This window comes from Flammeovirga sp. EKP202, assembly GCF_014534745.1.
GTDB lineage: Bacteria > Bacteroidota > Bacteroidia > Cytophagales > Flammeovirgaceae > Flammeovirga.
The window spans coordinates 1-41,132 of the sequence record NZ_JACVVP010000062.1 but is presented as its reverse complement, the minus strand read 5'-3'; the positions used below and the strand labels follow the sequence as shown (position 1 = coordinate 41,132).

General features: G+C 34.9%; 27 protein-coding genes and 1 riboswitch. Of the genes, 5 read left to right on the top strand and 22 right to left on the bottom strand.

The genetic code is table 11. The features are described from left to right. Positions 1–87 precede the first annotated feature (87 nt). The 6 genes from IC221_RS25340 to IC221_RS25315 all read right to left on the bottom strand — a co-directional run bounded on the left by IC221_RS25340 (position 88) and on the right by IC221_RS25315 (position 11,909). The gene (locus IC221_RS25340; protein ID WP_188171632.1) at positions 88–1,626 is read right to left on the bottom strand and encodes a P-loop NTPase fold protein; all 1,539 of its coding nucleotides are present in this window, start codon (positions 1,624–1,626) and stop codon (positions 88–90) included. A 28-nt stretch (positions 1,627–1,654) separates the two neighbouring features. After that, entirely contained in the window at positions 1,655–2,524 is an 870-nt protein-coding gene (locus IC221_RS25335) for a GIY-YIG nuclease family protein (RefSeq protein WP_188171631.1), read from the bottom strand. A 22-nt stretch (positions 2,525–2,546) separates the two neighbouring features. Continuing rightward, positions 2,547–3,143 carry a hypothetical protein gene (locus tag IC221_RS25330; protein ID WP_188171630.1) on the bottom strand — a complete coding sequence of 199 codons (597 nt, stop codon included), beginning with the start codon at positions 3,141–3,143 and terminating at the stop codon, positions 2,547–2,549. A gap of 271 nt (positions 3,144–3,414) precedes the next feature. Further along, positions 3,415–4,128, bottom strand: a complete 714-nt coding sequence (locus tag IC221_RS29640; RefSeq protein ID WP_223241491.1) for a YecA family protein — start codon at positions 4,126–4,128, stop codon at positions 3,415–3,417. A gap of 337 nt (positions 4,129–4,465) precedes the next feature. Next, entirely contained in the window at positions 4,466–9,265 is a 4,800-nt protein-coding gene (locus IC221_RS25320; RefSeq protein WP_188171629.1) for a RecQ family ATP-dependent DNA helicase, read from the bottom strand. Positions 9,266–9,737: 472 nt separating this feature from the next. Further along, complete coding sequence (locus IC221_RS25315; RefSeq protein WP_188171628.1) at positions 9,738–11,909, bottom strand: PKD domain-containing protein; 2,172 nt, start codon at positions 11,907–11,909, stop codon at positions 9,738–9,740. A 731-nt stretch (positions 11,910–12,640) separates the two neighbouring features. Here IC221_RS25315 and IC221_RS25310 point away from each other — a divergent pair. Next, positions 12,641–12,940: a hypothetical protein gene (locus IC221_RS25310; protein ID WP_188171627.1), complete on the top strand. Its 300-nt coding sequence runs from the start codon at positions 12,641–12,643 to the stop codon at positions 12,938–12,940. A gap of 146 nt (positions 12,941–13,086) precedes the next feature. Here IC221_RS25310 and IC221_RS25305 read toward each other — a convergent pair whose 3' ends face one another. From IC221_RS25305 to IC221_RS25290, 4 genes are all read right to left on the bottom strand, one after another. After that, complete coding sequence (locus IC221_RS25305) at positions 13,087–13,638, bottom strand: hypothetical protein (RefSeq protein WP_188171626.1); 552 nt, start codon at positions 13,636–13,638, stop codon at positions 13,087–13,089. A gap of 13 nt (positions 13,639–13,651) precedes the next feature. Beyond that, entirely contained in the window at positions 13,652–14,002 is a 351-nt protein-coding gene (locus tag IC221_RS25300; protein ID WP_188171625.1) for a hypothetical protein, read from the bottom strand. Positions 14,003–14,053: 51 nt separating this feature from the next. Further along, positions 14,054–14,155: riboswitch (SAM-I-IV-variant riboswitch) on the bottom strand. Between the two features lie 154 nt (positions 14,156–14,309). Further along, positions 14,310–14,846 carry a hypothetical protein gene (locus tag IC221_RS25295; RefSeq protein ID WP_188171624.1) on the bottom strand — a complete coding sequence of 179 codons (537 nt, stop codon included), beginning with the start codon at positions 14,844–14,846 and terminating at the stop codon, positions 14,310–14,312. Between the two features lie 30 nt (positions 14,847–14,876). After that, positions 14,877–15,356: a nuclear transport factor 2 family protein gene (locus IC221_RS25290; RefSeq protein ID WP_188171623.1), complete on the bottom strand. Its 480-nt coding sequence runs from the start codon at positions 15,354–15,356 to the stop codon at positions 14,877–14,879. Positions 15,357–15,456: 100 nt separating this feature from the next. On the opposite strand from IC221_RS25290, the gene IC221_RS25285 reads away from it, so the two are divergent. From IC221_RS25285 to IC221_RS25270, 4 genes are all read left to right on the top strand, one after another. Continuing rightward, positions 15,457–15,891, top strand: coding sequence for a helix-turn-helix domain-containing protein (locus IC221_RS25285; RefSeq protein ID WP_188171622.1), 435 nt, complete (start codon positions 15,457–15,459; stop codon positions 15,889–15,891). Between the two features lie 200 nt (positions 15,892–16,091). Further along, positions 16,092–16,598 (top strand): hypothetical protein, encoded by a 507-nt coding sequence (locus tag IC221_RS25280; RefSeq protein ID WP_188171621.1) that lies wholly within the window; start codon positions 16,092–16,094, stop codon positions 16,596–16,598. After that, a complete protein-coding gene (locus IC221_RS25275) occupies positions 16,595–17,629 on the top strand; it encodes a bestrophin family protein (RefSeq protein ID WP_188171620.1) in 1,035 nt (344 codons plus the stop codon). The genes IC221_RS25280 and IC221_RS25275 overlap by 4 nt, the downstream gene beginning before the upstream one ends. A 555-nt stretch (positions 17,630–18,184) precedes the next feature. Next, a complete protein-coding gene (locus IC221_RS25270; protein WP_188171619.1) occupies positions 18,185–19,600 on the top strand; it encodes a PP2C family protein-serine/threonine phosphatase in 1,416 nt (471 codons plus the stop codon). A 131-nt stretch (positions 19,601–19,731) separates the two neighbouring features. On the opposite strand, the gene IC221_RS25265 is transcribed toward IC221_RS25270, so the two are convergent. The 12 genes from IC221_RS25265 to IC221_RS29635 all read right to left on the bottom strand — a co-directional run. After that, on the bottom strand, positions 19,732–22,251 hold the full coding sequence (locus IC221_RS25265) for a glycoside hydrolase family 2 TIM barrel-domain containing protein (protein ID WP_188171618.1): 2,520 nt from the start codon (positions 22,249–22,251) through the stop codon (positions 19,732–19,734). A gap of 118 nt (positions 22,252–22,369) precedes the next feature. Continuing rightward, complete coding sequence (locus IC221_RS25260; RefSeq protein ID WP_223241490.1) at positions 22,370–23,980, bottom strand: sulfatase; 1,611 nt, start codon at positions 23,978–23,980, stop codon at positions 22,370–22,372. A 57-nt stretch (positions 23,981–24,037) separates the two neighbouring features. Next, positions 24,038–25,168: a glycoside hydrolase family protein gene (locus IC221_RS25255; protein ID WP_188171617.1), complete on the bottom strand. Its 1,131-nt coding sequence runs from the start codon at positions 25,166–25,168 to the stop codon at positions 24,038–24,040. Between the two features lie 95 nt (positions 25,169–25,263). Then, complete coding sequence (locus tag IC221_RS25250) at positions 25,264–26,784, bottom strand: alpha-L-fucosidase (RefSeq protein ID WP_188171616.1); 1,521 nt, start codon at positions 26,782–26,784, stop codon at positions 25,264–25,266. A gap of 329 nt (positions 26,785–27,113) precedes the next feature. After that, on the bottom strand, positions 27,114–29,903 hold the full coding sequence (locus IC221_RS25245; protein ID WP_188171615.1) for a triple tyrosine motif-containing protein: 2,790 nt from the start codon (positions 29,901–29,903) through the stop codon (positions 27,114–27,116). Between the two features lie 526 nt (positions 29,904–30,429). Beyond that, a complete protein-coding gene (locus IC221_RS25240) occupies positions 30,430–31,758 on the bottom strand; it encodes a glucoamylase family protein (protein WP_188171614.1) in 1,329 nt (442 codons plus the stop codon). Beyond that, positions 31,758–32,855 (bottom strand): LamG domain-containing protein, encoded by a 1,098-nt coding sequence (locus IC221_RS25235; RefSeq protein ID WP_188171613.1) that lies wholly within the window; start codon positions 32,853–32,855, stop codon positions 31,758–31,760. The genes IC221_RS25240 and IC221_RS25235 overlap by 1 nt, the downstream gene beginning before the upstream one ends. 89 nt (positions 32,856–32,944) lie before the next feature. Further along, complete coding sequence (locus IC221_RS25230; RefSeq protein ID WP_188171612.1) at positions 32,945–34,465, bottom strand: RagB/SusD family nutrient uptake outer membrane protein; 1,521 nt, start codon at positions 34,463–34,465, stop codon at positions 32,945–32,947. A gap of 10 nt (positions 34,466–34,475) precedes the next feature. Continuing rightward, positions 34,476–37,439: a TonB-dependent receptor gene (locus IC221_RS25225; protein WP_188171611.1), complete on the bottom strand. Its 2,964-nt coding sequence runs from the start codon at positions 37,437–37,439 to the stop codon at positions 34,476–34,478. A gap of 206 nt (positions 37,440–37,645) precedes the next feature. Continuing rightward, the gene (gene bglX, locus IC221_RS25220; RefSeq protein WP_188171610.1) at positions 37,646–39,922 is read right to left on the bottom strand and encodes a beta-glucosidase BglX; all 2,277 of its coding nucleotides are present in this window, start codon (positions 39,920–39,922) and stop codon (positions 37,646–37,648) included. Positions 39,923–40,487: 565 nt separating this feature from the next. Beyond that, positions 40,488–40,610 carry a hypothetical protein gene (locus tag IC221_RS29800; protein ID WP_255516169.1) on the bottom strand — a complete coding sequence of 41 codons (123 nt, stop codon included), beginning with the start codon at positions 40,608–40,610 and terminating at the stop codon, positions 40,488–40,490. Between the two features lie 262 nt (positions 40,611–40,872). After that, a partial coding sequence (locus IC221_RS29635; protein WP_223241489.1) for a hypothetical protein occupies positions 40,873–41,132 on the bottom strand: 260 nt, incomplete at its 5' end.

The window sequence follows — 41,132 nt, the reverse complement described above, 5'->3', positions numbered from 1 at the left end:
AGGCTAATAAATCATCATTCATAACATGACAAAGATAACAACATTATGTTTTTTGCCCACTTTTTGTTGTTGACCCAAAATACATTTTCATAGTTCGCTATCAAGGTATCTTTGAAATGCACTACTAATTATCTTTTCAAAATAAATTCCATCATATTCATATTTAACACGTATTCTTTCGTATGATTTACCATCAAAAATAAAAGTATTTGAATTATGAATTTCAGTTGTGCTCATTTTTACTTCTACCATACTAATCGACCATTCATTATTTTTCTCAATCCATAATTTTTGTTTGCTATATTTCTGTGGTATTCTTATTGGTTTCATATTTTTATCATAGTAGGTTTCTAGTTCATCAAACAGATCTTTTTCTGCTAAAATTAAAAAAGCTAACAGTCTTTCTTTAATAGTGCTACTTTCAATATCAATACTTTCAATTTTTGTTGAAAATAGTTGTTTTAAACGTGTTATGTTATTTTTAAATAATTCAACTAAAGAAAAGAAGAAAAAGTTAATGAGCTCACTCAAATTTGTAAAGTGTTTATCTCTAAGGTAATAGTTATTCTTACTTATGGGCCACTCATCATATAATTTCTGAGGATCAAATATTTCATTTAACTTAATTAACTCCCTTAATGTTAAAGAATCTTTTTCAACATAAAGTTCAAAAAGAGGAATCACAAATTGTTTTATGTAAACTGATTCTAATGGATTATTATTTCTAAGAACCTCGGAACTACCAAACCAACTATTTATTATAAGCTTTATTGTATCACCATTAGAAAAATTGAAGGGTTTCGTAGAGTAAAACTTATTGATAAATCCTTCAAAAGCTAAACCACTTTGCATACCATACCAATGCTCGTACAAACTTTTGAAATTTTCAATATCGCCAACTATTATAGTTTTGTTAAAGCCAAATTTATTTACATTTTCTCCGTCTACTTGATAATCTTCGTGTGCCGCAAAAATATTTAATATCCTAAATAAATGACCTGGATCTAGCCTATCTAGGTCATCTACAATTAGTACTTTTTCTCCTTCTACTTGTTCAAGTAAATCACATATTAAAATAGTAATGGTATCTCTTTCATAAACACTACCTTTAACTTCCTGAAATGAAGAAAAGAAGATTTCAATTTTTTCAAGATTTGAAGAATCAATTTTTTGCCTATATGTATCAAACTCTTCTTTCTTACTTTCAATATTTTTCACTAATGCTGATAACTTCACTCCTGAACTAAAAACATCAAATACTTTACTCAATGATGAAGCAGCTCCTCCCTTCCAAAAATTGTTTATTTGATCTTGAATAAAACTGTAAATAATAAACTGACTTGGTAATTTTATGTCTTCAATTTTCACATGTTTACTTTTCATCAACTCAATTAAGATATCAATTTTTATCTGCTCAAAAATATCTTTATTATCAGCTACACTGTAATGAACAGGTGAAAGATGAATTACAATTCCGTCATTTTCATTTTCCCATTCTCCAAAATATTTTCTTAAAAAATATGTTTTACCCGTACCAAAAGGTGCAGAAAAAAGAATATTACGATTTTGATTAAAATGATTTTCAAAAACTTCTTTTGGATTTTTTATATCAATTGGTTCGATCATATTGAATACTTGTCTTTATGGTTTGCTTTTATATCCCCTCCTCCTCAATTTCCTTCAAAGATTTTCCTTTTTCGTTCTTCCAACTCTCGGGGCCACTTCTTGCAGTTCCTGCAGTCAGTGCGGCTGCGTATGATGATGAGCTTATAAGAATATCTTTTTGCAATGAAAGGTACTGATCATCTACCTCTACAAGAGTTTCATCTTTAATTAGATCTTCTCTTTTTTCTAGTAATTTTTTATGGCTTCTATTGAATTTTTCAGTAGTTGTGTTCACTAATTGGGATCCACTTAAGAGAACAAATCCTTCATTACTTATCTTTCCTTTTGCAGTCAAACCTTTTATCTTAAAATAAAAGATGTCATCATTTTTATCTTCTTTTGATTCTGCTGAATTGTCTAGTTTTTCCAATAATGGATGACCGAGTGTTCCTAGTACCATTTTAATGTTATGTAGATACTCTTCCATTGCAGATTTTTCAGATCTTGGCAATGAAGATTCTGGAGGTGTATTGCCATTCTCTAGATCATATCGATCTGCTTCCAATGTAATAGCTGTCAATCTTGACTCAAGGTATTTGATGTGTGCTTTAGTCAAGTTCTCATCTTTACTAGAGAAAAAGATTACCTCACTCCAAAAGTCCTTATTTCTTAAATGATCAACTAATCGACTATATACATTTTCAGACTCTCCTATATAAACATTATTTCTACCATCAGTAGCATGTTGTTCTAATAGAAAATAAACCCCAGGCCTTTGAGCTTCTTCCCATTTTTTCAACTCTGAAAACTTACTTCTAGGACATGCTACCGCTTGTCCTGACCAATTGACAATTTCTACATGCCTCAATCCACTTGCTGAAGCATCTGATAAATATATTTTAATTGTTTTTCCAAACATCTTTTTTGTTCGTATTGTTGAATTATGACTTCAAATTATACCCAAAAAACTCCCTGCTCATTTCTGGATCATCAAAAGACCTAGCTATTGCTTCTCTTTGCTCCAATTGTTTACTCTCTCTTGGCTTTATGATAAATCGATAACGTGCATTTTTGAAACCTTCAGGATTATTACACTTCAATTGTGGATCAGGAGTTTTTAGTCCTTTTCTGAAAGTTCTATATACAGTTGATTTGGCTTGTTCCTTTTCTATCAAACCTAATTTATTGTCAGTAGAGTTTACATCGTTCAAGTAACTCATTATATGAAATAAGGACCTTAACGGTCCATTAATAAACTCACCTTTGTTTTCTACTCCACGGATCAAAATCCCACCAAAGCCTGTTTTTCCTCTGAGAGTGAAATCAAATCCCATTTTATGAAATCTCCATTTGCCTTCTTTTTCATTATGATGATGGGTATAAGCATCTTGGTGGTGTTTTTCAGAATAGTAATAAAATTCTATTTCGGTAAATGAAAAATGTTCACCATTCACATTCAACTTTTTGGTGAACAAAAGCTCGTTTGCTAATCTTTCAAATTCTTGTTCAATTTGGCCTTCGTCAATAAAAAAATCCATGATTAAATCTTTGTTTGTTATAATTGGTCATATCATTACTAAATGTGATATAAATATAGTAAGAAGCACAATTATTTTATAACATAATACAATTTGAATTTCACCTTTAATCATTTTAGTATTGATTGGGTTTCGCAAGTCAGGAGACTTGCCCAATAGTCAGTTCCAAGTGAAGCTCGCGATGAACACTTGAAACAGGGAGTTGTACACCATAGCTTAACTATGGTGTACGAAACATCAGTTCTCTTTTACTAAAGAAAGTAGTAGCGCACTACATACAACACTTCTTATATTTCTTGCCACTTCCACACGGACAAGGATCATTTCTACCTACTTTGGGTTCTTTTGATAATGATTTTTCATAAAGGTAAGCGTTCATTATCTCTTCCGCTTCTTCATCTTCGAAATCCAATTCCTCTTCTAGACCTGAAAGATCAAACATTCTTTCATCAGGATTATAAGTTTCTTCTAATTCAAGGTAAGTTACTTTGACTACGTTTATAGTATAGTTATTTTCATTCAATGCAAATCCTTCTGAAAAGATCTGATATTCTTCATAATTGCCACAAAACGACTTATCTATTCTGTCAGCATCGTATAGTTTCTTTATATAAGGCTCTAATTCATGTAAATTTGCATCTTCAATTTCACCTAAGATCATTGCATTTAGAGAGGGATCTATCACATTTGAATCCGTTGACGTTAGATACTCATGCAATACTTCATCCATAAAGTGGAGCAGTTCCTGTCTACGCTCTGGTTGATAAACAGAGATCGCACACATTCCTCTTACCATAGTGGATTTAGCAAATGATGAATGTAAGGGAGACAGCAAATAATCTTTTACTAATGCTAAATCATTATTCAGCATTTTGTAACAAACACCATAAAAATCTATTACTTCATCTAACAAGTAGAAATCAAGGAATTCTTCAGATTGAGTAAATACTTTTAGTAATAAGTCTTTTCCTCTTTCAGGAGCCATTTCACCTAAAATTTGTAGTCCATGGTATATAATGCCGACTTCAATAGGTTCCTCATATTCTTCTCCTATTTTTTCAAAGTAAGGATAACGTGCTATTCCATCTTCAACACCTTTTACAAGGTCTTCTATTAATGTATCATAGGGTAATTCTTATATATCTTTTATGGTAAAATAATCCATATCCAAGAACCTTACATACAACTCTTCCATTTGCATGGAATGGTGAAAGTCAGGTAATCCCTTTAGTATTTGTTTTTCTATATCCTTCATAATTAATAGTTAAAAGCGTTTATTTTTTAGTTCACTGAGTTATAACATCTAATAAATATGATAATATTTATAATCTTCTCAACAACAATTCTGGTAATACTATTTTTACTTCTTTGTTATGTTCTTCAGACCACCAAAAGATAATGTAACTTACTTTTGCTTTTGCTATGGTATATCCCTTTTGAGATAGCTTCTGAAGCTCCTCTTTAAAGGCTTTGGAGAATTTTAAAATGGGATAGTTATCCTGAGTAAAACAACCATCTTGATCAAAAAGAAGAGCATCACCAGTATTTAAGTTTGAGATGTACTTTTGTTTGTGTACAAAGAAACTTAACCATAAATCTTTATGAGTAGCTTGAAGGAGTAAAAGCTTTGAAGGTTCATAGTGTTGATCGTCTTCCAAAACTTCAAGATGTGGAATAGAAATATTATTTAGGTAGTTTTTATTGGTGTGGATAGATAGGTGATGTTTCGCTCTAGTAAAAGCTACATACAGCTCTCTTTTCTTGGCATTGGTATTCTCTATTTTATCTTTCAACATGATAAATACATTATCAAACTCTTTACCTTTTGACTTATGGATTGTAGATACTAGAATTGTTTCTTCATCTGAATTAATAAAGTTTTCTAGTTTGGACTCTTTGATAAAAATCTCAAAATCTGATTTGTATTTAATCTTGGGATAAAGTGCTTCAAATTCAGCTATGACATTTAGACATAACGATAAGTGTTGGCTGTTTATGAATTTCGATTTAATCTTTTCTATAGAATCCTTCCACTTATTATTGTCAATAATAGCCTCACTATTCTCAAAATCTAAAGCAATAATAAACTGACGTATTTCTAATAAATTAAATAAGTTAAAACCATCATTGGATTGAATAAGTTTGGCCTTTTTTCCCATCATATTCAATAAGCCTGTAATCTGTAAAGCATCTTCATTTTTATGAGTAAGTATACACGTTGAACCTTTTAAGGTACTGTGATAAACTGTTCTTACCACCGCTTCTGTTAAATGTTGGGAAACATACTTAGTTAACTTTACGGAACCTGTCTCTTTCGATCTGGAGGTGATTTGATTTACCTTTAACCGGTTACTGATCTTTTTGACAAATTGATTGGAATAATCCACTAATGCGATGTCACTTCTGTAGTTTTCAGTCAGTTCATACTTTTCTGCTCCGTTATGTTGAATAAAGTCTTCTAAATATTTTGATGAAGCCCCTCTGAATTCATATATATTTTGATCATCGTCCCCCACCATGATTACCCTCATATCATCATTAATCTCCATCAAGGTAGACACTAATTCAAACTCCGCTTGATCCATATCCTGGGCTTCATCGATCACTAATACCGTTTTAGTAATTTTGGATTGTTCAATGTCCTTATTCTTGATTTTCTCTACTGTGGAAGCTATTATATTCTGCGACTTTTCTAAGTCTCCTACCTTACCCAATATCTCGAAACAGTAAGAATGGAAAGTCATAATTTCAATTCCATACACTGCATTTCCAATTAATGCTTTAAGTCGCATTTTAAACTCTGTAGCCGCTGCCCTCGAAAAGGTCAACATCAAAAGTTGTTCATGTTTGACATCTTCCATGAGAATCAATGAGGCTAATTTATGTACTAACACCCTAGTTTTCCCACTTCCAGGACCAGCAAGAACAGAGATATAATCTGACTTATTATCTTTAATTATGCTATTTTGAGTGATGGACAATCCACCAAAAAGCTGTTCATATTTGGCAGGAGTAATATTCTTTTTTAATGATTTCCCTTTTTCACCTCTAAAATACTTTCTTAAAAAATCTGAGTACTCCAAGTGGAAATAATCTTCCGTAAACTGCAATGCATCTTGATAATCTTGGATCATTTTTTTGGCATACTCTCCTACTATATGCACCTGTTCAGTCTTGTTCTGATAGTACTGATCCAATTTCTCATAATCTGACTTCTTATATTTTATCTGATTGTTTTGCTCTAATCGATCAACCTTTATCTTGTTATAAGTAATCAAAAAGCCTCCATCAATCTTAATAGCATCAACCCTCGACAAATAAAAAAGAGCATCTTCAATATCCTCTAACTTGGCGTTTACCTTAAAAAGCGATGAAGCGTTTTTAAAATCAAAGGCTTTCTTTAATTCTAAAATTGAAAAATGAACTAGTATTTCATTCCCTTCTAGATTTTGACTTATACTTTTCTCGAACAAAAATTCAACGATAAATTCTGATAAAGTAGACCTTAATTGAATTTTCTTTTTTAATGCATCAGGTGATAGTTTACATTTTACAATAAAGTGATGATTTGAATACTCATCTTTCTTCCTTTTGATGCAATTTGTAATCACCCAAAAGTTTAAAATTGTATTTATTTTCTGAGGATTAACTCTAGAGACATTCTCACTTTCTGCTTTTTCATTGAGTTCTTTAATATGATATTGACATTCCTCCTCTGAAAATTGATCTACTAAAAAATTCTCTATACCATGATAGGACTTCAATATATTTAAAGACCTATTTTTCTTGTCTTCTCTTTTGATAAAAGCAGTCAAATCCTTTGCATCAGACAGAATACCTTCTGCCCTCAGTAAAGTAATGACTTCTATAACCTGTTCCTTTTTCAAGCCAAGGTGATCTGATATATAATCGACTCTCGTTTCTGCTTTTTCATCATCTTCTCTTATGCGGGTTTTGGAAGAAAATAGTTTTTTGATGACCCGAACAGCATTCTGCTTTTGATCTTCATTAAATCGAGGAGAACAGTATATTCTATCAATTGCATCTTGTGCATTTTTAGCTTGAATGCTATCCGCAAAAACTTGAGGCATATTTTGTCCACGTTTTACATAGCCGGCGTCTTCTAATGCCGCTATAGCAGTAGTCACTCTTGTCTCCAATTCTTTGATACTGTCATCCCAACCTGCTTTTCTTGCAATCTCTAAGGCTGAATTTGAAACACTTCCCTTATAAACAGATAACTGTTTGATGGCACTCCATATTTGCTTGATTTCATTGAAATTTAGCTTTGTCTGATTGAGAAGAAGAAAATGCTTGTCTAAATCCTCTTCATTGAACAACACAAAACATTCCGCTGACAAACTTTGATCTCTTCCTGCCCTGCCTGCTTCTTGTACATAATTCTCTAAAGAATCCGAGACTTCAAAATGAACTACCATCCCCACATCACTTTTATCCACGCCCATTCCAAAAGCAGAAGTAGCAACCATAATATCTACTTCTCCATTAATAAAAAGTTCTTGATTTTCAGACTTCTCATTCTTGTCCATTTTTCCATGATAAGCCCTAGCATAAAATCCATCTTGATTTAATTGCTCTGCAATTTTGTAGGCTTTTTTAGTTCTTGAAACATAAACAATTGTGGGGCATCGTTTCGCCTCTATCAGCTCACGAAGTTGAGCATACTTTTCCTTATCTCCTTTCTTAGGAATCACTTGATAGCTCAAATTAGTCCTTGAAGCTTTAGAGCTAAATTCTTTTAACTGAAGAGATAATTTGCTTGAAAAATAATGCTTTATATCGTTGACTACCTGCTTTTTTGCTGTTGCTGTAAAACAAGAAACAGGGATAGTATAATCTAGTTTTTTCTTTATTTGTAAATTTTGAATAAAGTCCGCAATGTATAGATAATCCACTCTAAAATCTTGTCCCCAAGCAGAAAAACAATGGGCTTCATCGATCACAAATCTAACGATATTTCTTCCCAACAAAAGTCTTTCTATCGACCTTGACCTCAATGACTCAGGAGAGATATATAATAAAGAAGCCATTCCATTTTCAACTCTTTCAAAAGATTTTGCTCTTTCGATAGGGTCCAACAATCCATTGATTGTTACAGCATCTGTAATATTCGATTTTTCTAAATTATCGACTTGATCTTTCATCAATGACTGTAATGGTGAAATCACAACCGTTAGTCCCTTCACATTTTCACCACTCATTAATGCTGGAACTTGAAAAGTGATTGACTTTCCTCCACCTGTTGGAAAAATAGCTAAAATAGACTCATTATTTATGGCTGCATTGACTGAATCTTCTTGTAACGATTTCCCTTCAAATTTTCGGTACTCAGGATAGCCAAAGAACTTTCTTAACCCTTCCTTGGCACTTAATTTTCTCTGACAATAGCGACAACTATTAGAAGAACATTTTGTATTACGAAGAAGTCGAAATACAGTTTCAATATCAGGGTATGTTTTAATCACCCAAGGTGGCGTAATCGAATACTTATTATCGATAGAAATTAATGCTAATACATAAGCTAATTCAATGGGATAATCAATTATTAATTCTTCAATTATGGATATTGTTTCACAAACCTTCTCTTTAAACCTTTTTCTGATTAATGCTGATAGATTCCGTTCCTCTTCATTGTAATCGATATACTTAAAAAAAGCGTTAAACTCTTTTCTATCTTTCAACAAAGAATAATATATTGATTTTAACTCATGGTCGAGTTTATGAAAAGCAGATATTTCATCTTGTAATAGGTCTTTCGCTTTAAGGCAATCGGTTAATGGATTATTCAGTTCTTCCGTCTGAAGTTTATCGTCTTTTATAAGTTTATGATAGGGTTTGCTTGGAAATAATAAAGGTGACCAATGTAAAGTATCAATCACGTATTTATCTTCAAAAGATACAACATATTGTTTTTCGATAATGGGTAAATCATGCACAAAAATATTATGTCCACAGATAAAATCTTTGGTTTGAATGCACCGAAGTAAATCTTTGTTAGATGTGGAATGAGATTTTATTCCATCATCAGTCAAAACTCCAATATCTTCAATTCTGTTCGACTTTACATTAACCTCAATATCGATAAATACAACAGCTTCCATATAAAAACTGAATATAATAAATCACAATAATTAATTAAATATTACAATAAATTATGTTAACAAATTTACATTTAACATTGTGCTTCAGTTCATAGTTAGATAGTGGATTTGTAACATTTGTTTTAATAACTCCCTTTCTCTACATTCTTTTACATCTAAAAGTATTTCAACATCTTATGATTTAATTAATTCGTTATGGGTAATAAAACCAAAGACGACACCTTCTTGTTTAGTATTCGACGGTTTTCTTCATTAACACCTACAATCTTAAGATTCTCTTTAACGTAAAGAATAATTTCCATTCCTTCCTCATAAATAGTATATAGAATAACCATACGTTATTAATGAGGAAGAATTATTGAGCATGAATTTTATCAATTAATTTAGGAATAACGGTCTCTATTTACCTTTAGAAAACTTTGTTATTTCATTGCAATCATCAACTGGTATTAATATCATAAAACACCCTTCCCTATTCCCCTAACACAATTCTTTTCTTATAGCTATTACCACCTTCTTCCATTTTTAGAATATAGAGTCCAGGTTGTAGTCCTGACAATACATTACTTACAGAAAGACTTAAAGATGATAACTCTTCATAAGCTTCGTATAAAACTACACCATTGATATTGACAAGTTGTGCATTGACTTTACCTGTTATTTTGGGGCTACTAAATTGAATACTCCCTTTTGTTGGGTTGGGGTAAACGACAAAAGATGTTTGATCCAATGCTGAGAATAATGGTTCTTCGTCTTCGGGTTTACAGTTTTGATCTTCTACAGTTATTATAAATGATACGCTATCACAATAGCTCATGTCATCACAAGAGACTAATGAAACGGTGTATTCTCCCATCTCTTCATAAGTGTGAGTGGGTGATGCTTCAGTTGAGATAGTTCCATCACCGAAGTGCCAGGTGTAAGAGGTGATATTGTGATGAGCATTTTCTATCGAAACTGTAAGATCATCGTCACAAGACGCTGAACTAATGTCTGTGTTTAAATAATATTGATCGGCGCCTACATCTACGCCTTTTGATACGATTCTTGGATCGTTATCATAATCATTTCCGATACCTTCATAGTACATCCCTTGTCTAAAAGTGTTGCCATCTTTCAGATGAAAATCAGCGGAATCTATAAAAGCTCTACTTTCAGTTGAAGGCGATGGTAGATATTCAAAATTATGGGTAGTTGTAACGTAGGAATTTTGATCAAATTGAGGGAGGTAATTTTGAAATTCATCTAATGTTACGAAGGAAGTATCTAAATCATTATCATCGTTGACAATCATATTTGTCATGTAATAATACCTTTTAAAATGAGCAGTGGGATTACTCTTTACCACTACATTGTGATCTATCACAAAAGATGAAGTCTCTAAATTGTGTTCAAAATCATCCAAACGAATTATTCTATCGAGAGTATCAGCCATCACAAATAGGTTGTTCACTATAGCTAACGAATCTCCTTGAAAAGCATCAATATTGAGGAATGAGGCACTAGAATTTGTGGGTCTTTCATGTCTGTAAAAAGTATTGTTCGCGATCACCAATTCTTCGAAAGTCAATTGGTCATCGATATTATAACTTCCATTGTGAGATATAAAAGTGTTGTTGGTGAGGTAGTACTTATTGTTACCTCCACATTCGATGTTCTTGTACACATCTGTGACAATTTTATTTTGATTGATCACTACTGAATCACCATGCACCATAAAAATAGCATAGTAACCTCCCAGCATTTCATTTCTTTCTATGATCGCATCATCAAAATATTGTAAATAAACACATTTAGTATTGACATCAGAATTGTTGCCATTAAAGTAATTATCACGAATGATTACATCTCCATAAAAACCACTTCTTGTATTCAAGTCTGTAGGATTACCATATAGGTAAATATGATTTGAATGTCTGAGATATCTTTCGGATAAGAATTCACAATCATGAATGTAAAGGTTACTCCCTTGTTGTTTTAATGAAAACACATCAAAACCAGAATGTTCAAAAGAGGTATTACTAATTTCAATATTGGTTGATGAGTCTTCAAATACAAAAGCGATATTTGACATTGCCCCTTCTAAATAGGAGGAATCAATCAAGACATTATGCACACCAATTAATCGTATATTTGATGAAGCAAATTTATCATATGTGGTGCCAATAATTGTATCTGATTCGGCAATGATATTACGGATAGCAACATTCGTACATGAGTCCACACCGATCAAACTATTCTCATTCAAAATAGTCTCTACTCTTACTGTATTAAGGGAATCACTTTTAAAAGTAAGTCCTTCAATTTCTAACCCATCAATGTTTTTGAAGTAAAAACCTGCCTCCGTATCACGTAATGATTTCAGAGGATAGATAATTGTATTTTCCTTTGCTCCCATTGCTGTAATGCTCAAGCCATACCCATTAGTTTCTAAGTGATCCAGAATCAAACTATCAATATAAACTCCTTCTTCTATTACCAATTGAACATCACCTGAAAAAGGGGTATGATTTAGCACTTCACCTGCTTTTGTAAATGAAGAAAAATCTCCTGATTCGCCAATTTGATAGGTTCCTTCAATAGTGCTCTGACCAAAAAGCTGAAGAGGATACAAAATCAATAAAGTAAGTAAAAGTTTTTTCATAGTATTTAGTTGTGGATAAGTACTAAGACAAAATCATAGAACTAATTCTTATTATTTTTTCATTACTGCCTTTAAAAACTTTATATAGCTCCACTATTAATACGTTTAGCGTTATTCTCAAAAAAACAAGTAAGAATTAATTATCGTTTATTTTAGCCTTGTACTTACCCTTCGTTAGTCCAAAAAACACATTTATATTGTTATACAAATGTTATTAATTAAGAAGGAAAGCAATCCGGCAACAATGATTAAAAAATCCGATGAGAGGCAGTACAACAAAATAAAATTATATAAAATTGATTTGAGAACCTATTGATTAACACCCTTGTCACTTTTTGTAAGCAATACGAAAGGAAATCAATAATTTATCTTCCTCATTTACGGTTTTATTCAAAAAGTAAAATTGCATAAGTTATTTTAAAACATTGATTTAGAGGAATTAATAGAAATAATTATAAGCTTAAGGAGTATTCTTGACGAAAGTAAGATGTTTGTCCTAAAACATTGACTCAAATATTACGTATCTAAGTACCAAGACAAAATTATTTAATACTAATTCTATTTATTGTTTTGCGATTACTTCCTTCAAAAAACTTTCAATAGAACCACTATTAATACGTTTCTTAGCGTTGTACTCACAAAAAATAAATTAGAATTAACTATGATTTATTTTTGGCTTAGTACTTAAAAGCAAATATTCATATATTTAAATAATACCAAATAGAAATATCATGCTCACACCTGAAGAAAAGAAAGCGGAAAATGCACTTGACAATTGCTTTAAAGGATCGATTGAAACAATAAAAGATGCTCTTGAAAAAGAAGATTTATACTCTATTCGTGAAATTGTTGGTAATATTACGGTATGGTCTGGCCATTTAGGTGACAGACCAAAATGGTTAACTCCATTTTCTACGACTTTACAGGAATTACTTGACAAATATGGCTCTAGCGACACTGAAGAGGCTAAAAAGCAATTTTTTATAGAATTAAGAGTAGCTTATGAGGATCTCATCATCAAGATGAAATAATACATTCCTTTACGAAAAATAATTACGAACATTTACCCTCTTGAGCTATTGACATAGCATTGAATCAAGAGGGTAAATATTGTGGTTTAAATAAAACCGAGTACGTTGAGTACTTCCCCGGCCTTGAGGCTTAGTACTTCGTCTCATTAAATGAGATGCCGTTTGTAAAGCATTTCTACCTTTGCAAAATGTGCCCCCGAATCTATTCTTCGTTTTAATGTATAAATGGACTTTATCTCCTTGGGGTCATAATAAGTGACAACCAATTTAAAACGGCATTGATCCGTTCCGAAAGATTTTGATGACAATAAATCCGTTTTAAAATCTTCAGATCTTACTTCTGCTATAAACTTGGGGTGTTCTGTAGAAAACACTTTGTGAGGAACTTCACGAAAACCTTCAGAAAACATAAAATTTAATTTTCTCTTCAACTTTGCTTTTTTTCTTTCAGGCACAACATGGATATGTACAACCCTATCAGTGATTAGGCCCTGAAATACTTTTTTTGAAAGCTGTACAATTTCTTTATCAGAGAGAAGATCTTCTGTCTTTTCTTGCCAAGCCCAAAAAGTTACGGATTCTAAAGCAACCCACTTCAATTTCAAATAGATCCCTTCAAACCTTCTGATCATGATTATTCTCTTTGTAATTAAATGCTCGGTTTGCTCAGTAAGTTCTAATTCTTTTAATTTCAGCATGATAAAAGTAGTTTTAAAGGTTAATAATAATCGTTGAAATAAGAGTATATTCAAATTCAAGAGGCGTAGTTATTCCATCACCACTTAGCCAAGTACTTTTCAAAAAGTGGACTTGACAAGATTTGAAATTTAGATTGAAGATTGGGTTAAATTCCAATACCTTCCTTACTCTTTTTTGAGCTAAGGTCAAATCCGCTTGAAAGTTTTCTTTACTGGAAGATAATTCAATGGTCAATACCCCCTTTTTGAAAGACTTAATATCGGTACAAACCTGAGTAAACATACGAGAGTACTTATCAACCCCATAAACGAAATAGTCGTTGAGTACTTGAATCTCTTTGTCTGAAAAAGTATGTTTTTGCATTACAATAGTATTTAAAGGATTAAAACTATTGCATCAAGAAAAGAAGGGAAGTGACCATATTGTTTTTAGGCGGTCGCCTCACATCATATTTACCACCGTGCCTTGGTGAAAGATCGGTTGGTGAGTGTTAAAACACTGCTCTTGATGCTATTATCAATTCAAAAGTGCATATTTCTGAAATAAAACACAACTATTGACGTGTTCTATTTTCTATCTGGATTAAGATTGTTTTGAAATGCTCCCAATCCCCCCTTATTCTATTCAAAGGAAAATCAGAAGCATTTCTTCTTTGGAAATTTGTACTATCTCAAGCCTCTTCCAACATAAATACACCTGCTAGTGCTTTTCTTTCAATATCTTTAGCGAAGAGCGGTGTTTCTTCATTGATATGAAGCTGGAAAGGTGTTTCCTGAGGATCAATGTCTTTTGTTAGCTCGTGTGTAGCTTGAATAAATTTTTCATTTTCGGTTTCTGAAATCACTTTACAAGTAAGTAAACAAGTGTTCTCATCTATTTTTTCAACTTTCAACTCCCAAGTGATTTGTAGGATTACATAATTGACATCATCCAACCAAAGTGTCGTATTGGGTGAAACCGCTAAAACTCTGTCCTTTTCAGAGATTGTTTCAATGTAGTGCTGTACCATAAAGTAGCCCGCTACATTTTCTACATTCATAGATACTCTTTTACCTGATGGTAGTTGTCCTTGTGCTGCACTTTGATGTCCAGATGAACAGGCGGCATATTCTTCAGTCGTAATCGTAAAAAGCCATTCTGAAATATTGATACTTTCAATGTTTGCATTAATAATAGCTTGTGCTGTTGCTTCTCCTAGTTTTGTCATGATATTTTTAATTTGAAGAGAGGTAATTGTTTAGAAATAAGTGTTTTCGTTCTTGAATTTTCCACCGACCATCCAGAAGTAAAATCTCATTTGACCGTGAATAGGCTGTACAGCATCCCAATGTTCAGTGATTTTACCGTCTTCTACTTTCCACACATCCATGATGTTCAACCCTTTTTGAGCATTTCCTCTATGTTTCTTATCATTTGTGGCATGTGAGTGAACCGTTACGTGTTCCCCATCTACATAAATATGCTTCACATCATACATATAATCAGGGTACGTTTTCGCAAAGTTAGAAACCACTTCCAATACTCCTTTTAAGCCGTCTACCATACTTTGATTGTGCTGCTTGTAGGGATGACTTCCATAAGTGTTCTTGATATATTCAAAATCATGATTATTCATCAAGTTCTGCACAAAGTCAACTACGATTGTTGCATTTTCTACTTCTTGTGCTGTCCATGATGCTTTTTGATACTTCTGTAAATCAATTTTTTGCGTTTCCATTTTAACTTTATTAAAAGGTTTTTAAATAAATAATCTTTAACTTGCATTTTGCAATCTTTTACAAACATAAAGCATTAACTTGCATTTTACAAGCTATAAAATGAAAAAAGATGAATTAAGATCAGAATGCCCTATTAATTATGCCTTGGAATACCTTGGAGATAAGTGGACATTATTAGTGATTAGAGACCTTGTTTTTGAGGGGAAAAAATTCTTTAAAGAGATCCTAAATTCGAAGGAAGGCATTGCTACAAACATCCTTACTGACCGTTTAAAACGATTAGAAAGTTTAGGAGTAGTAGAGTCGCGCCCTTATGAGAAACAAAGGAAATTTAAAGTTTACACACTGACAGAGAAGGGAATAGACCTCATTCCAATTTTACTAGAGCTTATTATCTGGTCAGCTAAACATAAGGATGGTTTAAATGTGAGCCCTGAATTTATAGAGCTCGTGAAAAAGGATAAAGACGGAGTTATCAAAGCTATTACAGAGAGTGTTGGAACAAATAAATTTAGTGCTAATCGTGAAGCATAAGACAAGTTGATTTTTTTGAAAAGTTTTTTTCTAAAAATCAGGAATTATGTTTTTATGTGGGGATGTTGGCCTCCAATGTCCACACATTTACTACCTCCAATAAGGATAAATCCCGTGTTCAATTATTTGAGTCATTGAGTTTTTTTTATAATTTGAATGAGTCAAACATTAAGAAATTGACTCAATTCAAAAAAACAATTATGAAACTACTTGAACACACAACAATCTGGGCCAAAGGTGATATCTACCAAGGAAAGGTGATGTTATGTTTTGGTATTCTCTTTCTTATTGCTGCAATAATAATTCTAAGAAGCAATCATGAATTATTAAAAGGAACTTTGATTCCTATTTCATTAGCAGTTGTAATGCTATTAGGGTACGGAGGTTTTCTTACATTCACTAGAAATGGTCACCTCACCAATGTAGAGTCCGTTTATAACGAAAGCCCAGCAAAAGCGATTGAACAGGAGTTTGAAAAAGCGAAAAAAGACCACGAGGCGTATTCCAAATTAAAACCTGTATGGGCTGTATTGATTGTCCTATCCTTGGGATTGTTTTTTATTTTCAAAACAGATTATCTCAAAGGGCTTTCTCTTGGACTTGTAGGTCTTTTCTTTTTAGCATTAATAATTGATACAAACCTTCATTTCAGGTTAAAACCCTACTTCGACGTACTTAGTAATTTCTCTTTAAACAACAATCTATGATTACTTCAAAAGGTATTGGATTAAAAAGGCTAATACAATGGTCTGGGATGCACATGCTTTGGCTTATGGTTTTTATGGCCTCAGTAGCTGCTCTTTATTACTTTAAAATAATAGAAATAAGTATTCCATGGCTACCTATTTCGGTGATAGGAACGGCAGTTGCTTTTTACGTAGGTTTTAAAAATAATCAGGCGTACAATCGGATGTGGGAAGCACGAAAAATTTGGGGAGGTATCATTAATGACAGCAGAACTTGGGGAATGATGGTGGATGGTTTTATCACTAATCAATTTACGAATGAAAAGGTGGATGAGGGTGAAATTAAAGCCATCAAAAAAAGATTGATCTATCGTCATATTGGTTGGCTTTATGCACATAGAAGTCAACTTTTAGTTTCAACTCCTTGGGAACATTCTAGTCAAAAGGGACATATTGGTAATACTGCCCGATATTTTCAAAAGAATTTTGGAGTGGGTTTAGTGGATGACGAAGTAACTAAATCCGAACTGAAAAACTTTTTACCTTCCACTGAATATGAACGGTTGATCAACTATATCAATACCGCCACACAAATCATCAATGAACAGTCCCGTGAACTGAAACAACTGAGAGCATCTGATTTGATCGAAGATTTCAGGCATATGGAAATGGTTAAAGTCCTCTCCAATTTCTATACTTTACAAGGAAAAAATGAAAGGATAAAGAAGTTTCCTTTACCTCGTCAATATGCCAACATGAGTAGGTATTTTGTAACAATACTTATTGCCCTTCTTCCTTTTAGTATGATTCCAGAATTAATGAAACTAGGTAGTTGGGGAATTTGGCTATCAGTACCAATTTCTGCTCTGGTAGGGTGGGTTTATGTGATGATGGAAATAGTAGGAGATTATTCTGAAAATCCGTTCCAAGGCATGGCTAATGATATTCCAATGCTATCCTTGTGCAGAACTATTGAAATTGATTTACTCCAAATGCTAGGTGAAACAGATTTGCCAGCACCTATTCAATCTAAGAATGATATTTTGATGTAGAATTATTTGAATAGTATAAAAAAATAATGCTACCCATAAAGCCTTTATTGATAATCTTTGGTTATTGATAAAGGCTTTTCTTATAACACCATGCTTCTCCGACATATAAAACTTCAAACAACAACATAATCATTATACAAATTGTATTTATCAATGAACATTTCTTTACATCAAAATGAATTATCACCTTCAACAGTTCCTACCATTCATCTTTTAGAAAAGAATTATCACGAAAAATTACACGGAAAATGAGTACTCATTCACACTTAAATAATTTGTATTATAAATTTAAAAAATAGATTATCAGCGATTTACACTCATTTTTCAATATTATTTTATTGGATATTTACAATTATTACTTAGTATTATTACATTTGTATGTAATGTATGATTCACTAAAACATTATTTTTGCAACTTTTGTAACACTATTGAAGAAAATTCCAATTAGAAGAAAAAGACATTGCATCATTATCATAACAATAAACACTAGGCTGCAATGAGAGGCCTAGATGCTAGTAGTACTTATCTCCAATTTAATTATTATACTCTTTCCTATGAAATTTGATTTATACAACTTTTTCAAGATTAAGACTAAAGTCTTTTTATCCATAGAGATTGCATTCATTGTAATTTTTCTATTTTTAGACTTAAAAACAGAGATAGTTTCATTATCATTCCTCACGTTGATACAAGTCGGTATTGTCCTTTTTTCATCAAAATCAGAAAAGTGGACTTGGATATTGCATCTTCAAATATTACTACTAACAGCTATTGTTACTACAATATCGTTTATTGGAGGAGGAATTACTTCACCTGTCATCTATTTTTATATCCCAACAATGGCTGTAAGCTTCTTGTTTTTTGATATTAAAACAGGTGCTATGTATACTTCTCTGATATTAGTTTTGGCAATTATTTTGTCTGTCGTTTCTATCAATGAATGGTCACCTTCTAATGGAATAGCACTTACAGAATTACAAAATAATATCTTCTTTGCTTTAGTATTAGTTGGGGCGAGTACGGATACCCTTTGGACGATTGTCCAATATGAAATTGCTCGTAATAAGGGAGAAAATGAGTTAAAACTATACCACGATGAAATAATTCAACAAGAAGAAGAACTTCGTCAGCAGCAAGAAGAGTTAATTTCAACTAGGGAACATGAGCTTGAATTAGCAAAAACAAAAACAACCGCTCTTGAGGAAGAACAACGTAGAATTAAGGCTGAACAAGATTTATTTGTTATTCAAGAGGCCTTAAAATATACTTCTGAAATTCAAAAAATCACCCTTCCTGGAAATGAAATATTAAAAGACTTTTTCAATGAACACACCTTGGTTTATAAACCAAAAGAGTCGATTAGTGGAGATTTCTACTATGTCAATGATTATAATAAGATCACTTTAGTAGTAGTTGGAGATTGTAAAGGTCACGCCATTAGTGCTACCCTCCTTACAATGGTGATTTCAGGATATTTTGATTCCCTTCAGGAACTGCCCTATTACCCTAGTCTTCTTTTGTACAATTTACATGATTATTTAATCAATAAATTTGATCATAAAATAGACGATAGAGAGCAGTTTAAACATGAAGTGAATTTATCCATTGCTTATTTCCAAGGGAATAATATGATTTATACATCTGCTAACGGTAGAGGTATCTTAGTTAAAGAAGACAATGTCAATGAACTTCCACATACAAATGCTCCAATTGGGGATCGATTTAACTTAATCAAAAACTTCAAAGATGTAGAGTTTTCTATCTCTCCTGATGATGTGGTTGTATTGTTTACGGATGGTCTGACTAAAATTGGGCAAACTGAAAAAACTGAGGACCTTATAAAAATAAGTCAGGAGTTCTACGGTAAATATGAAAAAGATTGGACCGCACAGATCCAAAAATATATCAGCAAAAACTTCGCATCTGAACAAGAAGATGATATTACAGTTTTAGCTTTTAATTTGAATTAAAAACTAAGGAGTACCACTCAACGAATAGGAAAGGATCAGGGTACTCTTCACCTTTTTTTACCTCATCATAAATCCACTCTTAAATCATGGGTTTATGATGAGGTATTTTTATACAATTACTTCAAATTAATTTATTGAAGGTCGATCGAGAGTTCATTACTTTTTAAAGCTCCTACTGTAGCGTAGATCTTCCCATTTCCCAATTGTGTTTTTGCTCTAAGCATTGCTAGTGCTCTGCCTTTATGAGACTTCACTTGATTCGTGTTATGAGCTGACACATTCATTTCTGAACCATTATCTACACCGATTAATTCTAATTCTTCAGTTACATGAAATGTTACTTGCTCCTCGAGGTTTTTAATTTCGTACCCTTTTTCATCTAACATTTTCACTTTGACATGAGCAACATCATATTGATTGGCTTTCATCTGAGAGCGGTCTGATTCAAGGACAATTTTAGCTACTTTCCCTACTGTATTTAATACATATTCTTGCACTTTTTGTCCTTGATTATAGCCTACTACTTTCAATTCTCCTTTTTGATAAGAAACTAACCATTTGATGATATTGTCAGTTGAAGCGAAATCTGAAATAGATTGTTTTCCTAAGCTTTTACCATTAAGAAAAAGTTCAGCTTCTTCACAATTGGTATAGGTTTGCACTACGATTTCCTCCCCTTTTTTATAATTCCAATGTTCATTGACTTTATACCATTCCCATAATCTCAATTCAGCCCATACTGGAGGTTTTCTTAACTGTATATCAAATTTCCAACCCTCTTTTTGACTATAAGAATACTCTGAAATTGATACCGGAGTAGTGACCATATATACTTTTGGATCTTCTTTCCATAAACACTCAAAGAAATGTCCTCTTGGGTTTTTAAAACCTGCAAAATCAAATAGAGAAATATTTAATCCTTTTCTAGGCCACAAACCCGCCTCTCCTAAATAGGCAAAACCTGTCCACACAAAAATACCTGGAATAAAATCTCTTTCTTGAACGGCTTTCCACTCTGAATAGGCCACCCAGTTTTCTGATCCCAACATCATTTTATTAGGAAAAGCAGCATGGGCTGCATCATAATCTATCTCTCTATAATTAAGTCCTAAAATATCAACGGCATCAGCATATCCACTTGCAAAAGCAATGGAGGGACGAACACTTCCACAAACCGTTGGGCGTGTTGTATCTTCTTCTTTGACCCACTTTGATAACTGATGAGCAATAATAGAAAGAGAATCTACGCCACCCGTTACTTTATCAAATACAGGTTTAATGATTGTAGTATCAAATGTTGGTGTATCTTCATACTCTCTGATGCCTTTTTTAAGTTTTGCATAGGTCTTAGAATAAGCAGGGAAAGTCCATTCAATTTCATTTCCAATACTCCACATGATCACTGAAGGATGGTTATAATCTCTTCGAATCAAATCTTTCAAATCACGTTCTGCCCACTCTCTAAAGATTTCAGGGTATCCAGTCGAAATTTCTTTGGGTGCTTTCTTTCCTCCTAAACAGTTCATCATTTTTCCCTTAGGAACATACCACTCATCAAACGCTTCGTTCATCACTAAAAAGCCCATTTCATCACATAAGTCCATCAATAATGGTGAATGAGGATTGTGTGCCATTCGAATAGCATTGACTCCTACTGACTTCAACTTTTTCAAACGAAAAACCCAGTGATCTCTTACGGCTGCTGCACCTACTGCTCCAACATCATGGTGTAAATTGACTCCCTTTATTTTTACATTTTGCCCATTCAAGAAAAAGCCTTTTTGTGCATCAAACTCAAATTCTCTGACACCAAAATGCTCTTCTATTTCATCGACGATTTGACCTTTCTCAATCACTTGAACTTTAGCAGTGTATAAATAAGGGTGATCTATCCCCCAAAGTTTCGGTTGTAATACCTGTAACTGTTGCTCAACTACATTACCTGTGATTGCTTTGGCTTTGCTTTCAGCAACCACTTTATTCTCTTCATCCAAAACACTAACCTTCACTGAGGTATGTTTTGATCTTCCTTTGATCGTTGTTTTTACACGAACAATAGCATCCTTTTCTGCAAGTTTAGATGTTTCTATTCGAACACCCCATTGTGGTATATGTGTTTTAGAAGTCTTTACTAATCTCACATCACGATAAATTCCCGAACCAGTGTACCAACGTGAATCTACAAAATTGGAATGATCCACTTTTACGGCTATCACATTTTCTTCTCCATATAGAAGATGTTCAGAAAGTGAATAAGAAAAACTAGAATATCCACTTGGTCTAAACCCTAGTTTTTTTCCATTAATATAGACTGTAGAGTTACAATACACTCCATCAAATTCTACCCAAATCTCCCTGTCTTTATCGGATGCTGGAACAGTAAATGTTTTTCGGTACCACCCTATTCCTCCTTCTGTAAAACCAGTACTTGAGGCACCTTTATCTTTTTGATAACCTCCTAAAATACTCCAATCATGCGGTAGTCTGATGTTCTCCCATGTGGTATCATCATAGGCTTTTTGTTCCGCATTTTGTTGTTCGTTTTTGATAAACTTCCATCCAAAGTTAAAATCATCCACTGTCCGTCTTTTGACTTGAGTACATGAAAAAAACATCAGTAATAGTGTCAGTAATAATCCAGTAGTTCTCATCTCTTTTTGTTTGTTTTGATGTAGTATTACAAGATGAATGTAAAAGAAATACCCTCCCTTTGAGTAAAAAAATTTAATCAAAAGAGAGGGTATTTAGTGTAAGAGCGAGAAACTGTTCTTATTCTGATAACGTTTTTGTATCCCAGTACTTTTCAACAATGGCTTGAATTTCCGGATAGTTCTCATCCGTTTCATTCAGTTCTTCTCTTTGCTGTTTCAACTCTGATTTTAATTTCGCAATAATTTCCTGGTATTTAGGATCATCATAGCGGTTATGCAATTCCTCCGGATCATTTTTAAGATCATAAAACTCCCAAGTGTGAGGTGTTTCTCTTTCGATACCATAATATTGTTTTGCCCAATAATGTTTAGCATACTCTGACTCTGGTAAATAGTGCTTTCCATAATAGAATACTAACTTATAATCTTTGGTACGTAAACCAAAGTGGGCTGGAACATAATGGTGAATAATGTGCATCCAATAACGGTAGTAAGTTGCCGTTCTCCAATCCTTCTCTTCTTTCCCTTTTAGCGTCCTTGCAAAACTTTTCCCTTGCATGTACTCAGGTGCTTTTCCTCCTGCCATTTCTATTAATGTAGGAGCAAAATCTGTGTTATTAATTAAAAGGTCAGCTTCCTTCCCTTCTTTGATCATTTTAGGATAATGTACGATAAATGGCATACGCATCGACTCTTCATAGATCCAACGTTTATCTTGTAAATCGTGCTCACCCAACATCATTCCTTGGTCTGCTGTATAAACAATGATGGTATTTTCCCAAAGCCCTTCTTTCTTTAAATAATCAAATAAACGACCTAAGTTGTCGTCTACACCTTTCACACAACGCAAGTATCTTTTCAAATAATCTTGATAAGCAACGTGTGCCGACTGTTGGCCTTTTAGAGAATCCTCATGGAAGAATTTATTATAGTTTCTATACATATGACGGTCAGAAACCGAAGTACCGATATAATTTGTCAAAGAATCATTAGCTCCTCTTGTACCTTCCGATCCCCAATTAGGTTGGTAATATAAACTTGAAGGTTCTGGAATTTCTGTATCCGCTAAATAGTCTTCGTAACGAGGAGCATATTCAAAGAAATCATGTGGTGCTTTGTAATGATGCATTAAGAAAAACGGCTTATCCTTATCTCTATTTTCTAAATATTCGATCGTCACATCTGTAATTACATCACTTGAATGCCCTTCAGTTTTCACTTTATTTTTTGGCCACTCTCCTTTTCCTTTTTCATGGAATGAAGGATTGAAATATTTTCCTTGCCCTGGCAACACTTTATAATAATCAAAAGCTGTTGGTTCAATGTGCAAGTGCCACTTTCCAATGATTGCAGTACTGTACCCCAACTTTTTCATTTCTTTCGGTAAATATTGCTTTTCCGGCTCTAAGCGAATATCCAAATCCAATACACCATTCGTTTGTGGATATTGGCCAGTGATAATTGATGCTCTACTTGGCGTACAAATAGAATTATTACAAAAGGCATTGCTAAAACGAATCCCCCCGTCTGCCAGTTTATCCAAGTTAGGTGTCGGATTGAGTGACGATAATCTACCTCCATACGCTCCAATGGCGTGCGCGGCATGATCATCCGACATAATATAAATGATGTTAGGTTGCTTTTTTTGAGCAAATGAGATTGCTGTTGAGCACAAGAATGCAAGCAACATTCCAGCCTTAAAAAAAATTCTATTGTTAAACGTTTTCATTATAGTCTTAAATCATTTTTGAAGTTAAGTGTATTATTTCATTTCTATAAAAATTCTTTATTCCACTGATAATGGGATTCTCAAATTGCAAGCATGTCCTCGATATACTCCATCTACAGTAATGCCTAAAGCCCCAAAAATTTGCGTGGGCTTTCCTTCTTCCAATAAAAGTTGAGGTCGCTCTATTTTATACGATGTCGTTGTTCCATCTTGCTTAGGAATTTTACTAGGTAGTACTTTTGGAAACTTCCCTGCCTCCCAATGCAAACCATCTTTAGATTCCATTAATGCTAAGGCCCCTTTATCTCCTGTAAAATAGCCTTTTATATCAGTTACAATAGCATAATATTGTTGATGATCACTCCAAACATAAGGATCCTCAGCAATCATATGTTCCCCATTTGCTTCTTCTAATTCGAAAATAGTCTTACTCTCTTTCTTAAAAGGTCCAAGCGGATGATCAGCAAATGCTAACATATATTTTACTTGACTTCCCTTAGCAACTTGCCAACTTTCATTCGTAGTCATATCTACAGGCTTCCATCCTTTTTGTTTACCGACTGCTTTATAAATGGCAAAAACACCTCCATTCGGACTAATATTAATTGCAGGATTGGAAGTCATTAAAGCATCAGGAGCATCATCATTTTCAGCCACATCTATAATAGGGTGATCCAAGCGATGCCAAGGTCCTGAAGGGTTTTCCGACCAAGCCACACCTATTCTCTGATTATTTCTATACATCCACCAATCTTTATTTTTCATAGAGGTTGGTTGTTGTGCCTCGACAGCTGATGTAGTTCCCATATAATATAAATAGTACTTCCCACTTTGTTTGATGATAGTAGGATTATGTGTAGTCGTTCCATCCCAAAATTCTCTTCCTCTGGCTGGCAAAGCTACATTTACATGTTCATAAGGACCTTCTGCTTTTTCTGCTACTGCATAAGCTATTTCTGAGTGAGTGACCCATGCCATATGTCCCAATTCATATTTCCAACGAGAATAGAACATATGGTATTTCCCATCAAAACCTTTTACTACAGATGCACCCCATATATGATAATCAGAGTCGATAAACTTACATTTTTCATCAACAGGTACTACCAGAGCACCAATATTCATTTCTTGAGCAAGAATTGAAGTTCCTTGACATATAATGCATAATAAAAATATTAATGATCTCATGTACGCTAGTGCATTCAATGGTAAAATGTTTCAATAAAGAAATGATTCACGTTGTGATTCACGGATCACAACGCAAACCATCCAAAAGTCATTTACTATTTATTGTCTTTAAAATTGATCTTAAATACATAAGCAAAATCACATGGCTTATCTTCAGGAAGCGATACATTTAAAGCACCTTCCGTTCTTTCCCATTTCAATTTCCCTTTGTGACCAATCAATTCCACATCTTTTACTTTTGAATTATAAGCAATTAAACCTAATGATTTGATCGGCAATACTCCTGATTCAGGCCAGCCTAATGCAATGGCATATAACTGATCTCCTTTTGTGGTGAAACGGATATCTTCAGCTCCAAAACCATCAAATTTCTGATCTGCTAAGTGACCACTTTTTGTTTTGGTTGGGCCTTCTCCAAAAATCAACCAAGGACGGCTATCATAAATCGCTTCACCATTTAGTTTTAACCATGCTCCCATTTCCAACAAACGTTCTTTTTGTTCTTGAGGGATTGTACCGTCAGGATGTGGTGCAACGTTTAGTAATAGACAACCATTTTTACTGACAATATCCACAAGATCATCAATCAAACGGTTGGTAGGATAACATTTTAAGTCTGAAGCATAAGACCAAGAAGACTTTGAAATAGATGTATCCGTTAACCATGGATCAGGGTAGATATCTGGCATACGTTCACGCTCCAAATCTACCGTTCCTACGCCCAATGGAAAGTCAGGACGCTTAAATGTAAATACTCTTTCGATGTTATTTTCCGCACTATGGTTATGTACATAGGCCACCATTTGCTTTCTGATACCTTCAGATAAAATTCTAACTCTGTTATCAAACCAAAGCAAATCAGGAGAGTAACCATCTACTACTTCTTTTACTTTTTCTAGCCAGATTCTTTCAAACTCAGGACTAGGCATTGGATAAGATCCTTTCTCATCACCAATCTTCAATAAACGAGAAGTTTCAGGAATTTTTGGTCCATATAAACCTGCAAATTCTGGATTCGCACAATCGGTGTTTTCATCCCATGTAGGGTACCAACCCCAAAGCCAAGAGTGATGCAAACTGACCACGTATTTCATTCCTCTCTTCTTCACTGCCTTTTTCATCTCCGCAACCACATCGATTTTCGGCCCCATTTTCACCGAGTTCCAAGGGTTCACTTTAGAATCCCACATCGAAAAACCGTCAGCATGTTCTCCTGCCGGTCCTGCAAACTGTGCCCCTGCTTTTTGGAACAATTCAGCCCACTCATCAGCATTAAATTTATCACCTGTCAGTTTTGGCACTAAGTCTTTATATCCAAATTCTTTCTGATCTCCATATGTTTCCTTATGGAATTTATAATTCGGATGCCAGTCATTATACATGTTTCTACCATACCAATCTGAGTTACCTGTTGCCATAGAAGCCGAGTAAATACCCCAGTGTGTGTATATACCAAACTTGGCATTTCTAAACCATTCAGGACACTCGTATTGACTTAGTGATTCCCAATTTGGCTCAAAGTGTTTTTTTGCTTCCTTAGGTTGCTCTTGTTTTTTATTACATGCCCCTATGAACAATGCAAAGACAAATAATGTAATTAATTTAATTCGCTTCATTTCTATCGTTATATTCATTAATCTAGTGAAGTGCTAGGACAGAAGTCCAATAATCTAGTCTATATTGATTTGCTGAATAAACTAAGTCAATTTTAAGGAAACGGAAGTGTGGTAAAAAAATTACACCCCACTTAATATTAAAATTTACACTCTTACCTTATCAATTTTTCATGCTTTACGGTTGAAAAACCTCATCAAAAAGCATTTAAAAAAGGTGTTTTGGGGCGTTTTTAACGATAGACTTTATATAGACAGCAATAGTAATTTAAAATGTAATACTCACTTTCACTTTTGGTCTATGTTGCATTAAGAAAATAATAGCTAAAATATCAAAACTGATTGATATAATCATACAAATTCGTACCCTTCACCAAGTTCATTTTCTTTCTCAATCTATACCTCTTTAAGTCTACACTTTTAGGAGTGATGTTGAAGATTGGAGCGAGTTCTTTTGTGGAAAGATTTACTCGGATATAAGCACAAAGTTTGAGGTCTTCTTTGGTAAGAGCAGGGTGTGCTTTCTTTAAGTCGGAAAAGAAGTTTTGATGCATTTTTCTGAAAGTGGACTCGAATGTGAGCCAGTCTTTTTTATCATCAAACTCGGTGGTGAGGATATGATCAAGCTTGCGGATCACTTGACTTTTGTTGGCGGAATCAAAATGCTTGGCATTGTCTACCTGATGTTTTAGTTGCTTGATGACGTCTTTGTTTTTTGAGCTTTGAACAAGCAACTCTGACAAGCTTTCATTTTTATCTTGAAGTTCTTTTTGAAGTTCGTTGGCTTGAAGGATCGCAATTCTTTTTTCGTTGAGATCTCTTTGATGGTTGAGGTCTTCTCTCTTTTTCAAAAGAAGGGCCATTTTCTCTTTTCTCAACATTAAGCTATAAAACTTATGGAGGCTCCCTACCGATAATAAAACTGCTACAACATAAAGTATTAGCATTAAGTTGGACAAATAGAATGGTCTGTCTATTTCAAATTTATAATGGGAGATTTTATTGGAAGCGGTGTCTTTTACTTCAAAAGTGAACTTTCCATACGGAAGGTTTTGGTAAGCGATTTCGTTCTTTTCTCCTATCTCCACCCAATTACTGTCATAGCCTATCAGACGAACAGCGTAATTCGATTCTTCATAGTAATTCTTGGAGCTGAATTGAAATTCAATGGAGTTGTAATCAAAAGGGATTTTATCTTCTATATTACTGAGTTGTTCTTGATTTCTATGGTACCAAAACGTGACTTTTCTAATGTCAGGTTGATACTGTTTGAAATTGTAGTTTTCGATGGATGGAGTTGAGAAGAACCCTGCCCCTTGGGTGAAAGTGATCAAGAAGTTATCCTTGATATTGATGATATTTTCGTAATTGTAGATTTGATTATTCCCCAATTCTGCAATTGACTTTCGTACATGAATGGAACGACTTTCCTCGGCATCATAAAGCATCAATTGCCCTTCTATTTTCATTACTGAAACGTCATCAATAGGATGAGAAATAAAAGTCAATCCATTTAAATCTATATCAACCGGCAAGTTATTTTTAAAAGTGACAACAGTATCATTAGTGGTCAAGAGTTTGGTATCTCCTAAATCAAAAAGCCTGTATTTGTAACTGTTTTCTAGTGATTTTTTAGTGGAAAGGTTTTCAATGGATTTGAGGGATTCTAAATCTTCTGAGAGTGTGATTTTATAGATATTTTTCCATGAATCAGTCAGTAAGATAGTACCATCATTCAATTCAATAATATCTCTTGTTAGTGAATTGATCTTTTTAATGGTGTGACTATACTCCCATTGCCCATTGATTTTATTCCAAATGTTCAGCCCGTAATAAGAGGTTTGAAACATCACATTTTTATTAAGTCTACTTTTAAGGAAAGTATAACCTCCACCGTTATTATAGACTTTTTTGAACGTCTCTCCTACTTCAAAAATGCCTTCATTATGCCCGCAAAACAATTGATCATCGGCGACAAAAAGATTCCAAACTTGCCCTTTTGAGCGAGGAAATAATTGGAGTTTTAGAATTGGTGCGTTGATAGAATCTGTCGTATAATACAGCCCTTGATTTGTGCCGATAAATAGTTTTCCCTGAAAGATAGCAACATCATAGATTGGACCAATTTCAGCTAGAGGGTCATTGATAAAACGAACGGGATATTTTAGATTTACATTGGTAATTCCTTCTTCACTTCCCACCCAAAGTAATCCTTCATTGTAATGCAAAGCGTGAACTCTATTGCTGGGTAATCCATTTTTGGAATTGATATAATAATCAATCACGCCTGTATTGATATTTCCAATAATAATTCCTTTATCTAATGTACCAAAAGCAAATCCTCCTCGGTCATCAATAGGTTGGGCAACGTTTAGTCTTGCTTCTTTTAGAAAGATTGAAATCTTATTTTCATAGGGTGTAAAGCCCTTCCCATTCCAAAGGAATAAGCCGTTTTTATAAGTACCAATTAGAAGTCCTTCTTTTACCTCATGAATGTATTTGACCATCCAATGTTTTAAGTCTGGGTGAATGATATTATTGGTCTCCACCAGACCTTTTGTGATGTTGATATGATTGTAAAGAACTTGGTAGTAAAAAGTAGTTTCGTCTTTTGACTTGAACGCATAAGAAATATTTCCTTCTGTAAGGCTTTTCCGGGTGAGGTCTTTCGTGTCGAGGTCATAGATATAGAAAGTATTAAAGGATTGAAAGACAATCTTGTTACCAATCTGAATGGCTTTCCAAATTTCATCATGAAAAGACTTTTGAGGCATTAAAGAATTGAACTTCAAAACACCATTCTCCTTTTCAAAAACACCTATGGTATTCATCCCCCCTACAAAGATTTTGTCTTTATGAATCAATAAACACCTTAACGGTTCATTGGTAGGAAAAAGATTCCAACTTTCGCCGTCAAATTCTAACAAGCCCAAAGTATTGGCTGTATAAATCAGGCCATCATCAGATTGTGTGATATACCAATTTTGACTCTCAGCATTATAATCTGATTTGCTATAATTGGTAATCTTTGTTGATGTAAATAACTCAATAGTTTCTTGTGCGAAACTTGAAGTAGATATAAGTAATAAAGCGGTTAGTAGTAACTTAGATAGTAAAGCCATTTATTTTTCACGTAAAATAGTTTGAAGCTAAACTATAAATAATTTTAAATTGATTAAAATCTATTTTCAATTGATAACAAATCAATCACCTCATTTTCTCTAGAAGTCAGAGACTTCTAAATATCTAATAAACACAAGAGACGCTGACGCTTAACTCTTGCGCCAGGGAAATAGTAGTACAACCACTGGTGCGAATGTTAAGCATCAGCGTCATTCGTGTCCTATTGATCATCATACCCATATTCAGAAAACCATTTATAGCATCCCATCTACCACAATTAAGACACACTACGAATTGAATAATTAATTAATAAAATTATGGTTGTTGTATAACGTAGTGAGATGCTGTAAAAGGTTCTAAAAATTTAATGGATAATATAACGTGCACCACGACTGAAGTCATGGGCTGGTGATACTAACTCCAACAACACTAAAGTGATGTTTCCGTTTTTAACCTTCAAGACTTCAATCTTGATGAGGTTATTCTATCACCTGCCCATAGTTTTAACTATGGTGCACGCAACAATTAATTCACCGAAGAAAAAGACCAATTCAAGGTTTCAATGCCCTTTTTGATATCCTCATCCATCATAAAATATTTCCATAGCACACCTGAGCGGTAATTCTCAATCATAGTGATGATTGGTCCTTGATCGATGGCTAAATATGATTCAGCATACCAGTCACCTTGTGAAAGATTGTAAGCGTCTTTGAAACCGTATTCTCCCCACAATTTTGGTTGTTCTTCATAGAAATAACGCATAGCGGCCAATGACTCTTTTGGTGTATAAACAATCGAAGATAAAGCTGCAGTGGGTGTAATCGTACCGTTGTCTAAGTCTTGTGATGGTTCATGTGCCATATATCCTACAAATGGATCATCACTTGCTGTTAAGCCCCAAGCATTTTCTCCGTAATAAGGGAACTTCACTTGCTGTTGAATACACCAACGGCGGTTTTCTAAGGTACGTTCTTTGAATAAATCGAAGTAAGTTTTGCTTGTCGTTCCATCTGTGAAATGAGGATCCAAGCCGATATATGAATAATGTACCCAGAATAATGGTTTTGCTGTATCAACCGTAAGGCTGTGCTTGTATCTGTCCTCTCCATTTTTAAAACAGGTTTCATAGGTAGAAGCTGGTACAGGGTGCGTTGGCGAAGCTACTGCTAAAAGGTGTGTGATTTGTGTTTCATCAAAACCGTAAAGAGGCATGTTCATTTGGAAATCATACTGCGGAGACCAGTGCCAATACAATTTATCCGTACCGTTTCTGTACCAATCCCAATCTACACCTTCCCAAAGTGCTGTGGCCAATGTACGTAACTTTTCTTCCGTTTCATTATCACCATCAAAGTAGTTTCTTGATGTGATAATTCCTTCAATCAAGAAAGCGGTTTCCACCAAATCTCCCCCATCATCTTTTTGAGAGAACGGTCTTACTTTACCAGTTGAACCGTAGTACCAGTGAGGAAATGCTCCGTGAAATCGATCTGCTTTTCCCAAAAACTCATACATCTTCACTAAGCGTTGAGCACCTTCCGCTTTTGTGATATAACCTCTTTCAACGCCCACAATAATGGCCATGATCCCGAAACCTGTGCCTCCAGTTGTCACGATTTCATCATCTCCATTACTTCTCTCTCTTGATAGAGCAGATACAGGGTGACCATAGTCCCAGAAATATTTGAAGGTCGTTTCCTGTACTTTATCCATCAACTCTTCATCGGTCAATGGTACTTTATCCTCTTCATCATCATAGATCGGTAATTCTGGAGATACATTGACAGCTTCTGAACAACTCATCATTGAGAGTAATAACAAGGTCAATAGGGCTTTAATATTTATGTATTGCATTATAAATTGGCGTTATAGTTTGATTCGTAATTATAGAATGTTTTTACTTCTTCATCAGTCATTGCTTCCTGGAAGATTCTGAAATCATCAATTCCTCCATTAAACGATTCCTGTAAATTGGTATTATTGTTCTCTACTTGAGCACCGATAATGAGGTTTGAGCCAATTCCTGCATTAAAATGAACAGGACCTAACGCTTCGATCTCATCTACTTTTTCACCATTGTAATAGACTTTTCTCACTAAACCATCCGCTGTGATTGTGATGTTGGTCCATTTTTCAAATTCAATTTCATCTGTAAAGAAATCAACAGCACCCCAGTTTGAAGTTTCGTGGAAATACATGTTTTTGATACGGCCATCACCCTCTCTTTTCATACTGAATCCTTCCCAACGTTGCATCGAATAAATCCATCCGGCATTGGATAAGTCAGTTGGTCTTACCCAAATCGACACGGTCATTTTACCCGGTTTAAGATTCTCGTCATACGTTACAATGGCGGCTGTACCTGCTTCTGTGGCATCTGAACTATTAAATGCACTGTTTGTATTACCAAAACGGTCTGTTGTAAATCTGGCATTATGGTCTTCCACTTCATATAAATTATCATCATCTTCAACGGTATTATTAAAGGACAAGCCAATCACTTTTCTTTCAAAAACGGATTTCAATGAAACGCTAGAAGTGGTAAATACTGAAGGGTCTGAAATAAGATTATTGGCGACGTCATTTCCTTTTACCAACCAGCTGTATTCTGTATTTTCTTCCAAGTCTGTAATCACAAAGAAATCATCTTGAAGGTCACTTACTAATGGTGCCTCTGGCATTTCTTCAGAAGATTTCCATAAAAACACTTCATACTTCAAGCCTAACTTCTCAGAAGCCCATGTTAGTTGTATTTCTTTGTCATATGTAATATGTGTTTGTTCATTGGAAGGTGAAACCAGTTGAATTCCTTCGATAGGTTCTGGTTCTACATTGATGGTATCTCTTGCATCATCTGTGGGGGGTGAAGCAAGTGTTTTTACATCATCGGGATTTAAACCACAACCTGCGGCAAAGGCTATAATGAATAAAAATAAGAGTTGCTGTTTCATGATATTTCTTTTTTGGAGCGTGCACCGATGTTTCAAGTATTAACCGATACTTGCTACAGAAGTGGTGCACGCCATTTTACATGTGTTTATTAGTAATTCGGATTTTGCTTTAGAATGTCACTACCTACGGCATTGATCTCAGCTTGTGGAATGGGGTAGACTTTATTTTTAGCAGCATCAAAAACGTTATCGCCATTTTCTACTAATTTGCTTTTGGCGTAACCCGGAGACACATTATCCATTCTCATTAAATCAAAATAGCGGTGCTGTTCCATGGCTAATTCTACACGTCTTTCATTCCAAATTGCTTCTCTTAATTGTGCTGGATCAGACACTGTTACGTCAGGTAAAACGTTTTGACCTGCACGTGCTCTCGCTCTTACGTTGTTCAAATAACCCAACGCTTTTGATGAATTACCTAAAGCATTAGAAGCTTCTGCTGCCACTAAAACAATATCTGAGTACCTCAACAATCTTATGTTCATTGGGCTATTGTTGTTTCCTCCATTATGCGATGGTGCATATACTTTATAGCTGTAGAATTCGCTGATTGGATCTGAATTATCACCGAAAATACCGTCTTCTGGTCTTGGTACTACTTCACCGTCATACAATGTTTGACCGGCTGTGATGATCGTTGCATCATAACGTGGATCGTTGGTTTCAAAGGCATCTCTAAGTGATTTTGATGGAACATTGAAACCCCATCCTTTGTTCAATACATTGGAACGGATGCCTTGAATTTCTGTGAATTGACTGCTACCTCCACCTTGTTGGAAGTCGTGTGTTTGCACTTCAAAAATAGACTCTGAACAGTTTTCACCTTCTAATCTGAAAATCTCAGCAAAGTTTGGGTACAAATTGTACTCTCCTGACTGAATCAAAGCTTCTGCCGCGTTCAATGACTTTTGGTAATCTTCATTTGAACCTGTAAATGATGCTTGGAAAAGATATACTTTTGCTAATAATGCCTGTGCCGTACCTTTCGTTACTCGACCAAGTTCAGCTAAATCATATTGTGATTTTGTAGGCAATACTTCCACTGCTTCTTCCAAATCCTTGATGATAAAAGCGTACGTTTCCTCTCTTGTAGAACGTGCTACTTTGTACTCTTCTGGATTTAATAAACGGTCCACGATAGGCATGCCACCATATGCTCTTACTAAGTTGAAGTAGAAAAATGCTCTTAAACACTTCGCTTCAGCGATATATCTTGCTTTTAATTTTTCATCAAACTCCCCCTCAGGCACATTGATAATTACTTGATTGGTACGGTTAATACCTTGGTAATGCTCATTGTAATACCCTTGGATAGTACCATTATTCGGTAAATAAGAAGCATTATTCAATTCAATCATATCATAACTATCCGTTGATGTTGACCCTTTGTCGGCATCATCAGAAGCAATGTCTGCTAACCCGATCGGGCCCCAAGCAGTTGTATTCCAACCTCTCAAGCTTTCATAAATCGCATTTGTGGCTTTGAGCGCGCCATCTTGTGTTTTGAAATAATCCGCAGATGTTTCTTGTCCTTGAGGTGTTTTCTCTAATAGGTTTGAACAAGCACCTAAAAGTAAAAGTGTAACGGTATATAAGAATAATTTTTTCATTTCAGTACAATTAGAAGTTCACGTTAATACCTAATGTGTAAGTGGCAGTCAATGGATAAGTATTGAAATCAATTCCTGCGTTAAGCGGTGAGTTGGAAACGATTTCTGAACTATATGACTGATAAGGCTGGTATAAGTAAATGTTGGAGGCGGCTGCAAAAATTCGACATTTTTCGATGAAAATTTTACTGGTCACATGCTCCGGTAAAGTGTAGCCTAATGTGATGTTCGCTAGTTTGAGGTAAGATCCGTCTTCAATAAAACGATCTGATACTTCATAGTTCACACCACCGTTTGTGACTCTTGGCTCACTGTTGCTTGTGCCCTCTCCTGTCCATCTTCCTAAGAAAGACTCTTCGAAGTTCGTCGTACCCCAACGTACTGCTTTCTTTGCATTGTAGATTTGGTTGCCTGATTGTCCTTGGAATAAGGCAGACAAGTCAAAGTTTTTATAAGAAATGCCTAAGTTGATACCATAAATAAAGTTTGGAATAGGGCTTCCGATAAACGTTTTGTCGTTCTCGTCAATCACACCGTCTCCGTTGATATCCATATAGATGATATCACCTGGCTGTGCTCCTGGCAATGATGGCATATTATCAATCTGCTCTTGATTTTGGAATACACCATTCGTTTTATAACCGTAGAATGCCCCGATTGCTTGACCTGGAGTCGTCAAAGAAGCTTGTTGACCATTACCTAAATCACCTCCAAAAATATAAGGGTTGTTAGGGTCTAAAGCGATGACCTCATTGTGAATGGTAGAAATATTTGCCCCAATGTTGTACTGTACCTCTCCAATTTTATGATTCCATTGGATACTCAAATCAATACCTTTGTTCAAGATCTCACCAATATTAGAAGGCACTGCTCCTTTTGATCCCACTAAACCTGGAGGAGTGATATAGACCAACATGTCTTTGGTCATTTTGTGGTAATAATCTGCATCGATCGTTAATTTATCGTCCCAGAAACCTACCTCAAATCCGATATCAAATTGCTCTACTGTCTCCCAACGAAGGTTAGCATTCGCCATATTAATTACAGTACCACCCGGTTGGAATCCTTGGTCAGGACCAAAAACTGGGTTTAAGTTATTATCAATCAATGAATACTGACTGTAGTCCCCAATCTTGTCGTTACCAATTCTACCCCAGCTCGCTCTAAGTTTCAAGTTGTTGATCAAATCACTAGACTTCATAAAGTTTTCTTCCGAAATTCTCCAACCTAATGCTAATGAAGGGAAGACACCGAACTTATTGTCTTTACCGAAACGTGATGAACCATCCGCTCTAAATGAAGCAGTAGCAAGGTACTTATTATCGTACGTGTAATTCACTCTACCAAGAAACGACAAGTAAGAATTGGCCGCTCCTTCTTGGAATACATTTCTACTGTCTACCAGTCCAGTTCCCAAGTACCACATATCTCTGTTATTCGGCACTCCATTCTCTGAACCTTCCCACTTTTGCACGGTATTATTTTGAGTCGTTACACCAGCTACAGCATTGATACTATGCTTACCAATTTGCTTCATATAGCTCACCGTATTTTCCCAAAGCAATGCATTGTATTCATTTCCAAGTTGCGTTAATCTACTTACATCATTGAATTGTTTCCCACTTACAAAGAATTCAGGTGTGTATCTCGTTCCTTTGTTTGTTGCTCTATCTACACCTAAATTCGATTTGAAAATTAGTCCTTTGGCAATTTCATAATCCAAGAAGAAGTTACCTACCAAACGGTCTCCACTGCTAAAATCATTTTTATAATAAGACGAAGCGATTGGGTTACCAATATCATTATTATTTGAGGTACCAAAGTAGCCGTTCTGATCATAGACTGGCATCGTTGGATCAGCTTTATAAGCATCTCCTAAATTCACACCTTCATTTGTGCTGTTGTAAGTGGAGTAAGCGATATTATGACCTACTTTTACTCTCTTTGATAATTTATAAGTATTGTTGATTCTTAAATTGAAACGATCGAAACCTGATCCTTCTACAACACCTAACTGATTGAAATACCCTGCCGTGATATTGTACATCACGTTATCTGATCCCCCTGAAACACCCACTTGGTAATTCTGGATCGGTGCGTTTCTTGTGGCTTCATCAATCCAATTTGTGCCGTTGCCCATATTATTGATTTCATCTTTAGTGTAAATCAAATCTGAACCTTGGTTGTGCATGATCTCGTTTTGAAGCATGGCATACTGTTGTGCGTTGACCATATTAGGACGCGCCGCCACTTGTTGCATACCTACATAAGAGCCCAAAGTCACTTTTGCTTTTCCTTTTGAACCTTGTTTTGTAGTAATGATCACTACACCATTGGCACCTCTCGAACCATAAATTGCTGTTGCAGAGGCATCTTTCAAGACTTCCATGGATTCAATATCATTAGAACTTAAGAAATTGATATCATCCAGAAGCATTCCATCCACCACATACAGTGGGCTCGAATTACCCGTGGTGCCAACACCCCTAATCTGTACTTTCGGTGAACTACCTGGCGTATTGCCTGAAGTAATCTGAACACCTGATACTTTACCTTGTAAAGATTGCAAAGGGTTTGAAGCTGGAATTTTCTCCACATCTTCACTCTTCACACTCGATACGGCACCCGTAAGGTCACTCTTTTTCATAACACCATAACCGACAACCACCACTTCTTCAAGCTGTTCCATGTCTTCATTCAAAACCACTTGAATAGGTGAGAAGCTAGTGATCACTCTTGTTTCTGTGACATAGCCGATAGAGGAGATTTGGACGGAATCGTTGAGTTGGATTCCATCGAGTTTAAAGTTTCCGTCGAAGTCAGTAATTGACCCTTTTTGTGTTCCAATAATCTGGATTGTAGCTCCGATTACGCCATCTCCTGTATTACTTGTCACCTTCCCAGAAAGTACATTTTGGGCGTACAAAGACAGACAAGAGATACTAATAAATAGTGTTAGTAATAACTTTTTCATGGTCATTTCATTAAAATAATAATAGTTGAGTACCTGTTCAAAATTATCTATAGCTTAAATGCATTTGAATTAAACTCAGGTTTCGTTAAAATTTTTCGTCTTAGCTATGGCTAGGACTGTAAATTTTGCCTTACCTGAGATCAATTCATTCTACATTTATAAACTATATTTAATTATGATCAGCTACTTATTGCAGTAACTTCATTTTAGTTTTTGAATGAAAAAATAGCTTCATTCTGAACAATTGAGGAGTTAGGGGCGATCCATACTTTGAACTTCCCTTCTTCAGTTACTATGTTGTTGTTTATATCAAGAATTGATAGCATATCAGGAGTGATATCGAAAGTTACTTTTTTCGATTCTCCTTTCTTCAATGTGATTTTTTGAAAGCCTTTCAGCTGTTTTACTGGTTGAGCAACAGATGCGAAGATGTCTTGTGTGTAAAGTTGCACGATCTCTTCCCCATCATATTGACCCGTATTTTTCACTGTGATAGAAGCCTTAATTGCACTTCCTTCTTTTAATTCATCAGATGATAATTGCAAATCAGCATACTCAAATGAAGTATAACTCAAGCCGTAGCCAAATGGATAAAGCGGAGAGTTTTCCACATCTAAATAAAATGATTTATAATCCTGAGGGTTGTTCTGATCAAACGGTCTACCTGTATTCAACGCATCATAATAGATCGGAATTTGCCCTACATTCCTTGGGAATGTCATGGTCAATTTTGCTGAAGGATTGTATTTTCCTGCCAATACATTCGCAATAGCATCACCTGTTTTAATCCCCAAATACCACGCTTCAACAATGGCATCCACATTTTGATCTTCCCATGATAAATCCAATGGTCTTCCATTCAACAAAATCAAAACAATAGGCTTCCCCGTTTTCTTTACCGCGTACATCAGTTCGCGTTGTGCTTTTGGAAGACGAATATCCGTTCTGCTTGCCGCTTCTCCCGACCAGTTGAAATCTTCACCCAAGGCCAAGAAAACAACATCACTGTTTTGTGCCACTCTTACAGCCTTCTGAATTTCTTTAGCGTTGCTTTCTCCCATCAAATCCGCACCTTTCGCATAGCTGAATTTCGCCTTTGAATAAAGGTTTGTCACACCTTCATACACGGTAACGCTCTTTGAACGATCGCCTTTAATTGCCCATTCTCCATTTAAGCTTTTTCTTTCTTTGATCATCGGGCCAATCAAACCAATACGCTTATTTGTATTTTCAGCTAACGGTAATACCTCCTTCTCATTTTTCAATAATACAATAGAACGTTCAGCTCCTTTCAATGCCTCTGCTAAAAAGGCCTCAGTCATTGTGTTTTCAGCTTCACGCTTGGTATCCATATATCTATAAGGGTCCTCAAACAATCCTAATAAGAATTTCAACTCCAGAATTCTTGCAACAGCAACATCAATTTTGCCTTCCGTTACAGCACCTTCATCCACCAATTTTTTAAGGTTTTGAATATAAGCTGCACCATTCATGTCCATATCAATCCCTGCATTCACCGCTTTCTCTGCCGCTTGTTTTAAGTCTTCAGCATAGCCGTGAGGAATCATTTCGTTGATGGCCGTATAGTCCGTGACCACCATACCTTTGAAACCCCATTCGTCTCTCAAAATATCTTTGAACAAGTATTTGTTGCCAGTAGCAGGTACGCCGCTAATGGTATTAAACGAAGTCATAAATGTGGCTACCTTATTGTCAACTGAGGTTTTGAAAGGAGGCAAATACGTTTCTCTCAATACCCTATCCGAAACATCTACTGTATTATAATCTCTCCCAGCTTCTGCCGCACCATACCCTACAAAATGCTTCGCACAAGCCAACATGGTATGAATATCACCAAAGTCCTTATAACTTTTGATACCTTGGAAACCATTGACTCTCGCTTTTGCGATTTCTTTTCCCAAGAAAACATCTTCACCAGCACCTTCCATCACTCTCCCCCAACGCGGGTCTCTAGCAATATCAATCATGGGTGCAAACGTCCAGCTGATCCCTGCCGAAGTCGCCTCAATTGCGGCAATTCTAGCACTTCTCTCCATCAATTCTAAATCCCAGCTACACGACTCTGCCAGTGGCATTGGAAAGGTTGTCTTATAACCGTGAATTACATCCGCCGCAAATAAAATCGGAATTTGAAGACGGGAATGCTTCATTGCCTGCTCTTGCAGTTTGCGTAATCCCTCCGCTCCAAAAACATTGAACATGCTTCCTACTTGTCCCTTCTCCAAGTACTCTTTAAAGTCGTCATTGATCTGCGGTCCCGTCAATGTTCCATGTCCAGAGAACTGCGTCATTTGTCCTATCTTCTCCTCCAAAGTCATCAAAGATAACACCGAGTCCACCTTCCCTTCAATCACTGGATCTTGACTGTAACTTTTCCAATCAAAGTCTTTTTTCTTCTGTTCACACGATAAAAAAATGGAACAGCCAAAAAGTAATAATATTGTCTTATTAATAAATTTCATACAGATAAGTGAGTAAGTTGTTTTCACTAATTCAGACGATTTGTTTAGTGAAAAATAAAATTCAGTTTAACGATCGCTTTGTGATTACAAATATGGAGGGGATTAAGTGTAAAAATGTAATTTTATATATCATCAAAAAGACATCATCATTTTACAAAATACCTAACACACTGTTTGTCTGCACCTTGAAAGTGTTAATCATCCCATTTTACTACAATGATAAGATGGGGTGATGTGATAAAATCACATCAGTGAAATGGGGATATTTCTATTAAAAATTAAAAAGACAAGGAAAATAACATGATGGGTGGTTGTAAAGTGAGTTAGTGATTTGGGTGGTGTCCTATTGGTGGTAGTATTAATAGGTAACTTCTGCAAAACGGATTTATTTTATGCGTGATAATGGATTATTTCAAACCCTATTTTGATATACAAACAAGCCAATCTATGTGAGGGTAGATTGGCTTGGGTTATTTTATTTATTGCTTTAAGTAACAAACTTAAACTGTAGGAAAGTTCGTAATACCCCCTGTTGGCTGAACAGCACGAACAGTAGGAGGAGGAATTAGAACAGCGGAGGAGCATAATCTAATAACCATCTTTTTTCTTCACTCGCTACTTGTTGATTAATTTCACTTTCAGAATACCTTTTTATAACTTCTAAGCAGTTCTCATATATATATATCATAAATTATATTCTTATTTTCTAAAAGAAAATGTGCTGACCAAAGGTTTACATAATACTGACGTTCTGTAATATTTCTATAAAACAGGTGATAATCTTCATTCTCAATGAATTTATCTACTTCTTTTCTCATGTCTAGAAAAGAAGTAGTTCTTCTAAAATTCAAATTATATGGTGTATGTTTTTTTATATAATTTTCTTTACACCAAAAAAGAAAAGTATCGTTTAAATTTCTCATTATTCAATTAGTCTTTTTGTAACATGTTTAGAATTTTTCTCTCTTGAGGCTTAGGTTGTAAGAGTCTTCATAAAAATGTACTCCCTCATATCGTTGTTTTGGATATCCAATAGCATAAGTAGAAACTTTTAAATAATCTTTACTATTACTCCCTTGGTACCCCTCTGGCGCAAGTGTTAAGCCAAAGGCGTCACTTGTGTTTATATTTTGAAGGGGCTGTCGCAAAACCATCAAAAATTCCAAATACTCTTCATTTTTAAATCGTATGAACATAAACAGTTTAAAAA

Coding starts and splice junctions, on each gene's coding strand:
- IC221_RS25275 (WP_188171620.1), top strand. CDS start 16,595: ATGATTACTTCAAAAGGTATTGGATTAAAAAGGCTAATACAATGGTCT.
- IC221_RS25255 (WP_188171617.1), bottom strand. CDS start 25,168: ATGAGATCATTAATATTTTTATTATGCATTATATGTCAAGGAACTTCA.
- IC221_RS25310 (WP_188171627.1), top strand. CDS start 12,641: ATGCTCACACCTGAAGAAAAGAAAGCGGAAAATGCACTTGACAATTGC.
- IC221_RS25305 (WP_188171626.1), bottom strand. CDS start 13,638: ATGCTGAAATTAAAAGAATTAGAACTTACTGAGCAAACCGAGCATTTA.
- IC221_RS25300 (WP_188171625.1), bottom strand. CDS start 14,002: ATGCAAAAACATACTTTTTCAGACAAAGAGATTCAAGTACTCAACGAC.
- IC221_RS25295 (WP_188171624.1), bottom strand. CDS start 14,846: ATGACAAAACTAGGAGAAGCAACAGCACAAGCTATTATTAATGCAAAC.
- IC221_RS25265 (WP_188171618.1), bottom strand. CDS start 22,251: ATGAGAACTACTGGATTATTACTGACACTATTACTGATGTTTTTTTCA.
- IC221_RS25245 (WP_188171615.1), bottom strand. CDS start 29,903: ATGGCTTTACTATCTAAGTTACTACTAACCGCTTTATTACTTATATCT.
- IC221_RS25230 (WP_188171612.1), bottom strand. CDS start 34,465: ATGAAAAAATTATTCTTATATACCGTTACACTTTTACTTTTAGGTGCT.
- IC221_RS25260 (WP_223241490.1), bottom strand. CDS start 23,980: ATGAAAACGTTTAACAATAGAATTTTTTTTAAGGCTGGAATGTTGCTT.
- IC221_RS25235 (WP_188171613.1), bottom strand. CDS start 32,855: ATGAAACAGCAACTCTTATTTTTATTCATTATAGCCTTTGCCGCAGGT.
- IC221_RS25330 (WP_188171630.1), bottom strand. CDS start 3,143: ATGGATTTTTTTATTGACGAAGGCCAAATTGAACAAGAATTTGAAAGA.
- IC221_RS25340 (WP_188171632.1), bottom strand. CDS start 1,626: ATGATCGAACCAATTGATATAAAAAATCCAAAAGAAGTTTTTGAAAAT.
- IC221_RS25225 (WP_188171611.1), bottom strand. CDS start 37,439: ATGAAAAAGTTATTACTAACACTATTTATTAGTATCTCTTGTCTGTCT.
- IC221_RS25240 (WP_188171614.1), bottom strand. CDS start 31,758: ATGCAATACATAAATATTAAAGCCCTATTGACCTTGTTATTACTCTCA.
- IC221_RS25320 (WP_188171629.1), bottom strand. CDS start 9,265: ATGGAAGCTGTTGTATTTATCGATATTGAGGTTAATGTAAAGTCGAAC.
- IC221_RS25315 (WP_188171628.1), bottom strand. CDS start 11,909: ATGAAAAAACTTTTACTTACTTTATTGATTTTGTATCCTCTTCAGCTT.
- IC221_RS25250 (WP_188171616.1), bottom strand. CDS start 26,784: ATGAAGCGAATTAAATTAATTACATTATTTGTCTTTGCATTGTTCATA.
- IC221_RS25285 (WP_188171622.1), top strand. CDS start 15,457: ATGAAAAAAGATGAATTAAGATCAGAATGCCCTATTAATTATGCCTTG.
- IC221_RS25270 (WP_188171619.1), top strand. CDS start 18,185: ATGAAATTTGATTTATACAACTTTTTCAAGATTAAGACTAAAGTCTTT.
- IC221_RS25335 (WP_188171631.1), bottom strand. CDS start 2,524: ATGTTTGGAAAAACAATTAAAATATATTTATCAGATGCTTCAGCAAGT.
- bglX (WP_188171610.1), bottom strand. CDS start 39,922: ATGAAATTTATTAATAAGACAATATTATTACTTTTTGGCTGTTCCATT.
- IC221_RS29640 (WP_223241491.1), bottom strand. CDS start 4,128: ATGGCTCCTGAAAGAGGAAAAGACTTATTACTAAAAGTATTTACTCAA.
- IC221_RS29800 (WP_255516169.1), bottom strand. CDS start 40,610: ATGATATATATATATGAGAACTGCTTAGAAGTTATAAAAAGGTATTCT.
- IC221_RS25290 (WP_188171623.1), bottom strand. CDS start 15,356: ATGGAAACGCAAAAAATTGATTTACAGAAGTATCAAAAAGCATCATGG.
- IC221_RS25280 (WP_188171621.1), top strand. CDS start 16,092: ATGAAACTACTTGAACACACAACAATCTGGGCCAAAGGTGATATCTAC.